At 72.4% G+C, this 55,579-nt stretch carries 45 protein-coding genes (1 of these 45 running past the window's edge); 30 read left to right on the plus strand and 15 right to left on the minus strand.

Going from position 1 to position 55,579, the window contains the following annotated elements:
• The 7 genes from ACFYZL_RS24570 to ACFYZL_RS24600 all read left to right on the plus strand — a co-directional run.
• Positions 1-795, plus strand: partial view of an allantoate amidohydrolase gene (locus ACFYZL_RS24570; protein WP_388681713.1) — the 3' portion only. 396 nt of this gene lie to the left of the window's left edge; 795 of the gene's 1,191 nt are visible here — the last part of the coding sequence; the start codon falls outside the window, past its left edge; it ends in the stop codon at positions 793-795.
• On the plus strand, positions 786-2,129 hold the full coding sequence (locus ACFYZL_RS24575; protein WP_388681650.1) for a formimidoylglutamate deiminase: 1,344 nt from the start codon (positions 786-788) through the stop codon (positions 2,127-2,129). The genes ACFYZL_RS24570 and ACFYZL_RS24575 overlap by 10 nt, the downstream gene beginning before the upstream one ends.
• A 264-nt stretch (positions 2,130-2,393) precedes the next feature.
• A complete protein-coding gene (gene hutI / locus ACFYZL_RS24580) occupies positions 2,394-3,572 on the plus strand; it encodes an imidazolonepropionase (protein WP_384756137.1) in 1,179 nt (392 codons plus the stop codon).
• Positions 3,573-3,692: 120 nt separating this feature from the next.
• Positions 3,693-4,385 (plus strand): LPXTG cell wall anchor domain-containing protein, encoded by a 693-nt coding sequence (locus tag ACFYZL_RS24585; RefSeq protein ID WP_384756134.1) that lies wholly within the window; start codon positions 3,693-3,695, stop codon positions 4,383-4,385.
• Between the two features lie 17 nt (positions 4,386-4,402).
• Positions 4,403-5,404: a hypothetical protein gene (locus tag ACFYZL_RS24590; RefSeq protein WP_388681654.1), complete on the plus strand. Its 1,002-nt coding sequence runs from the start codon at positions 4,403-4,405 to the stop codon at positions 5,402-5,404.
• An 89-nt stretch (positions 5,405-5,493) separates the two neighbouring features.
• Positions 5,494-6,588: a hypothetical protein gene (locus tag ACFYZL_RS24595; protein WP_388681716.1), complete on the plus strand. Its 1,095-nt coding sequence runs from the start codon at positions 5,494-5,496 to the stop codon at positions 6,586-6,588.
• A gap of 14 nt (positions 6,589-6,602) precedes the next feature.
• Positions 6,603-7,904: a hypothetical protein gene (locus ACFYZL_RS24600; RefSeq protein ID WP_384756128.1), complete on the plus strand. Its 1,302-nt coding sequence runs from the start codon at positions 6,603-6,605 to the stop codon at positions 7,902-7,904.
• Between the two features lie 84 nt (positions 7,905-7,988).
• On the opposite strand, the gene ACFYZL_RS24605 is transcribed toward ACFYZL_RS24600, so the two are convergent.
• Positions 7,989-9,485 (minus strand): peptide MFS transporter, encoded by a 1,497-nt coding sequence (locus tag ACFYZL_RS24605; protein ID WP_384756125.1) that lies wholly within the window; start codon positions 9,483-9,485, stop codon positions 7,989-7,991.
• Positions 9,486-9,971: 486 nt separating this feature from the next.
• On the opposite strand from ACFYZL_RS24605, the gene ACFYZL_RS24610 reads away from it, so the two are divergent.
• Positions 9,972-10,649 (plus strand): response regulator transcription factor, encoded by a 678-nt coding sequence (locus ACFYZL_RS24610; protein ID WP_215035026.1) that lies wholly within the window; start codon positions 9,972-9,974, stop codon positions 10,647-10,649.
• Between the two features lie 13 nt (positions 10,650-10,662).
• A complete protein-coding gene (locus tag ACFYZL_RS24615; protein ID WP_384756121.1) occupies positions 10,663-11,928 on the plus strand; it encodes an ATP-binding protein in 1,266 nt (421 codons plus the stop codon).
• A 41-nt stretch (positions 11,929-11,969) separates the two neighbouring features.
• On the opposite strand, the gene ACFYZL_RS24620 is transcribed toward ACFYZL_RS24615, so the two are convergent.
• Positions 11,970-12,524 (minus strand): GtrA family protein, encoded by a 555-nt coding sequence (locus ACFYZL_RS24620; protein WP_384756118.1) that lies wholly within the window; start codon positions 12,522-12,524, stop codon positions 11,970-11,972.
• 229 nt (positions 12,525-12,753) lie between these two features.
• Here ACFYZL_RS24620 and ACFYZL_RS24625 point away from each other — a divergent pair, with 229 nt between their 5' ends.
• The 4 genes from ACFYZL_RS24625 to ACFYZL_RS24640 all read left to right on the plus strand — a co-directional run bounded on the left by ACFYZL_RS24625 (position 12,754) and on the right by ACFYZL_RS24640 (position 16,996).
• Entirely contained in the window at positions 12,754-13,872 is a 1,119-nt protein-coding gene (locus ACFYZL_RS24625) for a 5-(carboxyamino)imidazole ribonucleotide synthase (RefSeq protein ID WP_384756140.1), read from the plus strand.
• Positions 13,869-14,405, plus strand: coding sequence for a 5-(carboxyamino)imidazole ribonucleotide mutase (gene purE, locus ACFYZL_RS24630; RefSeq protein ID WP_384756116.1), 537 nt, complete (start codon positions 13,869-13,871; stop codon positions 14,403-14,405). The genes ACFYZL_RS24625 and purE overlap by 4 nt, the downstream gene beginning before the upstream one ends.
• Positions 14,402-15,580 (plus strand): dipeptidase, encoded by a 1,179-nt coding sequence (locus ACFYZL_RS24635; RefSeq protein ID WP_384756113.1) that lies wholly within the window; start codon positions 14,402-14,404, stop codon positions 15,578-15,580. The genes purE and ACFYZL_RS24635 overlap by 4 nt, the downstream gene beginning before the upstream one ends.
• 360 nt (positions 15,581-15,940) lie before the next feature.
• Positions 15,941-16,996, plus strand: coding sequence for a membrane dipeptidase (locus ACFYZL_RS24640; RefSeq protein WP_384758328.1), 1,056 nt, complete (start codon positions 15,941-15,943; stop codon positions 16,994-16,996).
• A gap of 106 nt (positions 16,997-17,102) precedes the next feature.
• Here ACFYZL_RS24640 and ACFYZL_RS24645 read toward each other — a convergent pair whose 3' ends face one another.
• Positions 17,103-18,446 carry a UDP-glucose dehydrogenase family protein gene (locus ACFYZL_RS24645; protein ID WP_384758331.1) on the minus strand — a complete coding sequence of 448 codons (1,344 nt, stop codon included), beginning with the start codon at positions 18,444-18,446 and terminating at the stop codon, positions 17,103-17,105.
• 213 nt (positions 18,447-18,659) lie between these two features.
• Here ACFYZL_RS24645 and ACFYZL_RS24650 point away from each other — a divergent pair, with 213 nt between their 5' ends.
• The 3 genes from ACFYZL_RS24650 to ACFYZL_RS24660 all read left to right on the plus strand — a co-directional run bounded on the left by ACFYZL_RS24650 (position 18,660) and on the right by ACFYZL_RS24660 (position 21,846).
• Complete coding sequence (locus tag ACFYZL_RS24650; protein ID WP_384758334.1) at positions 18,660-19,817, plus strand: acyl-CoA dehydrogenase family protein; 1,158 nt, start codon at positions 18,660-18,662, stop codon at positions 19,815-19,817.
• A gap of 132 nt (positions 19,818-19,949) precedes the next feature.
• Entirely contained in the window at positions 19,950-20,600 is a 651-nt protein-coding gene (locus ACFYZL_RS24655) for a hypothetical protein (RefSeq protein WP_388681662.1), read from the plus strand.
• Positions 20,601-20,763: 163 nt separating this feature from the next.
• Positions 20,764-21,846: a sugar phosphate nucleotidyltransferase gene (locus tag ACFYZL_RS24660; RefSeq protein WP_384758338.1), complete on the plus strand. Its 1,083-nt coding sequence runs from the start codon at positions 20,764-20,766 to the stop codon at positions 21,844-21,846.
• A 101-nt stretch (positions 21,847-21,947) separates the two neighbouring features.
• Here the strand turns inward: ACFYZL_RS24660 and ACFYZL_RS24665 are convergent, their stop codons facing one another.
• A complete protein-coding gene (locus ACFYZL_RS24665) occupies positions 21,948-23,288 on the minus strand; it encodes an LCP family protein (RefSeq protein ID WP_384759211.1) in 1,341 nt (446 codons plus the stop codon).
• Positions 23,289-23,394: 106 nt separating this feature from the next.
• Between ACFYZL_RS24665 and ACFYZL_RS24670 the strand changes: the two genes are divergently transcribed.
• The gene (locus ACFYZL_RS24670) at positions 23,395-23,931 is read left to right on the plus strand and encodes an acyl-CoA thioesterase (protein ID WP_384759208.1); all 537 of its coding nucleotides are present in this window, start codon (positions 23,395-23,397) and stop codon (positions 23,929-23,931) included.
• 55 nt (positions 23,932-23,986) lie between these two features.
• Here the strand turns inward: ACFYZL_RS24670 and ACFYZL_RS24675 are convergent, their stop codons facing one another.
• Complete coding sequence (locus tag ACFYZL_RS24675) at positions 23,987-25,480, minus strand: LCP family protein (RefSeq protein ID WP_388681667.1); 1,494 nt, start codon at positions 25,478-25,480, stop codon at positions 23,987-23,989.
• A gap of 176 nt (positions 25,481-25,656) precedes the next feature.
• Here ACFYZL_RS24675 and ACFYZL_RS24680 point away from each other — a divergent pair, with 176 nt between their 5' ends.
• A complete protein-coding gene (locus ACFYZL_RS24680) occupies positions 25,657-26,682 on the plus strand; it encodes a glycosyltransferase family 2 protein (RefSeq protein WP_388681670.1) in 1,026 nt (341 codons plus the stop codon).
• 78 nt (positions 26,683-26,760) lie between these two features.
• Here ACFYZL_RS24680 and ACFYZL_RS24685 read toward each other — a convergent pair whose 3' ends face one another.
• The 4 genes from ACFYZL_RS24685 to ACFYZL_RS24700 all read right to left on the minus strand — a co-directional run bounded on the left by ACFYZL_RS24685 (position 26,761) and on the right by ACFYZL_RS24700 (position 32,731).
• Positions 26,761-28,428, minus strand: coding sequence for an LCP family protein (locus ACFYZL_RS24685; protein WP_388681673.1), 1,668 nt, complete (start codon positions 28,426-28,428; stop codon positions 26,761-26,763).
• Positions 28,429-28,489: 61 nt separating this feature from the next.
• Positions 28,490-30,223, minus strand: coding sequence for an LCP family protein (locus ACFYZL_RS24690; RefSeq protein WP_384757921.1), 1,734 nt, complete (start codon positions 30,221-30,223; stop codon positions 28,490-28,492).
• Positions 30,224-30,446: 223 nt separating this feature from the next.
• Positions 30,447-31,817 carry an LCP family protein gene (locus ACFYZL_RS24695; protein WP_384757924.1) on the minus strand — a complete coding sequence of 457 codons (1,371 nt, stop codon included), beginning with the start codon at positions 31,815-31,817 and terminating at the stop codon, positions 30,447-30,449.
• Between the two features lie 164 nt (positions 31,818-31,981).
• Positions 31,982-32,731, minus strand: a complete 750-nt coding sequence (locus tag ACFYZL_RS24700) for a TIGR03089 family protein (protein WP_388681677.1) — start codon at positions 32,729-32,731, stop codon at positions 31,982-31,984.
• A 140-nt stretch (positions 32,732-32,871) separates the two neighbouring features.
• Between ACFYZL_RS24700 and ACFYZL_RS24705 the strand changes: the two genes are divergently transcribed.
• Positions 32,872-34,287 (plus strand): peptidoglycan recognition protein, encoded by a 1,416-nt coding sequence (locus ACFYZL_RS24705; protein WP_384757929.1) that lies wholly within the window; start codon positions 32,872-32,874, stop codon positions 34,285-34,287.
• A gap of 629 nt (positions 34,288-34,916) precedes the next feature.
• A complete protein-coding gene (locus tag ACFYZL_RS24710; RefSeq protein WP_388681680.1) occupies positions 34,917-35,924 on the plus strand; it encodes a DNA-3-methyladenine glycosylase family protein in 1,008 nt (335 codons plus the stop codon).
• A gap of 12 nt (positions 35,925-35,936) precedes the next feature.
• On the opposite strand, the gene ACFYZL_RS24715 is transcribed toward ACFYZL_RS24710, so the two are convergent.
• From ACFYZL_RS24715 to ACFYZL_RS24725, 3 genes are read right to left on the minus strand one after another with little or no spacing between them, the layout of a single operon-like run.
• Positions 35,937-37,232, minus strand: a complete 1,296-nt coding sequence (locus ACFYZL_RS24715) for a coenzyme F420-0:L-glutamate ligase (protein ID WP_388681683.1) — start codon at positions 37,230-37,232, stop codon at positions 35,937-35,939.
• Positions 37,229-38,188 carry a 2-phospho-L-lactate transferase gene (gene cofD, locus ACFYZL_RS24720; RefSeq protein ID WP_384754260.1) on the minus strand — a complete coding sequence of 320 codons (960 nt, stop codon included), beginning with the start codon at positions 38,186-38,188 and terminating at the stop codon, positions 37,229-37,231. The genes ACFYZL_RS24715 and cofD overlap by 4 nt, the downstream gene beginning before the upstream one ends.
• A 28-nt stretch (positions 38,189-38,216) precedes the next feature.
• The gene (locus tag ACFYZL_RS24725; RefSeq protein ID WP_384754262.1) at positions 38,217-38,738 is read right to left on the minus strand and encodes a cysteine dioxygenase; all 522 of its coding nucleotides are present in this window, start codon (positions 38,736-38,738) and stop codon (positions 38,217-38,219) included.
• A 645-nt stretch (positions 38,739-39,383) separates the two neighbouring features.
• Here ACFYZL_RS24725 and ACFYZL_RS24730 point away from each other — a divergent pair.
• The 3 genes from ACFYZL_RS24730 to ACFYZL_RS24740 all read left to right on the plus strand — a co-directional run bounded on the left by ACFYZL_RS24730 (position 39,384) and on the right by ACFYZL_RS24740 (position 45,205).
• Positions 39,384-39,647: a WhiB family transcriptional regulator gene (locus ACFYZL_RS24730; RefSeq protein ID WP_003983763.1), complete on the plus strand. Its 264-nt coding sequence runs from the start codon at positions 39,384-39,386 to the stop codon at positions 39,645-39,647.
• A gap of 372 nt (positions 39,648-40,019) precedes the next feature.
• On the plus strand, positions 40,020-43,718 hold the full coding sequence (locus tag ACFYZL_RS24735; protein ID WP_388681688.1) for a glycosyltransferase: 3,699 nt from the start codon (positions 40,020-40,022) through the stop codon (positions 43,716-43,718).
• On the plus strand, positions 43,715-45,205 hold the full coding sequence (locus ACFYZL_RS24740; protein ID WP_384754267.1) for a DUF5719 family protein: 1,491 nt from the start codon (positions 43,715-43,717) through the stop codon (positions 45,203-45,205). Before ACFYZL_RS24735 ends, ACFYZL_RS24740 begins: the two co-directional genes overlap by 4 nt.
• A gap of 105 nt (positions 45,206-45,310) precedes the next feature.
• On the opposite strand, the gene ACFYZL_RS24745 is transcribed toward ACFYZL_RS24740, so the two are convergent.
• Entirely contained in the window at positions 45,311-45,802 is a 492-nt protein-coding gene (locus ACFYZL_RS24745) for a metallopeptidase family protein (RefSeq protein WP_384754270.1), read from the minus strand.
• 90 nt (positions 45,803-45,892) lie between these two features.
• On the opposite strand from ACFYZL_RS24745, the gene ACFYZL_RS24750 reads away from it, so the two are divergent.
• From ACFYZL_RS24750 to ACFYZL_RS24775, 6 genes are all read left to right on the plus strand, one after another.
• Positions 45,893-46,276, plus strand: coding sequence for a DUF3499 domain-containing protein (locus tag ACFYZL_RS24750; RefSeq protein ID WP_384754273.1), 384 nt, complete (start codon positions 45,893-45,895; stop codon positions 46,274-46,276).
• 78 nt (positions 46,277-46,354) lie between these two features.
• The gene (locus ACFYZL_RS24755; protein WP_384754276.1) at positions 46,355-47,725 is read left to right on the plus strand and encodes a phosphomannomutase/phosphoglucomutase; all 1,371 of its coding nucleotides are present in this window, start codon (positions 46,355-46,357) and stop codon (positions 47,723-47,725) included.
• 283 nt (positions 47,726-48,008) lie between these two features.
• Positions 48,009-48,194 (plus strand): Trm112 family protein, encoded by a 186-nt coding sequence (locus tag ACFYZL_RS24760; RefSeq protein WP_329384818.1) that lies wholly within the window; start codon positions 48,009-48,011, stop codon positions 48,192-48,194.
• Positions 48,195-48,256: 62 nt separating this feature from the next.
• Positions 48,257-49,390, plus strand: a complete 1,134-nt coding sequence (locus ACFYZL_RS24765; protein ID WP_384754279.1) for an SIS domain-containing protein — start codon at positions 48,257-48,259, stop codon at positions 49,388-49,390.
• A 39-nt stretch (positions 49,391-49,429) separates the two neighbouring features.
• Positions 49,430-50,587 carry a mannose-6-phosphate isomerase, class I gene (gene manA / locus ACFYZL_RS24770; protein ID WP_384754282.1) on the plus strand — a complete coding sequence of 386 codons (1,158 nt, stop codon included), beginning with the start codon at positions 49,430-49,432 and terminating at the stop codon, positions 50,585-50,587.
• A gap of 70 nt (positions 50,588-50,657) precedes the next feature.
• The gene (locus ACFYZL_RS24775; RefSeq protein WP_384754285.1) at positions 50,658-51,587 is read left to right on the plus strand and encodes a cation diffusion facilitator family transporter; all 930 of its coding nucleotides are present in this window, start codon (positions 50,658-50,660) and stop codon (positions 51,585-51,587) included.
• A gap of 81 nt (positions 51,588-51,668) precedes the next feature.
• Here ACFYZL_RS24775 and lepB read toward each other — a convergent pair whose 3' ends face one another.
• Together lepB and ACFYZL_RS24785 are read right to left on the minus strand one after the other, a co-directional pair.
• A complete protein-coding gene (gene lepB, locus ACFYZL_RS24780; protein ID WP_388681695.1) occupies positions 51,669-52,373 on the minus strand; it encodes a signal peptidase I in 705 nt (234 codons plus the stop codon).
• Positions 52,374-52,446: 73 nt separating this feature from the next.
• Positions 52,447-54,462, minus strand: a complete 2,016-nt coding sequence (locus tag ACFYZL_RS24785; RefSeq protein ID WP_388681697.1) for a fructose-specific PTS transporter subunit EIIC — start codon at positions 54,460-54,462, stop codon at positions 52,447-52,449.
• 356 nt (positions 54,463-54,818) lie between these two features.
• On the opposite strand from ACFYZL_RS24785, the gene ACFYZL_RS24790 reads away from it, so the two are divergent.
• Positions 54,819-55,579, plus strand: a 761-nt coding sequence (locus tag ACFYZL_RS24790) for an adenosylhomocysteinase (RefSeq protein ID WP_388681700.1), incomplete at its 3' end; no start/stop codon positions are given.

A 55,579-nucleotide genomic window follows, 5' to 3' on the forward strand; every position in this document is an offset into this window, starting at 1 on the left:
CAGCTGACCAAGGAGAAGGCGTACGAGCTCCGCGACGCCGACGGCATCAGCCTGCCCCAGGCCATGGAGGCCGCCGGGTACGACCCCGACGCCATCGGGGCCGACCCCGAACGCCTGGCCCGCATCGGCGCGTTCGTCGAGCTGCACGTGGAACAGGGTCGGGCCCTGGACCTGTCCGGCGACCGGGTGGGCATCGCCTCCGCGATCTGGCCGCACGGCCGCTGGCGGTTCGACTTCCGCGGCGAGGCCAACCACGCCGGAACCACCCGGCTCGTGGACCGCCGCGACCCGATGCTGACGTACGCGGCGACCGTGCTGGCCGCCCGCCAGGAGGCGGCCCTCGCCGGGGCCGTCGCCACCTTCGGGAAGATCGCGGTCGAGCCCAACGGGGTCAACGCGATCCCGTCCCTGGTGCGCGGCTGGCTCGACTCGCGGGCGGCCGACCAGGCCACCCTCGACACGGTGGTCACCGCCATCGAGAAGGCCGCGCGCGAGCACGCCGACCGCGACGGCATCGACCTCGGCATCGTCCGGGAGTCCTTCACCCCGGTCGTCGAGTTCGAGCACGCCCTGCGCGACGAGATGAACCGGATCCTGGGCGGGTCCGTCCCCGTCCTCGGCACGGGCGCGGGACACGACGCGGGGATCCTCTCCGCGGCCGTCCCGACCGCGATGCTGTTCGTACGGAACCCGACCGGCGTCTCGCACTCCCCGCGGGAGTTCGCCGCCGAGGACGACTGCGTGGCGGGCGTCCTCGCCCTCGCCGACGTACTGGAAGGACTCGCGTGCCGGTGACGAAGACGTACTGGCTGGAACACGCCTGGCTCGACACCCTCGTCGAGCCGGGCGTGGCCCTGGACGTATCCGCCGACGGGCGGATCGCCGCCGTCCGGACCGGGGTCGCGACCCCGACCCCGGGCGCGGAGGTCCTGCGCGGCCTGACCCTCCCCGGGCTGGCCAACGCGCACTCCCACGCCTTCCACCGGGCCCTGCGCGGCACGGTCCAGGTGGGCTCCGGCACCTTCTGGACCTGGCGCGAGGTCATGTACTCCGTCGCCCAGAACCTCACCCCCGACTCGTACTTCGCGCTCGCGCGGGCCGTGTACGCGGAGATGGCGCTGGCCGGCATCACGGCGGTCGGCGAGTTCCACTACGTCCACCACGCGCCCGGCGGTGCCGCGTACGCGGACCCCAACGCGATGGGGGAGGCCCTGATCGCGGCCGCCGCGGAGGCGGGCATCCGCATCACCCTCCTGGACACGGCGTACCTGTCGGCCGGCTTCGGGGAGGCGCCCAACCGGCACCAGCTGCGCTTCTCCGACGGCACCGCCGAGGCGTGGGCGGAACGGGTCGGCGGGCTGAAGCCCCGCGACCACGCGCTGATCGGCGCCGCGATCCACTCCGTACGGGCCGTCCCGGCCGGGCAGTTGGCCACGGTGGCGGCGTGGGCGCAGGAGCGGCGGGCGCCGCTGCACGTGCACCTCTCCGAGCAGACCGCGGAGAACGACGCCTGCCTGGCCGCCCACGGCCGCACCCCGACGCAGCTCCTCGCCGACCACGGCGTGCTGGGACCGCGGACCACGGGCGTCCACAACACGCACCTCACGGACGAGGACATCGCCCTCCTCGGCGGCACCACCACCGGCACCTGCATGTGCCCGACCACCGAACGCGACCTCGCGGACGGCATCGGCCCGGCGGTCCGCCTCCAGCGGGCCGGCAGCCCGCTGTCGCTCGGCAGCGACAGCCACGCGGTGATCGACCTGCTCGAAGAGGCGCGGGCGATGGAGCTCAACGAGCGGCTGGCGAGCCGTACGCGCGGCCACTGGACGGCGGCGGCGCTGCTGCGGGCGGCTTCGGCGGACGGGCACGCGGCGCTGGGCTGGTCGGACGCGGGCACCTTGGCGGTGGGCGCGCTCGCCGACTTCACGACCGTCGCGCTGGACTCGGTACGGACGGCCGGTCCGGTACCGCGGCTGGGCGCCGAGACCGCGGTCTTCGCGGCGACGGCCGCCGATGTCCGGCACACGGTGGTGGCGGGCCGCCACATCGTCCGCGACGGCGCCCACACCCTGGTCGAGGACGTCCCGTCCGCCCTCGCCGACTCCATCGCCGCCCTCCGCACCTGACCGCCTACGCCTGCGGCGGGCCTTTCCCCACCCCGCCCCTTCCCGAACTGGGGCTCCGCCCCGGACCCCCGCTCCTCAAACGCCGGAGGGGCTGGAGTTTCCGCCCGGCGAGGCTGGATTTGCGCAGCAAATCCCAGCCCCGCCGGCGTTTGAGGCGCGGGGGTCCGGGGGCGGAGCCCCCGAAGCCGGGGCCGGGGCCGCGGGCCCCGGTTTCGGGAAGGGGCGGGGTGGGGGAACGAAACGACTCGACGACCACGAGGAACCATGACCACCACCGCAATCACCCACATCGGCAGCCTCGTCACCAACGACCCCGCCCTCGGCGACGGAACCCCCCTCGGCAGGATCGAGAACGCCGCCGTCGTCATCGAAGACGACCGCATCGCCTGGGTCGGCCCCGCCGACCAGGCCCCCGCCGCCGACACCGCGTTCAACGCGAACGGCCGCGCCGTCATCCCCGGCTTCGTCGACTCCCACTCGCACCTCGTCTTCGCGGGCGACCGCACCGCCGAGTTCAACGCGCGCATGTCCGGCAGCAGCTACGCCGCCGGCGGCATCCGCACCACCGTCGCCGCCACCCGCGCCGCCGGCGACGCCGAGCTCGAGGCCAACCTGCTGCGCCACCTCGACGAGGCCCTCCGGCAGGGCACGACCACCTTCGAGACCAAGTCCGGCTACGGCCTCACCGTCGCCGACGAGGCGCGCGCCCTGCGGATCGCCGCCGCGCACACCGAGGAGGTCACCTACCTCGGTGCGCACATCGTCTCCCCGGACTACGCCGACGACCCGGCCGGCTACGTGGACCTGGTCACCGGCGAGATGCTGGAGGCCTGTGCCCCGTACGCGCGCTGGGTCGACGTCTTCTGCGAGAAGGGCGCCTTCGACGGGGACCAGGCCCGCGCGATCCTCACCGCCGGCGCCGCCGCCGGGCTGATCCCGCGCGTGCACGCCAACCAGCTCTCGTACGGCCCCGGCGTGCAGCTCGCCGTGGAGCTGGAGGCGGCCTCCGCCGACCACTGCACCCACCTCACCGACGCCGACGTCGACGCCCTCGTCCAGGCCGCGGACACCACCGTCGCCACCCTCCTCCCCGGCGCCGAGTTCTCCACCCGCGCCCAGTGGCCCGACGCCCGCCGGCTGATCGACGCGGGCGCGACCGTCGCGCTGTCCACGGACTGCAACCCGGGCTCCTCCTACACGAGTTCGATGCCGTTCTGCATCGCGCTCGCCGTGCGCGACATGCGGATGACCCCGGACGAGGCCCTGTGGTCGGCCACCGCCGGCGGCGCCCGCGCCCTGCGCCGTACGGACATCGGGACGGTCACCCCCGGGGCGCGCGCGGACCTGGCGCTCCTGGACGCCCCGAGCCACGTCCACCTGGCCTACCGGCCCGGTGTTCCGCTGGTTTCCGCCGTGTGGCAGAGGGGTGTCCGCGCCCACTGACGAGCGTTCAATTCCGGACGGCCCTTTGTCTTCCCTCCTCAAGACCCCGGGCGTACCTTGAGCCACCAATCTGATGTGCCGTCAGTAACTTGTGGCCCAAGGTTCGAGGGGAAGACGAAGGTGTCCGACCGGAAACGCTCCACCGCGCTCGCGCTGGCCTCCGCGCTGGCAGCCGGATCGGCGGTCCTGCTGGCCGCCCCCGCGGCGCAGGCCGCCGTCATCGACGTTGCCTACGACTGCAAGACCCCCATCGGGGACAAGTCGGCGGTATCGCCCATCGACATCAAGGCCGTGAAGGAAGGGGACGGCTACAAGCTCACGATGTCCTTCCAGAAGGGCGTCTCCTCCAGCCCCGTCGAGCTCGGCAAGGGCGCGATGAGCCCCAGTGCCGTCATCCTCGTCGAGGGCGCGGAGAAGGCCTCCGTCCCGGTCTCCGGGGCGTCCAACCCCGAGGCCATCCCCGCCAACACCCCCATCAAGATCACCGACCTCTCGGGCACCTACAAGCCCAAGAAGAGCGGCAAGGTCAACTTCACCGCCGGGGTCCTGACCATCAAGGCGCTGGGGACCACGACCACGTGCACCCCGGGCAACAGCCCCAAGCCCTCCCTGGAACTGGACGTCACGGCCGCCGCCGGCGGTGGCGGCGGCACGCAGTCCGGCGGGTCCGGATCCGGCGGCGGGGACACCCTCCCGCAGACCGGACCCGCCGACTCCGCCCTCGCGCTGGGCACCCTCGGCGGCACCGTGCTGCTCAGCGGCGCCGTCGGCGTGCTCTGGCTGACCCGGCGCGGCCGGCGGGCCGGGTCCTGAACGGAGCGCCCCCGGCCATGCCCGTGCTCCACACCCTCAAGCGCGCAGGCGCCCTGCTCCTGACGGCCGCCGCGCTGTACGCGGCCCCCGCGCACCCGGCGGCGGCCGACGAGCCCGGCTGGACGGCCGAACCCGCCGCCGGAACGGCCGCCGCGGCGCCAGGGGGCGCCCGTCCGTACTTCTACCTCGCGGGCACCGCCGGCACGGTGCTGGAGGACCGGCTCGCCCTCACCAACACCACCGACACCGAACGCACCGTCACCCTGCGCGGGGCCGACGCCTACAACACGGCGGACGGCGCCTTCGCCGTGCGGTCCGCCGAGGCGTCCACCGACGCCGGGTCCTGGATCGGCTTCGGCGCCGCGGCCACCGTGAAGATCCCGCCCCGCACCCGCGCCGTGGTGCCGTTCACCGTGACCGTGCCGCCCGCATCCCCGCCCGGCGACCACCCCGCCGCCGTGGTCGCGGCCGAAGGCGGCCACGAGGTGGGCGTACGGGTCCACCTGCGGGTCGGCGGCCCCACCCTGGCCGCCCTCACCGTCGAGGACGTCTCCGTACGCGGCGAGGGCCCGGCCGCGGTCATCGCGTACACCCTGGTCAACCGGGGCAACGTGGCCCTCGCCCCCGAGCTGTCGATCACCGCGGGGGGCACCTTCGGCGAGGTCGAGGGGCGCGGCGCCCGCACCCTGCCGGTGGAACTCCTGCCGGGGCAGCGGGCCCGGCTGACCGAACCGTGGTCCGGCGCGCCCGTCTTCGACCGGGTCCGCCTCACCCTCACCGTCACCGCGCCCGGCGGCGCCCGCGCCACCGCCGCCACCTCGGCGTGGTTCGTGCCCTGGCGGCTCACGGGGTGGCTGGGCGGCGCCCTGGTCGCCCTCGGCGGGACGACCGCGGGCGCGCTGTACCTCGTACGCGCCCGGCGGCGCGCCCGGCAGGACCCGCGGGCCGACGCGACGCCCGTACCCGTACCCGTACCCGTACCGGAACACGATCACGAACTGACGGGAGCAGCCAGGTGAGCCCCAACGCCGGTGGCACGATCCGTGTGCTCCTCGGTCGTGCCCGCGAAGTCCCGCCCGGCCCGCGGGGCCCGTCGTACACCCGTGCCCTGCTCCGCGGACGCGTACTGGCGGCGGCACTGGCCGCGTGCGCCCTCGCGCTGCTCCAGGCGGCCCCGGCCACCGCCGCCGAGGATCCCAAACCGGGGGTGGCGCTCTCGCTCCAGGAGGCCGCCAAGGGCACCGAGCTCACCGTCACCGGCACCGGCTGGCGCGCCAAGTCGCTGGTGATGCTGCTGGTCTGCGGCCAGAACATGATCGGCGGCACCAACAGCTGTGCCAACGCCGACGGCGCCGCGGTCTCGGTGGCCGACGACGGGCACTTCACCGCGAAGCTCCCCGTGGTGGCCCCGCCCAAGCCCTGCCCCTGCGTCGTCAACGTGACCTCCGTCAACGGCGACCAGTCCACCGTGGCCGTCCCCCTGAAGATCACCGATCACGAGGTGGCCGAGCTGCCCGCCGAGTCCGGGACGGCCCGCCTCGCGATGCTCACCGGGGTCCGGCTGGAGGGCGAGGACGGGGTGCTGACCTGGTTCGGCGCCCCGCCCACCCGGAAGTTCAAGGTCACCGTCGGCAACCTCGGCTCGGCCCCCGTCAAGGACCCGGTCTTCCAGCTCGGCACCTCGCACGGCGTGTTCGCGCCGCTGTGGGAGGAGGCCCGCTGGAAGGGGATCATCCCGCCCGGTGGCAAAGCGGAGATCGCCCTGGACGTGTCCCTGACGGCCGGCGCCTACGGGGACTACACGGTCTCCCTCAAGTACGGCGAGACGGTGGTCGCCACCCAGCCGTGGGGCGTGGACCGCCCGTACGGGGTGCTGCTCTTCTGGGGCCTGCTCCTGCTGGTGATCCCGGCCGCGCTCTTCCGCGTCGGCATGGCCGTCGTCGACAAGGTCCGCCCGCGCGAGACCCCCGCGGGCGGCCGGCACCGGGGCGCGCCGCCCGAGTCCGCCTCGGCCGTGACGACCCGCCTGCCCAGGATCGCGGCGCTGCGAGGACCGGCGCGCGCGTCCGCCGACCCCGTGGCGGAGACCTCTCAGACCTCCACGGCGGTACTGCCGTGGTTCACCCCGGACAGTACGCCGGAGACAGCACCACAGACGTCCGCACCGTCTGAGAACCGTTCGACGACGAAGGGACAAGCGTGAAGAACCGACGGAGGGTGAGCGCGGCAGTGGTCGCGCTGCTGCTCGGCGGCGCGGGTATCGCCATCGCGGCTTCCCCCGCCCAGGCCGCGGAGACCACGTTCAAGGTGAAGTGCGTACCACCGGCCGGGGGTGGCAGCCCGGTCGAGGGCGAGACCACCGCCAAGGTCACGGCGCCGGCCACCGCGAAGGTCGGTGACGAGGTCGACGTGGTGTGGGAGACCGTCAAGCCCGCCTCGAACAACACGGACCTGATGGACATCCCGAAGGACTCGGTCCAGCCCACCGGCTGGATCACGCTGGGCAGCGGGATGGGCGAGCTGAAGGTCGTCGGGGACAAGGTGAACCCGCCGATCCCCAAGAAGGCACCCATGCAGATGTCGGCGATGAAGGGCAAGCTCAAGCTCACCAAGGCCGGGAAGATCACCCTGACCCCCGGGAAGTACGACGTCGCCGTCACCTTCCCCTTCGGCACCTTCGTCACCAAGTGCGCGCCGACCGGTGACGTCGGCGTCGGGGCCACCATCGACGTGTCGGCCGGCTCCAGCGGCGGCACGACGAACGGGGGTGCCGCGAACGGGGGTGCCACGAACGGGGGTGCCACCAACGGGGGCGCCACCAACGGCGGGGCCACGAACGGAGGCACGGACAACGGCGGTGCGACCGGCGGTTCCGGCGGCCAGACCGACTTCCCCGGCAAGCCCGTCGACGTGAAGTTCGACTGCGGTGAGACCGTCCCCGGCGGCATCACCACCCCGGTCACCGTCAGCGCCAAGAAGAACGGCGGGAACTTCGACCTCACCGTCAAGACGGCGAAGGACGCCATGAAGGCCCCGGTGCCCCTGCCCAAGGGCGCGCTCAAGCCCTCGATGCAGATCAAGCTCGGCGGCGCCGACAGCGGCATGGTCAACGTCACCGGACCGGCCAACGCCGACGCCATCGCCCAGGGCGCCGGCGTCAGCCTGAGCGACATGACGGGCACCTACAAGCCCGGCAAGACGGGCAAGGTCACCCTCAGCCCCGCTGACATGTCGATCGACGTCACGATGGTCGCGGGCTCCCCTCCGCTCACCGTCCCCTGCAAGGCGACGAGCACCGGCGTCTCCCTGGAGCTGGACACCACCGCCCAGCCGGGCGGCTCCGGCTCGCCCGCGTCGACCGGCGGCACGGGCAGCACCGCCTCCGGCGGCCTCGCCGAGACCGGCGCCGAGGACGAGGGCGGCATCAAGGCGCTCGCCCTGGTCGCCGGCACCGTGATCCTCCTCGGCGGCGCGGTGTTCACCTTCACCCCGTGGCGCCGCCTGCGCGGCACCCGCTAGCCGTACCGGCAAACGCGACGGCCCGGCACACCTTCCGGTGTGCCGGGCCGTTCGCCGTCACGGGGAGCCGTTACGGGCAGTGCGTCAGTGCACGCCACCCATGAGCGGCTGGACCTTCTTGCGGTACATGTAGATCGCGATGCCGGCGAGGACCGCGAGGATGCCCTGGGAGGCGAACCAGCCCTGGGTGTCCGTCGGGGCGCCGATCAGCTGGAGCAGCGCGATGGCCGAGTCACCGGCGGTGACCGCGAGGAAGAAGACGCCCATCATCTGGGAGGCGTACTTCTGCGGCGCCAGCTTGGTGGTCAGCGACAGGCCGACGGGGGAGAGGGTGAGCTCACCGACGGTCTGGATGAAGTACACGCCGACCAGCCACATCGGGCTGACCTTCGCGTCGCCGCCGGCCAGGCCCTGGGCGACCATCATGACGCCGAAGGAGATACCGATCATGACCAGCGCGAAGGAGAACTTCGCGAGGGTCGTCGGCTCCTTGGAGCGCTTGGCGAGGGCCACCCACAGCATCGCGAAGAGCGGGGCGAGCGCCATCACGAACAGCGGGTTCAGCGACTGGAACCAGCTCTCCGGGAAGTTGAAGCCGAAGAGCGTGCTGTCCGTGCTGTCCTTCGCGAACAGGGACAGCGTGGAGCCGGTCTGGTCGTAGATCGCCCAGAAGATCGCGGCGGCCGCGAAGAACCAGACGTACGCCGACATGCGGGACCGCTCGACGGTGGAGAGGTCCTTGTCGCGCTTGATCCGCAGGATCGCCCAGGCGGGCAGGATCAGACCGGCGATGGTCAGCGGCCACAGCGCGTAGTTGATCGTGAAGATGCCGGCCAGGCCGATGGCCGCGTAGGCGACGGCGGCGACGCCGAGCCAGATCAGGCCCTTCTTGACGACCGAGGACTTCTCGGCGGCGCTCAACGGGCTCGGAACGGTGTTCGAGACCGGGTTGAGGTGGCGGAAGCCGAAGAAGTAGAAGCCGAGACCCAGCGCCATGCCGACACCGGCCATGGCGAAGCCGAGGTGCCAGTTGATCTCCTGGCCGACGTAGCCGATGGTCAGCGGCGCGACGAAGGCACCGAGGTTGATGCCCATGTAGAAGATCGTGAAGCCGCCGTCACGGCGCGGGTCGTTCTTGTCCCGGTAGAGCTGGCCGACCATCGTGGAGATGTTGGCCTTCAGCACGCCCGAACCGGCGGCGATCAGCGCCAGGCCGATGAAGAACGAGACGGACGAGGGCACCGCCAGCAGGAAGTGACCGGTCATGATCACGACACCGGCGACGGCCACGGCCTTGCGGGCACCCCACACACGGTCACCGAGCCAGCCGCCCGGAAGGGCGAGCAGGTAGACCATGGCGTTGTAGACGGAGTAGATCGCGACCGCGGTCGCGTCGTTCATCCCCAGACCACCGTCGGCCACGTTCGTGGCCAGGTAGAGGACGAGCAGCGCGCGCATGCCGTAGAAGCTGTAGCGCTCCCACATCTCCGTCATGAAGAGGAAGGCGAGGCCGCTGGGGTGGCCGAGGAAGGTCTTCTCGGTGGAGGTGTCCGCCGAGTTCCTCGTCAGGCTGGAAGCCATGGGTCGATCCTTGCTTGCTCGGGACGCTTCGCTTCGTGAGCGGAACAGCGCCCGGGACGGGTGCCGGCACCGGCGGCGGATCCCCCACCCCACGCCCAGGGGTCTCACCCCTGGTGGGGGTGAAGGGAACATCCGTAACCGGGATCCACGCCCGCTCGCGCACCTTCGCGCGTCGGGCCCGGCCCATAGGTCATTCACTGTCATCAAGCCCGGACAGGTGAGTCCCTCAAGACTGCCCGTCCGGTCAGGACAGAAATAGAGACCTTCGGCAGTTTTTGGCACAAAGGTCCCTGAGATAGTGCATCAGGCGTCTCGCCACCATACGACACGACAGTGGGGCATATGAAAGGACTTGAGATATGGATCACAGGCGAGCCGGGAACCGATCGGGCACATTCGAAGGTCGGTAGTAGTCCATAAGGCCAGTTCGGCAGGGGTGTGACGGCAGGCCCCTGGATGCACCCGCCGCGGACTACCATCACCCACATGACGCGTGTACTGCTCGCCGAGGACGACGCATCCATCTCGGAACCCCTGGCCCGCGCCCTGCGCCGGGAGGGGTACGAGGTCGAGGTCCGGGAGGACGGCCCCACCGCCCTGGACGCGGGACTGCAGGGAGGCGTCGACCTCGTCGTCCTGGACCTGGGCCTGCCCGGAATGGACGGCCTGGAAGTGGCCCGCCGGCTGCGTGCCGAGGGCCACGGCTTCCCGATCCTGGTCCTGACCGCCCGGGCCGACGAGGTGGACACGGTGGTCGGCCTCGACGCCGGCGCCGACGACTACGTCACCAAGCCCTTCCGACTCGCCGAGCTGCTGGCCCGCGTGCGGGCCCTGCTCCGGCGCGGCGCCAACGAGGCCTCCCAGCCCCCCGCCACCCACGGCGTGCGGATCGACGTGGAATCGCACCGCGCGTGGATGGGGGAGGAGGAGCTCCAGCTCACCGCCAAGGAATTCGACCTGCTGAGGGTCCTGGTCCGCGACGCCGGCCGGGTCGTCACCCGCGACCAGCTGATGCGCGAGGTCTGGGACACCACCTGGTGGTCCTCCACCAAGACCCTCGACATGCACATCTCCTGGCTGCGCAAGAAGCTCGGCGACGACGCGGCGAACCCCCGCTACATCGCCACCGTCCGGGGCGTCGGCTTCCGTTTCGAGAAGAGCTAGTACGTACTGAGTCATGCGCCGCCGCCTGATCAACTCCACGCTCGCCGTCGTGCTCGTCGTGATCGCCGTCTTCGGGGTCTCCCTGGTGATCGTGGAGACCCGGACGATCACCAACAGCGCCCAGGACCGGATCGAGTCCGAGGCCCTGCGCCTGCTGAACATCGTCGAGGCCAACGCCCTGGAGAAGAAGCCCGTCGACGCCGAGGCGCTCGGCGAGCAGCTCGACGTGGGCGACCACGCCCGGATCTCCGTCCCCGGCTCGCCGCCCGTGGAGGTCGGCGACCGGATCCCCGACAAGGTCGTCCGCGGCACCGCGCGCGGCGAGCAGGGCGAGACGGTCGTCGTCGAGGCCTCCCGCTCCACCGTGACCAAGGAGGTCGGGCGGACCCTGGCCGTGGTCGGCGCGGTGGCGCTGCTCGCCGTCGTGGCGGCCGTACTGCTCGCCGTACGGCAGGCGAACCGGCTCACCTCCCCGCTCACCGACCTCGCCGAGACCGCGGAGCGCCTCGGCTCGGGCGACCCCAGACCCCGGCACAAGCGGTACGGAGTGCCCGAGCTGGACCGGGTCGCGGACGTACTGGACTCCAGCGCCGAACGGATCGGCCGGATGCTGACCGCCGAGCGGCGCCTGGCCGCCGACGCCTCGCACCAGCTGCGCACCCCGCTCACGGCCCTGTCGATGCGGCTGGAGGAGATCACCGTCACCGACGACCTGGAGACCGTCCGGGAGGAGGCGTCGATCGCCCTCACCCAGGTGGAGCGGCTCACGGACGTGGTGCAGCGGCTGCTCACGAACTCGCGGGACCCTCGCACGGGCTCCGCGGTCCCCTTCGACCTGGACGAGGTCGTCAAGCAGCAGGTGGAGGAGTGGCGGCCGGCCTACCGCAGCGCCGGCCGGGCCATCGTGCGCTCCGGCAAGCAGGGCGTACGGGCCGTCGGTACCCCGGGCGCGGTCGCGCAGGTCCTGGCGACCCTCGTGGAGAACGCCCTCATGCACGGTGGCGGAACGGTCGCGCTGCGTACCCGGGTCATCGGCAACCAGGCGGTGCTGGAGGTCACGGACGAGGGCCCCGGGGTCCCGCCGGACCTCGGCAACCGGATCTTCGAGCGGACCATCAGCGGCCGCAACTCCACCGGGATCGGCCTCGCCGTCGCCCGGGACCTCGCGGAGGCCGACGGCGGGCGCCTCGAACTGCTCCAAGCGCAGCCGGCGGTCTTCGCGCTCTTCCTCAGCCGTACGTCACCCAAGCGCCCCGAACCCGAGGCCACGGTCCGCTAGGCCGTCACGGGCAGCCGCGGGCCGTCGCCCGGCCCCGAGCCTTAGTTGTTCGCGGGCTCCGGCTCGGGCAGCGGCTCCGGCCTGCGGTCGGGCTTGGGCAGAGGCGCCGGCTCGGGCATCGGCTCGGCGGGCGTCGCGGCGAGGGGCGCGGGCAGGGCCTTGAAGACCCAGGTGCGGTAGGACCAGAAACGGAACACGGTGGCCGTCCCGATGCCGATGAACTTGAACACGTTGCTGGCGAACGGGCCACCCCAGCCGAAGCCGTACGTGGCCACGTACAGCACGCCGTTCTCGATGACCAGGCCGATCGCGCTGAAGGCCACGAAGAGGACCAGCTCGCGCGTGCGCCCGGCCGCGTCGCTGTGGGCGCGGTCGCGGTAGGCGAAGTAGCGGAAGCCGAGGTAGTTCGTGGCGATGGCCACCACGGTGGCTATCACGCTCGCGCGCACCACCTGGAGATCGGTGGTGCTGCGGATCAGGTTGAAGACACCCAGGTTGACCAGCACGCCCAGGCCGCCGACCGCACCGAACTTGGCGACCTCCCGTACGAGGCCGCGTACGCGTTCGAGAACAGATCCGTTCCCCGGCGTGCTCATCAGTAGGTCAGTCCCGTCGGTCACCGCCCCCGCAAGGGGCGTCCGGCTGTCGTCCGGTGTCGTCCGGTGTTCTCCGTCAACCCACCCATGCTAAGTGTCCCCCCTGTGCTCCGTCTGTGCCTTCCGACCTCGTGCGACGCACGGCACACCGACAGGTACGCGCCAGGCCGCGTCCGTATGGCGGAATCCCGCCGGATACCCTGGAGGAGTGACGTTCCCCGTAGTTGGCATGGTCGGCGGCGGACAGCTCGCCCGCATGACCCACGAGGCGGGCATCCCCCTCGGCATCAGATTCAAGCTCCTCAGTGACACCCCACAGGACTCGGCGGCCCAGGTCGTGAGCGACGTCGTCATCGGCGACTACCGCGATCTGGAGACACTGCGCGCGTTCGCGCGCGGCTGCGACGTGATCACCTTCGACCACGAGCACGTACCCACCGAGCACCTGCGGGCCCTGGAAGCGGACGGCATCCCCGTCCGCCCGGGGCCCGACGCGTTGGTGCACGCCCAGGACAAGGGGGTGATGCGCGCCAAGCTCGACGAGATCGGCGCGCCCAGCCCCCGCCACCGGATCGTGAGCGATCCGGCGGACGCGGCGGCCTTCGCGGCGGAGGTCGGCGGTTTCCCCGTCATCCTCAAGACCGTGCGCGGCGGCTACGACGGCAAGGGCGTGTGGTTCGTACGCAGCCAGGAGGACGCGGACGCGCCCTTCAAGGCCGGTGTCCCCGTCCTCGCCGAAGAGAAGGTGGACTACGTCCGCGAACTCGCGGCCAACATCGTCCGCTCCCCGCACGGCCAGGCCGTGGCCTACCCCGTGGTCGAATCCGTCCAGGTCGACGGAGTCTGCGACACGGTGATCGCCCCCGCCCCGAACCTCTCCGAGGAACTCGCCGGCGAGGCCCAGGCGCTCGCCCTGCGCATCGCCAAGGAACTCGACGTGACCGGCCACCTCGCGGTGGAACTGTTCGAGACCACCGACGGCCGCATCCTCGTCAACGAACTGGCGATGCGCCCGCACAACAGCGGCCACTGGACCCAGGACGGGGCCGTGACCTCCCAGTTCGCCAACCACGTGCGCGCGGTCCTGGACCTCCCGCTGGGCGACCCCCGCCCCCGCGCCAAGTGGACCGTGATGGCGAACGTGCTGGGCGGGGACTACCCCGACATGTACGCGGCGTACCTGCACTGCATGGCGCACGATCCGCAGCTGAAGATCCACATGTACGGCAAGGACGTGAAAGCCGGCCGCAAGGTCGGCCACGTCAACACGTACGGCGACGACCTGGACGATGTCCTGGAGCGCGCACGCCACGCAGCCGACTACCTCAGAGGAACGGTCACCCAATGAGCCCCTCCGCAAGCGCTCCCCTCATCGGCATCGTCATGGGTTCCGACTCGGACTGGCCGGTCATGGAGGCCGCCGCCCAGGCCCTGGACGAGTTCGAGATCCCCTACGAGGTCGACGTCGTCTCCGCGCACCGGATGCCGCGCGAGATGATCGCGTACGGGGAGCGGGCCGCGGACCGCGGTCTGAAGGCGATCATCGCGGGCGCGGGCGGAGCCGCCCACCTGCCCGGCATGCTCGCCTCCGTCACCCCGCTGCCGGTGATCGGCGTACCGGTGCCGCTGAAGTACCTCGACGGCATGGACTCCCTGCTGTCGATCGTCCAGATGCCCGCGGGGGTTCCCGTCGCCACCGTCTCGGTCGCCGGGGCGCGCAACGCGGGCCTGCTGGCCGCCCGCATCCTCGCCACGCACGACGAGGACCTGCTCGCGCGGATGCGCGACTTCCAGCAGGAGCTGAACGACCAGGCCACCGAGAAGGGCAAGCGGCTGCGCACGAAGGTCGCGGGCGCGGACTCCTTCGGATTCGCGAAGTGAGCGCGGCGCAGCGCCTGGACGAGGCGCGTGAGCTGCTCGCCGAGCACCCGGTCGTCGACGGCCACAACGACCTCCCCTGGGCGCTGCGCGAGCAGGTCCGCTACGACCTGGCCAAGCGCGACATCGCGGGCGACCAGTCCGCGCACCTGCACACCGACATCCCCCGGCTGCGGGCCGGCGGGGTCGGGGCGCAGTTCTGGTCGGTCTACGTCCGCTCCGACTACGCCGGCGACACGGCGGTCAGCGCCACGCTGGAGCAGATCGACGTCGTCGCCCAGCTGATCGACCGTTATCCCGGCGACCTGGTCCGGGCCCTGACGGCCGACGACATGGAGGCCGCCCGGGCGAGCGGACGCATCGCCTCCCTGATGGGCGCCGAGGGCGGCCACTCCATCAACAACTCCCTCGCCACGCTGCGGGCCCTGCACCGGCTGGGCGTGCGCTACATGACCCTGACCCACAACGACACCATCGACTGGGCGGACTCGGCGACCGACGAACCCCGGCACGGCGGCCTCACCGACTTCGGCCGCGAGGTCGTCCGGGAGATGAACCGCGTCGGCATGCTCGTGGACCTCTCGCACGTCGCCGAGACGACGATGCGCGACGCGATCGCCGTCTCGGCGGCGCCGGTGGTCTTCTCGCACTCCTCCGCGCGGGCGGTCTGCGACCACCCGCGCAACGTCCCGGACGACGTCCTCGCCCTGCTCCCGGCCAACGGCGGGGTGGCCATGGCGACCTTCGTACCGAAGTTCATCCTTCCCGCGGCGGTCGAGTGGACGCAGGCCGCGGACGAGAACCTGCGCGCCCACGGCTTCCACCACCTGGACACCACCCCCGAGGCGATGGCCCTGCACCGCGCCTTCGAGGAGGCCCGCCCCCGCCCCGTGGCCACCGCCTCGACGGTGGCGGACCACCTGGACCACATGCGCGAGGTGGCCGGCATCGACCACATCGGCATCGGCGGGGACTACGACGGCACGGCCTTCACCCCGTCCGGCCTGGACGACGTGGCGGGCTACCCGAACCTGGTGGCGGAACTCCTCACCCGCGGCTGGTCCCGCCCGGACCTGGCGAAGCTGACCTGGTCCAACGCGGTCCGCGCCCTCCGCGACGCGGAGTCGGTGTCCCGCGACCTGTCTGCGACGCGCGGCCCGTCGAACGCCGTTTTGTAGCCTCCCGGCGGGGCGGTCGGTGCCTCCGGCGGCGTTTGAGGCGCGGGGTCTGGGGCGGAGCCCCAGGGTCTTTCAGCCCGTCCGGCGTTTGAGGACGGGGGCACCTCCCAGCGGTAGCTGGGGGAGGGTCCGGGCAGAGCCCGGGGAACGGAGGAAGGGCGGGGCGGGGAGCGGCTGCGCGCAGCGGCGCCCCCACCCCCGCCCGGCAGCGGCACCCCGCCCGGCCAGGGCCACGGGACCCGCCCCCACCCGGCCAGGGCACAGGCCACCCGAACGCCACGCCCGGCACGCGGCACACGCGCCCCGCGTGTCACGGTGGCACCACCTCTCCCTGCTGCCGCCGAGACCGGAGCGAACGCCATGGCCGACCTGCAGGATGAACCCCACTCCGTCGGCATCGGAGCCGAGGACCCCCCTGCCCCCGCCACCAGACCCGCCGCCGGCGCGCTCGACCGCGCCACCGCGCTGCTGTCCGTCCATCCCGTCGCGGACGGCTGCAACACGCTCGTGTGGACCCTGCGCCAGAGCCCGCACCACGACATCGACACCCCGGAAGCGGGCGTCGACACCGACATCCCGAGGCTCCGCGCCGGCGGGGTGGGCGCCCAGTTCTGGTCCCTGCTGGTACCCCCGGCCGGCCCGCCCTCGACCGTGGTCTCCGAGACCCTGGAACAGATCGACGTGGCGCTGGCCATGATGCGCCGCTACCCGGACAGCCTGCTCCTCGCCCTGACCGCCGACGACATGGCCGACGCCCGCAACCGCGGCCGCATCGCCTCGTTCCTCGGCCCCGTGCCCGGCAGCGCCCTCACCGATTCCCTCGGCGTGCTGCGCGCCTTCCACACGCTGGGCGTACGGATCCTCGCCCCCGCGGGAGCGCCCTGGGCGGCGGACGAGCTGACCGCCTTCGGCCACCAGGTGGTCCGCGAGGCGAACCGGCTCGCGGTCCTGCTGGACCTCGCCGGCTGCGAGCCCGAGGCGGCCTGCCGGATCGTGGGGGCGTCCAAGGCGCCGGTGGTCGTCTCGAACACGGGCGCGGCCTCCCTGAACCCGCATCCCGGGAACGTCACCGACGAGGTGCTGCTCGCCCTGCGCGAGGCCGGCGGCCTGGCCATGGTCACCTTCGACACCGCCCGCACCGGGGACTCCCTCCACGCGGTGGCCGACCACATCGACCACGTGCGGGCCGTCGCCGGCCCGGGCGGCGTCGGCCTCGGCGCAGGCTTCGGCTCCGAACAGGGCGGCCCCCGCCCGACCGGCCTCACCGACCCCTCGGGCTACCCGAAGCTGCTCGCCGAACTCCTCGAACGAGGCTGGTCGGAAGCCGACCTCGCGGCGCTGACCTGGGGCAACGCCCAGAGGGTTCTGCGGGACGCGGAGTTCACGGCCCGCGCCGCCCAGCACCGCCGCACGTAGACGCCGACCGAGTTGCAGCCACGGCGCCGCACCGGCACACGGAAAGGCGCCCCCAGGGTGACGTCACCCAGGGCGACGTCACCCGGCGGGGCGTGCCCGCAGGGCGTCAGGCTCGGGGGCGCCCCATCGCCCGGTACGTCCATCCGGCCGCCCGCCACCGCTCGGGGGCCAGCGCGTTGCGACCGTCCAGGATCAGCCGGTCCGTGACGACACCCCCCAGCTCCGCGGGGTCGAGGTCACGGAACTCGCGCCACTCGGTGAGGTGCAGTACGACCTCCGCCCCGCGCGCCGCCTCCAGCGCGGAGTCCGCGTACCCGAGGGTCGGGAACACGCGGCGCGCGTTCTCCATCCCCTTGGGGTCGTACACCGTGACCTGTCCGCCCTGGAGGTGGATCTGCCCCGCCACGTTCAGCGCGGGGGAGTCCCGTACGTCGTCCGAGTCCGGCTTGAAGGTGGCGCCGAGCACGGCCACCCGCTTGCCCAGGAACGAGCCGCCCACGGCCTCCCGCGCCAGCTCGACCATGTGTCCGCGGCGGCGCATGTTGATCGAGTCGACCTCTCGCAGGAAGGTCAGAGCCTGGTCGGCGCCCAGTTCGCCGGCGCGTGCCATGAAGGCCCGGATGTCCTTCGGCAGGCAGCCGCCGCCGAAGCCGATGCCGGCCCGCAGGAACTTCGCGCCGATCCGCTCGTCGTAGCCGATGGCCTCCGCCAGCTTCACCACGTCGCCGCCCGCCGCCTCGCACACCTCGGCCATGGCGTTGATGAAGGAGATCTTGGTCGCCAGGAAGGAGTTGGCGGCGGTCTTGACCAGCTCCGCGGTCGGGAAGTCGGTCACCACCAGCGGGCTTCCCTCGCCCATCGGCGTCGCGTACACCTCGCGCAGCACCTTCTCGCCGCGCTCGCCCTGGACGCCGATCACGATCCGGTCGGGGTGCAGGGTGTCCTGCACGGCGAAGCCCTCCCGCAGGAACTCCGGGTTCCAGGCCAGTTCCACGTCGGCGCCCGCCGGGGCCAGCTCCACGAGCTTCTCCGCCAGCCGCTGCGCCGAGCCCACCGGCACGGTCGACTTGCCGACCACCAGCACGGGCCGGGTCAGGTGCGGGGCCAGCGAGCCCATCGCCGCGTCCACGTAACTCATGTCACAGGCGTACTCGCCGTGCTTCTGCGGGGTGTTCACGCAGACGAAGTGGACGTCGCCGAACGCGCCGACCTCCTCGAAGGAGGTCGTGAACCGCAGCCGCCCGGTGGATCCCGGCAGCCCGGCCACGTGCTGGGCGAGCAGTTCCTCCAGCCCGGGTTCGTACATCGGCACCCGGCCCGACGCCAGCATCTCGATCTTCTCGGGCACCACGTCCAGCCCCAGCACCTCGAACCCCAGCTCCGCCATCGCCGCGGCGTGGGTCGCGCCGAGATAGCCGGTGCCGATCACAGTGATCCTGAGGGGGGCCATGGGAGCTCCAGAGGTGCGGGGCCGTGTGCGGCCACTGAGCATAGTCGGGCCCGTGGAGGGGGACGCTCCCCAGTGCCGCCTCCGCTGTCACGCAACTCACGCGGGCCGTCCATACCGCTGCCCGGGAGGCGACGACTAAACTTGGGTTACTTAACGGTAGTTAGCATCGCGAAACGCGCCACGTGGCGCGTCACCCTTGGGGAGTGAGAGATCTTGGCGGGTTCTGCCGACTTCGACCTGTACCGCCCGGCCGAGGAGCACGACATGCTCCGCGAGTCCGTCCGCTCGCTCGCCGAGGCGAAGATCCTCCCGTTCGCGGCCGCGGTCGACGAGGAGTCCCGCTTCCCGCAGGAGGCCCACGACGCCCTGGTCGCCAACGACCTGCACGCCGTCCACGTGCCCGAGACCTACGGCGGCGCCGGCGCCGACGCGCTCGCCACCGTGATCGTGATCGAGGAGGTGGCCCGCGTGTGCGCCTCCTCCTCCCTCATTCCGGCCGTCAACAAGCTCGGCTCGCTCCCGGTGATCCTCTCCGGCTCCGAGGAGCTGAAGAAGAAGTACCTCGGCCCGCTGGCCAAGGGCGACGGAATGTTCTCGTACGCCCTCTCCGAGCCGGACGCCGGCTCCGACGCGGCCGGCATGAAGACCCGCGCGGTCCGCGACGGCGATTTCTGGGTCCTCAACGGCGTCAAGCGCTGGATCACCAACGCGGGCGTCTCCGAGTACTACACGGTCATGGCCGTCACCGACCCGGAGAAGCGCTCGAAGGGCATCAGCGCCTTCGTCGTCGAGAAGTCGGACGAGGGCGTCTCCTTCGGCGCCCCCGAGAAGAAGCTCGGCATCAAGGGCTCCCCGACGCGCGAGGTCTACCTCGACAACGTCCGCATCCCCGCCGACCGCATGATCGGCGCCGAGGGCACCGGCTTCGCCACAGCGATGAAGACCCTCGACCACACCCGCATCACCATCGCCGCCCAGGCCCTCGGCATCGCCCAGGGCGCCCTGGACTACGCCAAGGGCTACGTCCAGGAGCGCAAGCAGTTCGGCAAGCCGATCGCCGACTTCCAGGGCATCCAGTTCATGCTCGCGGACATGGCCATGAAGATCTCCGCCGCCCGCGCCCTGACCTACCAGGCCGCGGCGGCCTCGGAGCGCGGCGACGCCGACCTCACCTACCTCGGCGCCGCGGCCAAGTGCTTCGCCTCCGACGTGGCCATGGAGGTCACCACGGACGCCGTCCAGCTCCTCGGCGGCTACGGCTACACCCGTGACTACCCGGTGGAGCGCATGATGCGCGACGCGAAGATCACGCAGATCTACGAAGGCACGAACCAGGTCCAGCGCATCGTCATGGCCCGCAACCTCCCGTAACGGGCGGTACGTGCTCTGACCTGCACGAACGAGGAAGGCTCCGGCCCCGGCCGGGGCCTTCCGGCGCTGCCGCGGCATGGCTAGTGTGTGCGCCGTCGGATTGTCGGAGCGTGGTGCAGGGCGGTAAGGGAAATGTCCGTAGAACGATCGGTCGCGCAGACCCTCGGGCAGATCGCCCGTCAGGACGTGGTGCAGATCGGCCCGGAGACCTCCGTCGCCCGCGCGGCCGCCCTGGTCCACGTCGCCGAGCAGTACGGCTTCGACTACGCGGAAGCACGCCGGACGGGGCACAAGAACGCGCTCGTACTGGTCCTCATGTACCGCGACCCGCGCCTCGAGGCGCGCGCCCGGGAGGCGGCCACGATCGCCGCCCACCCGCAGGCCGGCAACGGCGGGACGGTCCCGGGCATGCGGCCGGGGACGCTCAAGCCCCTCCCCGAGGCCGAGGAGGCCGTGGCCCGGGCCAAGGACCGCATCGCGTACGACGCCATGGCCCAGGTCGTGGGCAAGAAGCAGCAGCTCATGGCGGCCGGGTACTGCGTGGTCCTGCCGATCGTCCTCCTCGTCGCCGGGATGCCGCTCGGCGCGCTGTTCGGCGGCGCCGCACTGGCCGCGTTCGTGTTCGGGGGCTTCAAGATGGGCGCGGTCCGGCGGGAGCGGATCGCGCGCCGACTGATCGACGCCGGGTTCGTCGCGGTCCGCGACGTGCACGGGCGCGCCCGGTTCCTCCGCCCCGGACAGCAGCTGCCCGGCCACGCGAACCCCTTCGCGGTCGGATCGTAGGGGCCGGGTCGACCGCGCTGCCCCGTCATTTCATGACACGCCGGGCGCCGCGGATGTAGGGGTGAACACACTCCCGGGGCTCGCCCGCCGTCGGCGTCGATGTCCTACTCGGATGGGCTAAATTTGGACCTTCGTACGCCGGAATTCGGTTGGGGAGAACGCAATGACGGAAGCGATCCTGCTGGTCGGCGGGCAGGGGACGCGGCTGCGCCCGGTGACGGTGAACACGCCGAAGCCGATGGTCCCGACGGCCGGCGTACCGTTCCTCGCCCACCAGATAGCCAGGGCCGCCGCCGCCGGCGTCACCCACATCGTGATGGCCACCTGCTACCTCGCCGAGGTCTTCGAGCCCTACTTCGGTGACGGATCCGACTTCGGCGTCCACCTGGAGTACGTCGTCGAGGACGAGCCCCTCGGCACGGGCGGCGCCATCCGCAACGCGGCGCAGCTGCTCACGGGCGGCCCGGACTCCTCCGTCCTCGTCTTCAACGGGGACATCCTCACGGGCCTGGACATCGCCGGCCTCGTCGCATCCCACAAGGCGGCCGACGCCGACGTCTCCCTGCACCTGGTGCGCGTCGAGGACCCCCGCGCCTTCGGCCTGGTCCCCACCGACCCCGACGGGCGGGTGCTGGCCTTCACCGAGAAGCCGCAGACCCCCGAAGAGATCATCACCGACCAGATCAACGCCGGCTGCTACGTCTTCCGCCGCAGCGTGATCGACTCCATCCCGGCCGGCCGCCCGGTCTCCGTCGAGCGCGAGACCTTCCCCGGCCTGCTCGCCTCCGGCAGCCGCCTGCACGGGGTCACGGAGAACACGTACTGGATGGACCTCGGCAAGCCCGAGTCGATCATCCAGGCCTCCGCCGACCTGGTCCGCGGCGTCGTGCCCTCCCCGGCCGTTCCCGGCCGCCGCGGCGACTCCCTCGTGCTGCCCGGGGCCCAGGTGGCGTCCGGGGCCAAGCTGTCGGGAGGCACCGTCGTCGGCGCCGGCGCCCGCATCGAGGACGGCGCGGTCGTCGACGGTTCCATCGTGCTCGAAGGCGCCGTCATCGAGGCGGACGCCCAGGTGCGCGCCAGCCTGATCGGCGCCCGCGCCGGCGTGGGCGCGCGGACCGTGCTGGACGGCGCCGTCGTCGGCGACGGCGCCGCCGTGGGCGCGGACAACGAGCTGCGCTCCGGCGCCCGCGTGTGGTGCGGGGCGCGGCTGCCCGCGGCCGCGATCCGCTTCTCCCCGGACGCCTGACCCGCGGCGCCGCCCCGGATCCGAGCAGACGGCACTGGCCGAAATCCAGCCCCTCCGGCGTTTGAGGAGCGGGGTCCGGGGCGGAGCCCCGGAGCCTCGGGTCAGTTGCCGCGGACCGTGACCTTCTCGTCGTTCTGGATCTGCTTGACCAACTGCTGCACCTTCGCCTTGTCCCAGACGAGGTTGCCGCCGCGCTGGCCGGAGATCGGCATGTTCATCGAGACGCCGTCACCGCCGTTGACGCCCTTCATGGCGAAGAACATCTGGCCCATGTCGTAGAGGCCCATGTCCTTGTCCACGATCAGGGTGTCCAGGCCCGCGCCCATCAGCGGGTAGAGCTTGAACGGGTTGAGGATGGTGGACGGGGTCGCCGCCTGGTTGGCGAGCGCCGACAGGAACTTCTGCTGGTTCTTCGTCCGCTGGAGGTCCGACTCCGCGAAGGCGTACCGGGTGCGTACGAAGGCCAGGGACTGCTCGCCGTTCAGCGTCTGCTTGCCCGCCTTGAAGTCGGCGCCCGACTTCTCGTCCTTGAAGCCCTGCTCGATGTCGAGTTCGACGCCGCCGAGCGAGTCCACGATGTTCGCGAAGCCGGCGAAGCCGATCTCCGCGTAGTGGTCGATGCGCAGGCCGGTGTTGAACTCCACGGTCCGCACGAGCAGTTCGGGGCCGTCCTCCGCGTACGCCGCGTTCAGCTTGGTGCGCTTGCCGGTGCCCGCGTACTTCTTGCCGGACTGCGAGCCGACGAAGGAGGGGATCTCCACGTCCGAGTCGCGGGGCAGCGAGACCATCGTGTTCCCGCTGGAGCACTTCGCCAGGATCATCATCGAGTCCGTGCGCTTGCCCTCGGCGGAGCCCGTGTGGAGCTTCTTCTTCTCCTCGTCGGACATGCCCTCGCGGCTGTCGGAGCCCACGATCAGGTAGGTCGTGCAGTCGCCCTCCTTGGGGCGCTCGATGACCTTGGAGAGGTCCACCTCGCGGCGCACCTTGGAGTCGGCCCAGAAGTACGTGGAGACGCCGGTCACCAGCAGCGCGGAGACCAGCACGATCGAGCCGACCTTGATCCGCTTGCGCCAGTCCGGCGCGGGACCCGTCGGCCGCGGCGCGTAGTCGCCCGGGCCGTCGGGACCACCGGGACCACCCGGACCGCCGCCGGGGCGCCCGGGGCCGCCGCCCGAGGGGGAGCCGTAGACCTGGCCGGTGTTGTAGCCGCTGTCGTAGCCGTCGTACGTGTCGTGGCTCCGCGCCCCCTGCGGGGGTACGGACGGGCGCACGGGCTGCGCGGGGCGCCGGGGCGCCGGGGGCCCCTGCGGGGGCCGCTGGGGCTGGGGCGGCTGCTGCGGCTGCTGCCGCTGGATGTGCCGCATCCGCTGGGCACCCTCGGGCTGCGGCTGCGCGCTGCCCTGTCCGTACCCGCCGTCACGACCTTCTGGCCAGTCATTCATGCGCCCAAGAATGCCTGCTCGGGAGTGTCGTCCGACAGCCCGGTGGAGCTTCCGTTCCGGTGCTGTTGCAGAGCTGATGCCTCTGGTACGCATCTAAGGTATCTGTATGACTCAGATACCGGGCGCGCTGCCCGGGAAGCCGACCGCGGCCTCCCGTACGACCCTCAGCCACATCATGACCGCCAACGACACCAACCTCCTGGGAACGGTGCACGGTGGAGTGATCATGAAGCTGGTCGACGACGCGGCGGGCGCCGTGGCAGGCCGCCACTCCGGCGGTCCTGCGGTCACCGCCTCCATGGACGAGATGGTCTTCCTCGCACCCGTGCGCGTCGGCGACCTCGTCCACGTGAAGGCCCAGTGCAACTGGACCGGCCGCTCCTCCATGGAGATCGGCGTACGGGTCCTCGCCGAGCGGTGGAACGAGTCCACCCCCGCCACCCAGGTGGGCACCGCCTACCTCGTCTTCGCGGCCGTGGACGCCGAGGGCAAGCCCCGGCCGGTCCCGCAGGTCCTGCCGGAGACGGAGCAGGACGAGCGGCGCTACCAGGAGGCCCAGATCCGCCGCACCCACCGACTGGCCCGCCGTCAGGCCATCCGGGCGCTGCGCGAGGAGCGCGCCGCCCAGGGCTTCGACGACTGACGGCCCCGCCGGGCCGCCCCGCCCCGCCACCCGTCCGGGCCGGCGGGGCCCCGCGCTACTTCCCGCAGACCACCTGGTCCCCGGTGACCACCCCGGACTCGCCGCTGCCCTGGTACGGGTCCTCCGCCCGCACCGGCACCACCTTGCGGTAGTCCGTGCCCGCGATGACCAGCACCGTCCGGCCCTGGCCCGGCACCGCCCGCAGCTCGCTGCCGGGCAGCGCCGTCGACACCGAGCGGGCGGAGCGGTCCCAGCGGGGGTCGTACGTGACCACCGTGCGCCGGACGTCGCGGCCGGCGCCGTTGCCCGGGGCCCCGGTGGTGTCGAAGCCGGTGGCGCGCAGTGCGGCGTCGACCCGTCCGCCCAGACCGTCGATCCGGGTCCCGTTCTCCACCTGGACCCGGACCTGCTGCGGCGGCACGTCCACCGGCACCGTCGTCGGCCGCGCGGCGGCCGGGGCGGAGGCCGCGGCCTTCCCGGGCCGGGCCGGGGCCAGGGCACGGTCCTCGCGCAGCGCCTCGAAGAGCTTGGCCGCCTTCGGCTCGTCCCACTTCACGGTGGAGCCGATGCCCTTGACGGCGAAGGACGCGTCGCCGATCGGCACCGAGGCGAACTCCGAGGAGGAGGGGGTGAAGTCCCGCATCGCCTGCCCGAGCGCGAGCATCTGCTCCGAACCGAAGCCCTTGTCGGCCCGGACGGAGCCCAGCAGCGTCGAGCTGACCTCCTTGAACTTCACCGGGTTCAGCAGCACCCCGCCGCCGGTCGCCTGCTTGATCAGGGCGGCGATGAACCGCTGCTGGCGCTGCATCCGGCCGAGGTCGGAGGCACCGTCCACATGGCGCGAGCGCACGTACTGCAGGGCCTGCCCGCCGCCCAGCCGGTGGGTGCCGGGGAGCAGCTCCAGGCCGGTGTTCGGGTCGCGCATGGTCTTGGCGGTGCAGATCTCCACCCCGCCCATCGCGTCGACGGTCTTCATGAAGCTGGTGAAGTCGACCTCCAGGTAGTGGTCGATCTTCACCCGAGTCATGGCCTCGACGGTCCGCACGGTCAGCTGGGGTCCGCCCTCCGCGTACGCCGCGTTCAACTTCACGGGGTGCGCCTTGTGGTCCTTGCCGCTGTTGAGGTCCCGGTGCGCGGGCACCTCCGCATAGCTGTCGCGGGGCAGGCTGATCACGCTGGCCCGCTCCCGGTTCGCCGAGAGGTGCACGAGCATGATCGTGTCCGTGCAGTGGCAGGGGGCCCCGCCGAGGTGGTACTCGCGCTTCTCCTCGGGGGTGATCTTGTCCCGGCCGTCGGTGCCCACCAGCAGGAAGTTCAGACCGTGCCCGGCCTGCGGGCGGTTCTTCATGTCCTTGAACGGGTCCACGCGCTCGATCCCGGTGTCCAGGCCGGTCATCACGGCGTGCCCGATCGCCCCGGAGCCCAGGACGACCACCGCCAGCCCGGCCGCGAGCCGCACCCCCCACCGGGGCCGGTCGCCGCCCCGGCGCCGGGCGCGCTGCGCCGGGCGCGGCCCGGCGGGACGGGGGGGACGGTGCGGGTGGGGCACGGTGGACACCTCCGCGAGGCAGCGGGAGAACGGTCGGCAAGGGCGGCGAAGCTTCGGCTGATTCGGCAGAACAGTAGGCCCATACGATCAGCGTCTGTCCGTACCGCTCACTCGGCGCGCACCCGGTTCCCCCGTACGCGGTAACGTGACACAGATACCCGACCTTGAAGGACCACATGCCCGCGCAGCAGCCCGCAGTCTCGGTGATCATGCCGGTGCTCGACGAGGAGCACTACCTCCGCGATTCCGTCCGCCACATCCTGGAACAGGAGTACGCGGGCGAGATGGAGGTGGTGATCGCCCTCGGGCCGTCCACGGACCGCACCGACGAGATCGCCGCGGAACTCGTCGCCGAGGATCCCCGCGTCCACACCGTCCCCAACCCCACCGGACGGACCCCCGCGGCGCTCAACGCCGCCATCAAGGCCTCGCGCCACCCGATCGTGGTACGCGTCGACGGCCACGGCATGCTCTCGCCGAACTACATCGCCACCGCGGTCCGCCTCCTGGAGGAGACCGGTGCGCAGAACGTCGGCGGCATCATGCACGCCGAGGGCCAGAACGCCTGGGAAGACGCCGTCGCGGCCGCGATGACCTCGAAGATCGGCGTGGGCAACGCGCCGTTCCACACGGGCGGCCAGGCGGGCTCCGCCGAGACCGTCTACCTGGGTGTCTTCCGTCGCGAGGCGCTGGAGCAGCAGGGCGGGTACAACGAGGAGTTCATCCGCGCCCAGGACTGGGAGCTGAACTTCCGCATCCGCGAGGCCGGCGGCCTGATCTGGTTCTCCCCGGAGCTGAAGGTCCAGTACCGCCCGCGGCGCTCCGTCAAGGCACTGGCCAAGCAGTACAAGGACTACGGGCGCTGGCGCCACGTGGTGGCCCGGTACCACGCGGGCTCCATCAACCCCCGCTACCTGGCCCCGCCGACCCTGGTCTGCTCGCTGGCCGCGGGCGTGGTCGTGGGCGTGGCGGTCAACCCCCTGGGCTTCGTCCTCCCGGCCGGCTACCTCGCGGCGATCGTCGCGGGTTCGATCCCGGCGGGCAAGGGCCTGTCCCTGAAGGCCCGGGCGCAGATCCCCGTCGCCCTGGCGACGATGCACCTGTCCTGGGGCTTCGGCTTCCTGACGAGCCCGCGCGCGCTGGCGAACAAGGTCATCGCGAGCCGCCGCCCGGCGGTCCGGCGGGACTCCTCGCAGGTCTGAGACGATCCGGACACATGAGGGAGGGGCCCGGTGCGACAGCACCGGGCCCCTCCCTCATGTGCGCTCCACGTGCGCGGACTACCAGGTGAAGCCCGGCTGGATCGGCATGCAGGCGCCCTCGTTGTCGCCGTTGAGGGCGTGGGCCGAGGTCGGCAGCGCGGTCGGGGCGGGCGCCGGCGGGGCCGGGGCGTCACCGGTCCGCCAGTCCTTGCCCACGTACAGGGTGATCCCGGAGACGTCGTCGGACTTCAGTACGGAGGAGGCCGGCAGGCCCAGCGCCGCGGCGACGGACGCGGCGTCGGCCGCCTGGGCGTCGTTGGCGAAGCGGACCACGGTGGTGTCCTCGCCCGCGGTCGTGGCCGCGGTCTCGGAGGAGGTCTTGGTGAAGCCCTTGCGGATCATCAGCGAGGCGACGTCGGCCGCCCGGTTCTTCACCTTGGCCTGGGCGCCGTCCTTGCCGCTGGTGGCGTTCCGGACGGAGACCGCGATCTTCGCGGGCTCCTGGGCCGGGGCCGTGGTCGGGGCGGCCGGGGGAGGCGTGTTCGCGGAGGGCGAGGCGCCTTCCGCGGGGGTGCCGGAGCCCTTGCCGTCGAGCGCCACGTCCTCGCGGACCATCTTGAACACGGCCTCGGCCGCGCCCGGTTCGGGCTCGACCCGGCCCTCCTCGCGGGCGCTGTACACCCACGGCATGGTGGTCATGGTGATCCGGTTCGGCGGAACCTTCTTGAGCTCCATGCTGAGGTCGTACAGCCTGTCGATCTTGTTCAGGCCGGGGTCCACGACCATGGCCTTGATCGCGGCCTGCGCCAGGCTGTTGAGCATCACGGGGTTGCTGAGCTTGGCGTTCTTGCGGAACTCGCGGGACAGCGAGCTCATGTACTGGTGCTGGGCGTGGGTGCGGCCGATGTCGGTGCCGTCCTCGAACCCGTAGCGGGTGCGCAGCCACTGCAGGGCCTGCTCGCCCTGGATCTTCGTCGTGCCCTTCGGCAGCTTCAGGCCGGAGCCCTTGCCGTCACGGGTCCGGGAGTGGACGTTCTGTTCGACGCAGACCGGGACGCCGCCGATGGCGTCGGCCATCGATACCACGCCCTTGAAGTCGATCATCATGAAGTGATCGATGGGTATCTTGGTCAGCTCGGTCCAGGCGGCGACCGTGCAGCCCGGGCCGCCGCGGCTGAGGGACTCGTTCGTCTGGACGAGCCGGGTGCTGGCCGGGTGCACCTTGCCGCCGGGCTCGGTGCACTTGGGCATCATCAGCAGGGTGTCGCGCGGCATCGAGACCACCGACATGTTGCTGCGGTCCGCGGACAGGTGCAGCAGCATCTGCACGTCCGCGAGGGGCGGGCCGCCGAAGGTGTCCTTGGCCCCGCCGAGCTCCTGGTTCGCCTCGTCGTTACGGGCGTCCGAGCCTATGAGGAGGATGTTCAGCGGCGTCTGCCCGAAGGCGTTCGGCTTGGAACCGCCCAGCTTGTTCTCGCCGAGGTTCAGCGCGTCCGTACGGATGCTGCCGTTGAGGTGGCGGTAGTACAGGTATCCGGCGGCCGCCGTCCCGAGTATGAGGAAGGCCAGTACGGAGGACACCCAGCGCAGCACGCGCCGACGGCCCCGCCTGGAGCCGCCGCCGCCCGCGCGGCGGCTGCTGCGCGAGCCGCCCCGTGGCGGGGGCACGGCGCCCGCCCCGTCGCCGGATATGTCACCGGCGGACTGGGCGGTCGCCCCCTCCCCCCGCACGCTGCTCTGCCTCACGTGTTCCCCCTAGAAGATCCTGATTGCTCGGCATGGTGCCGGTACGACCGGCTACGGCCCGTTATTTGGCGCAGACTGCCTTGTCGGCCTGTGCCTGCTGCACGTCTTCCGACAACTGCTGCGGGACGGCCGATCCCAGCGGGGCGCCCGGCTTGTCGAAGTCCGGCCCCAGGGTCAGCTTCATCGGCGACTTGGCCGCCGCGTCGGCGGTGCCCATCTTCAGCGCCGAGGCGGGCAGCCCCAGCATGTCCGCCAACGCCCGCGCCTGGTCGGCCTGGTTGGGGGCGTACTCCAGCTGCGTGGCACCGACCTTCTCGGGCGCGTTGCTCTTGTTGCTCGCCTTGAGCACGCCCTTGGTGTTCTGCAGCCAGGTGAGCGTCGTCGATGCCGCGCCCTTGGGTCCGCCTCCGTTGTACACATCCACTCTGATGTCGCCGGCGGTCGACCGGTTCCCTTGAAGGAGCGCGTCCTGCTTGGCTTTCGCCTCGGCGTCGGCCGCCTGCTTGGAGGCCTTCTCCTTCTTCTCGACCTCCGTGAGCGAGACGTCCCCCCGGATCATCTGCAGCAGCGGGTCGGCCAGCGTCCGATTGACCACGACGGTCGCCTTGCGGTTCGGCGGCTCGTTCGGGTTGTCCAGCACGGGCAGGGTCGTGAAGGTGATGTTCTTGAGGTCGATGTCCTTCAACTCGCCCGCGAGGTCGGTGAGTTTCTTGATGGATCCCAGACCCTGATCCACGGTCAGCGACTTGGTGGCCGCCTCCGCGAGGGAGAAGAACTTCTTCGGACTGGTCAGCGTTTCCTTCGACTTCATCTCGCGCATCATCGAGCCGAGGAACTGCTGCTGGGTCTTGATGCGGTCCAGGTCGCTCTCGTTGCCGAAGGCGTGCCGGGTCCGTACGAAGGCCAGCGCGTCCTCGCCCTGCAGCCGGTGCTCGCCCTTGTCGAGCTTCAGCTTGGAGTCCTTGTCGTCGACGGCCTTCTCCAGGCACACGGGCACTCCGCCGACCGCCGTGCTCAGCGTCTTCACGGCGTTGAAGTCGACCATCATGAAGTTGTCGACCTCTATGCCGGTGACCTCCTTCACGGTGCGCATCGTGCAGCCCGCGTCGCGACCCTCTTGGCCCAGGCTGGTGTTGAAGCGCGTGCCCTTCGTGCCGCGGATCTCCTTCGTCGATCCGTCGGGCTGCTTCGTCGGGCAGGTCGGGATGTCGGTGATCAGGTCGCGCGGGATGGACAGCGCGGTGGCGTTGCTGCGGTCCTTGGCGATGTGGAACAGGATCGTGGTGTCGGCGTGGCCGACGCTGTCCTTGTCCCCGTAGCCCTCGTTGCCGGCGCCGCTGCGCTTGTCGGTGCCGATGACCAGGATGTTGATCGCCTGGTCCTTCTTGAAGCCGCCCGTGCCGGTGCGCCCGATGTCGGTGACGTTGATGTTGCCGTTGAGGTGCTCGTAATAGAGGTAGCCCGCGGTGGCGCCGCCGATCAGCAGCAGCGCCAGCGTCCCGCTGGTGATCATCAGGGCCTTCTTGCGGCGTCCGCCGCCTCCGCCGCCGTTGCGGGAGCGCCCGCCGCGCCGACCGGGGGGAGTGTCACCACGCCGCGGCTGGGGTACTGAGGGGGAAGTGGTGGGCTCGGTGCGTGACGGAGCCGTGCGCGATCTGCGTGGTGCCGTGACTCTGGACCGTCGCTGCGCTGCGGAATCGTCCGGTCGCAGTTCGTAGTGGCCGGTGCGGGAGTTCAATACCCACTGGTCTGCGGGGTCGATCTCGTCGGCCCGCCCACGGCTTTGCGCATCCACGGTTGCTCGAATCCTCCGTCGGTGCCTCGCGAGGCGCCTCCCCCAAGGCGCCCGGTCAACGTCCGGCTGCAGGTGCCCGACCTCTGGTCCGGCCGGGGCACCGGATCGCTCACCTTATCCGTCAGGTTCGACTGCAAACCATGCTGGTGATGAATTCCACTGCCCTTATAACGGGGCGAAAACCCCATCACGCTCGGTTCGGACACCGCCTTTTGGGATTGCTTTACCGGCAGTCCGCGGTGCCCGCCGTCGTCCCCGTGAAGGTGGGGACGGGTGTGGGCGTGACCTCGGTCCCCTCGGGGACCCGGCTTGCGGAAACACCGCTTCCGGCGGCCTCGGTGGGCTCGATCCCGGTACCGGTACCGGTACCGGTTTCGTCCCCGGTCCCGTCGCCCCCGTCCGTCTCGGACTCGGGCTTCGGCGGGGTGATCGTCACCGGCTCGTCCGCGCGCAGTTGCCGGAACAGCCGGGTGGCGTCCGTCTGGATGAGTTCGTCCCGGTTCGGATCGGCGGCGTACGGACGGCGGGGTACGGTCAGGAACTTGACCTGATCGGTCGGTATGTCCCGTACACCCCGTACGAGTTCGTACAGTCCGCGCAGCGAGGCCAGCCCCGGGTCCGTGGTCACCGAGGAGGTCGCCGCGTCCAGCAGCGGGTACAGCCGGGCCGGATTGAGCAGGACCCCGTTGCTCTGCACCTTCTTGACCAGCGAGCCGAGGAACTGCTGTTGGCGTTCCATCCGTTCGGTGTCGCTGCCGTTGCCCAGGCTGTAACGGGCCCTGACGTACCCGAGCGCGTCCTCGCCGCGCAGGGTCTGCCGCCCGGCGGGCAGCTTCAGATGGGCCTCCGCGTCGTCCATCGGGCGCTTGAGGCAGACCTCCACCCCGCCGATGGCGTCGACCATCCGCTTGAACCCGCCGAAGTCGATCACCATGTGATGGTCGACGCGGATCCCGGTCAGCTTCTCCACCGTGCGGATCGTGCAGGCGGCCCCGCCCCACTGGAAGGCCCAGTTGAACTGCGCGAACCGCTCACCGGTGCGGGTGCCGTCAGCCTGGAGGCAGGCGGGGATGTTCGTCATCAGGTCCCGGGGTATCGACACCGCGGTCGCGCTCTTCCGGTCCGCCGGCAGGTGCAGCAGGATCGTGGTGTCCGAGCGCTGGGTGCCCTGGTCCTGTCCGTAGCGGGCGTTGGCCTTGCCCGAACGCGAGTCGGAGCCGATCAGCAGGATGTTCTGCGAACCGCTCGCCAGGTGCGCCGGGCGTTCGCGCTCGTAGCGCTCCAGCTCGGCCGCCGCCGAGGTGTCCTCGGTGATGTTCCCGTCGAGCTTGTTGTAGATCCACCAGCCGCCGGCCGTCCCCGCCAGCACCAGCAGCACCACCCCGAGACCGGCCCAGCGGAGCAGCCGGCGCCTGCGGCCGCGGCCCTGACCGGGGCCGCCGCCCTGACCGAGGCCCGGGCCGTGGCCGTGGCCGGGCTCGGGGGCATGGCCCGCGCCCGGGTCCCGGCCCGCGCCCCGGGCCTGCGGGGTATCCGGGCCGTCGTCTCCGGACGCTCCCGTCCCGCCGCCCGGTATGCCTGCGCTGTCCGACACTGGCGTCCGTCCCCTCGCCGTTGCGACAACCAGCCGTACGGGTGAGTACGGCCACTGCCGATCCTGCCCCCGGGCCGCCGGAGCAGCCTGGGGGCAGGGGTGTGTCTAGGGCCATGTGGGTGACAGATCGCCCGGCGTCGCCGTCCCGCCGTGCGGGTGACGCCTCAGACCGTGTGGGTCACGCGCTCGCTCTCCACCCGCTGGGCCAGGGCCTCCGGCGACAGCCGGTCCAGGTTCCGGCACAGCACCACGGACCCGCCCGAGGCCAGCGCCGCGTACAGCCCGGCCGACAGCCCCTCCCAGGTGTCGTAGCCGAGCCCGGTCAGCACCCGCGAACCCGCGCCGAGGCCGAGCTTCACCGCGTCCTCGCGTGCCCGTGCGGTCAGCTCCGCGTACGAGAGCTCCTCGCCGCCGACGACCAGCCCCGGGCCGTCCGCGTCGACGGGGGCGAACGGCGTGAACCGGTCGCCCTGCCCCGGCACCTCCACCGCGTAGTCGGCGAACCCGGCCGGCGGCTGCGGGAACCTTCCGCCCAGCGGCCGCAGCGCCAGCGCCACGCGCTCGCCGGAACAGGCCCGCGCCTCCTCCAGCGAGTCCGGTCCGCTCACGACGAGGTCCGCCTCGGCCGGATCCCCGCCCACCTCGGCGACGACCCCGACCGACGCACAGGCCAGCAGCCACACGGCGCTCTGCCAGTGCGCGGGGAGCAGCAGCGCGAGGCGGTCGCCGGGCTCGGCGCCCAGGTCGCCCTGGAGCAGATTCGAGGTCTTGGCCACCCAATTGGCGAAGGTGGCCACGGACAATTCGACGCGCTCGCCCGTGGCGTCGTCGTAGAACGTGACGAGCGGGCGGCCCGGATCGGCGGCGAGCGCGGATCGCAGCAGGTCGGCAGGGGTGCGGTCAGTGGAGTTCACGTGTCGAAGCGTACGCGGGCCGCTCCCCCGTACGGCGGTCACGTGATCCACCGTACGAGGGAGGGGTACGGCGGGCCCGATCGGACGGAGCGTCAGTTCTCGGATGGCGCCGGGCGGTGAGCGTGCCCACCATCCTTTCCATGCGTGGATTCCTTGCTTCCTCGATCGGCGTCGCGACGGCAGCCGTCCTGGCCCTGCCGCTCGCGCTGCCCACCCCGGCCCTGGCGGCCGTGTCCCCCGACGCGGCCGCCGCACCCGTGACCCCTGCCGGGTCCACCCAGTCCCTGCCGCTCGCCCCCATCGGACCCGCCGCCTCGGACCGCAGCCCCGGTGTCCCCGGCATGAGCGCCTCGCCCCGACTCCCCGAGACCCGTGGCCTGGCCGCACGCGACGTCAAGACGTTCTCGCTGGTCGGCGTCGTCTGGGACGACGTCACCACCCAGCTCCACGGCCGGGTCCAGGTCCGCACCCGGTCCACGGCCACCGCCGCCTGGTCCGACTGGCAGGACGTCGAGACCCACAACGGCGAGCACGCCGCCGACCCCGACGCGGTGGAACGCGGCTCCGGCCGCATCCGCGGCGCCACCGCCCCCCTGTGGGTCGGCGAGTCCGACGGCGTGGAGGTCCGCGTCCAGGCGGAGCCCGGCTCCGGGACCGCCGCCCGCGCGGCCGGCGCCCGACTGCCGTCCGGCCTGCGCATCGAACTGGTCGACCCGGGCCGGTCCGCGCCCGGCACCGCGCCGGACGGCAAGAACCGCCGCCCCGTCGGCGACGACAAGGGCGAGGTGGTGGCACCGGGCATGACCATGGAAATGGCCGAGTCCTCCGCCGCGAACGTCCCGCACGCCCCGCTCGGCGCGAACGAGATCACCGCCCTCGACAAGGCCGACTCCACGGCCGACGCGGTCTTCGCGAGCGACGGCGACCTGTCCGAGGCCGCCGCCCCCTACATCGGTCCGCGCCCGCGCATCGTCACCCGCAAGGGGTGGGGCGCGGACGAGAGCCTGCGCGAGCCCGGCTTCGTCTACACCAACACGGTCAAGGCGGCCTTCGTCCACCACAGCGCCTCCGGCAACAACTACGACTGCAAGGACGCCCCGGCGGTGCTGCGCAGCCTGTACCGCTACCACGTGGTCAGCAGCGGCTGGCGCGACATCGGCTACAACTTCGCCGTGGACAAGTGCGGCACGGTGTACGAGGGCCGCGCGGGCGGTGTCTCCAAGCCGGTGATGGGCGCGCACACCATGGGCTTCAACACCGACAGCATGGGCGTCGCCGTCATCGGCACGTTCACCTCGGCGAACCCGCCGAAGGCCGCCCTCGACGCGGTGGCCCGCCTCACGGCCTGGAAGCTCGGCCTCTTCGGCGCGGACCCGCGGGGGAAGACGACCCTGAAGTCGGGCGGCGGCAACCGCTTCCCGAAGGGGCAGTCGGTCCGCCTGAACGTCATCTCGGGCCACCGCGACGGCTTCGCCACGGAATGCCCGGGCAAGCGGCTGTACGACCAACTCCCCCCGACCCGCACGACCTCGGCCAAACTCCAGGGCCGCCCGTAGCCCCGGCGGCGGGTCGTGTCCGCCTCCGGCGGCGCCTCAAACGCCGGCGGAACTGGATTTCGGCTGCTGCCGCCCGGACCGGGCCATCTCAGCCTCGCCGGCGTTCGAGGCGCGGGGGCAACTCCAGCCCGTCCGGCGTTTGAGGACCGGGGGTCCGGGGGCGGAGCCCCCGCCGGGTCCGGGCGGAGCCCGGGGAACGGTGGAAGGGCGGGTAGGGGACGGCTCCGCGCAGCGGCACCGCCTTGACCGGGCCGGGCCGCAGGGTGGGCCGTCGGGGCCGGGCGCGCGCCGGGGCACCTCCTCGGGCGTCGAACCCCATGCGGCACCGGCAAGCGGAGCGGGTTTCGTTCGACGCCCTGCGGGGGCGCCCCACCGCACACCCGACCCCGCCGGCGCGGGAGTGCCAAGTGGGGGCCGACCCGCCAGGGCATCGGCGTTCGACGCCGTGCGGGGGCGCCCCGCCGCACACCCGACCCCGCCGGCGCGGGAGTGCCAAGTGGGGGCCGACCCGCCGGCACCGGCGTTCGACGCCCTGCGGGGGCCGCCCCATCCACACGGCCCCGGTGCGGGGGAAGGCGGCGGCCCCGGCGGTGGCCGGGAGTGGTCGGGCGGCGGCTACGCTCAGAGGCATGGCCGGCCGCTTCGACCCCCTCACCCCCACCGCAGCCCGCGGCGGCCGCACCCACGTCCCCGCAGGGCAGGGGCGGACGATCGGGTCCGCGGCCAAGGGGCGGGTGTGGACCCCCGAGGGACCCGTGGACCTCGGCCTCACCCTCGGCCCCCTCAGGCGCGGCCCCGCCGACCCCACCTTCCGCACCACCCCCGACGGCTCCGTCTGGAAGGCCGCCCAGACCCCCCAGGGCCCCGCCACCCTCAGGGTGGCCGCGACCAATGAGGGAATCCAGGCCGAGGCCTGGGGCCCCGGCGCCGACTGGATGCTGGAGCAGCTGCCCGCCCTCCTCGGCGCCGGCGACGACCCGGCCGCCTTCGTCCCCCGCCACCGCCTCGTGCACGCCAGCCACCGGCGTCGCCCCGGCCTGCGCCTGACCCGCACCGGGATGGTCCTGGAGTCGCTGATCCCGGTGATCCTGGAGCAGAAGGTCACCACCGACGAGGCCTACCGCGCCTGGCGCCGCCTCGTACGGCAGTACGGAGAGCCCGCCCCCGGCCCGCAGGCGGTGCGGGCGCTGGACCTGTACGTCATGCCCGCCGCCCCCACCTGGGCCAAGATCCCCTCCTGGGACTGGCACAAGGCCGGGGTCGACCAGAAGCGCTCCTCCACCATCCTGCGCGCGGTCCGCGTCGCGCCCCGCATGGAGGAGGCCGCCGCCATGGAGCTGCCGCAGGCCACGGCCCGGCTGGAGGCCGTACCCGGCATCGGCCCGTGGACCTCCGCCGAGACGCTCCAGCGCAGCAACGGCGACCCGGACGCCGTCACCACCGGCGACCTCCATCTCCCCGGCATCGTCGGCTACGCCCTCGCGGGCGACCGCGACGCCGACGACGCCGTCATGCTGGAGCTGCTCGCCCCGTACGCGGGCCAGCGCCACCGCGCCGCCCGTCTGATCCTCCTCGCCGGGCGCACCCCGCCCCGCCGCACCCCCAAGATGCCCCGCGGGGACATCGGGCGGCTGTAGGGGCCGTGGGCGTCAGCGGACCTCGATGAAGTCCTCCGGGTCCCGTGCGGGCCGCTCCGTCGGAGCCGCGGCCGGGTGGCCGACGGCCACCGCTCCCATCGGGTCCCAGTCCTCCGGCAGCCCCAGTACCTTGCGCACCACGTCCCGGCAGAACATCGTCGAGGACACCCACGCCGATCCCAGCCGCTCCCCGGCCAGCGCGACCAGCAGGTTTTGCACGCCCGCGCCCATCGCGACGACGAACATCTCCCGCTCGGCCGCGTCCCGCCGCGCGTGCCCGTAGTCGTGCGCGCCGTCCGTCACCAGGCACGGCACCACCAGGTAGGGGGCCTTGCGCAGGACGTCCCCGCGCCGGATCCGCTTGGCGATGGACTCCTCCGGCTTGCCGTCGCGGCGCAGATCGGCGATCCACGCGTCCCGCATGGCGTCGAGGAGCTCGGTGCGGGAGCGTTCCGACTCCAGCAGTACGAAGCGCCACGGCGTGGTGTGGTGCGGCGCGGGGGCCGTCACCGCCGCGGCCACCGCGCGGCGGACCGCGCCCGGGTCCACCGGCTCGTCGGTGAAGGCCCGTACCGTGCGGCGCTGCGTCACGGCTTCCCGTACGGCCTCCGAGGTGCCCAGCCGGAACATGTCGTCGGCGGGGGCCCGCACCAGGTCCCGGGCGGAGGAGTCCTCGCCCATGACGTGGCCCAGCCCGCGCACGACGGCCACCGGAAGACCGGCGGCCTTGCCCTTGACCAGGTCGCCCGCGGCGGCCAGCTCGTCCGCCGTCGCGACGACCGTCGCGCTCAGCGGATTGCCGTGGGCGTCCGTGCCGCCGCGCAGGTCGTCCAGGACCCTTACGCCGGCCGAGCCGATCGCGACGTCCGTGAGCCCGGCCCGCCACGGCCGCCCGAAGGTGTCCGTCACGATCACGCCCACGTCCACGGAGAGGGCGTCGCGGATCCCCGCGCGGATCGCCGCCGCCGAGGCGTCGGGGTCCTCGGGGAGCAGCAGCACCGTCCCGGGGGCGGTGTTGGAGGCGTCGACCCCGGCCGCGGCCATCACGAGGCCCTGCCGGTTCTCGACGATGCGCAGGGCGCCGCGGCGCGCCACGACCCGTACGGTCTCCGCGTCTATCGCCGCCTCGCGGGAGTCGGCCCGCACGATGCGGCCCTCGGCCTTGGAGACGATCTTCGAGGTGACGAGCAGGACGTCCCCGTCCCGCAGGTCGGGGGCGGCGGTGGTGATCAGTTTCGCCAGGTGGTCGCCGGGCCTGATCTCCGGGATCCCGCCGAGGGCGCGGACCTCGTACGAGAGGCCCGTCACCGGGAGGCCTCGGCCAGTTCCAGGGCGGCGCGGGCCATCTCCGCGGTCGCGGCCGGGTCGGTCATCATCAGCGGCACCGCGCGGCAGGCGATCCCGGAGGCCTCCACCTCGGCGACCGCGTCCGCGTCGGCGGAGTCGACGAGCCAGCCGTCGAGCAGCCCGGTCCCGTAGTGCAGGGCGACGGCGGCGGCCGTGGACTCGACGCCCACCGCGGCCAGCACCTTGTCGGCCATCCCGCGCACGGGCGCGCCCCCGACGATGGGGGAGAGGCCGACGACGGGCGCGGGGGAGGAGGCCACGGCCTCCCGGATGCCGGGTACGGCGAGGATCGTGCCGACCGACACCACCGGGTTGGAGGGCGGGAAGAGGATCACGTCGGCCGAGGCGATGGCCTCCAGCACGCCGGGCGCGGGCTTGGCCCGGTCGGCCCCGACGGGGACGACCGCCTCCGCGTCCACCGAGGCGCGCAGCCGGACCCAGTACTCCTGGAAGTGGACGACGCGGCGCTCGCCCGTTTCGGCGTCGGTGATCGCGACGTGCGTCTCGACCCGGTCGTCGGTCATGGGCAGCAGTCGCACTCCGGGCTGCCAGCGGTCGCAGAGGGCCTCGGTGACGGCGCTCAGGGGGTATCCGGCGCCGATCATCTGCGTACGGACGATGTGCGTGGCGAAGTCGCGGTCGCCGAGGCCGAACCAGGTGGGTCCGACCCCGTACGCCGCGAGCTCCTCCTTGACGGTGAAGGACTCGTCGGTACGGCCCCAGCCCTGGTCCTCGTTGATGCCACCGCCGAGGGTGTACATCACCGTGTCCAGATCGGGGCACACCTTGAGCCCGAACAGGTGAATGTCGTCACCGGTGTTGCCGATGACGGTGATGTCCGCGTCGGGGACTGCCGACTTGAGTCCGCGGAGGAACCGGGCGCCGCCTATACCGCCGGCCAGAACAACAATGCGCATGCACCGCAGTTTGTCAGGCCGCTCGCGGTCAGGCGGGCACGGACTCGGTTTCGGCCGGGGAGCAGTGGTGCATCGGCATCTCGGTGAGGCCGGGGAAGTAGACGTGCAGGCTGACCGCTCCGTCGAGGGTGTCGTTGACGACCTCGTGGGCCTGTCCGGGGGCGAGGACGCGCTGCGCGCCGGGGCCGTGGGTGAGCGGGCCGCGGGCGGTGTGCTCGGTGAGCTCGCCCTCCAGGACGGTCAGCACGCCGGAGGAGGCGCCGTGGTCGTGCAGGCCGCTGCCCTGGCCGGGGACCCAGCTCAGCAGCCACACCTCGTAGCCGGGGCCGGTGCGCAGCCGGTGGTACCAGCGCGTGGTGGCGTCGTACCGGACGAGGTGTTCCCAGGAGGAGCGGTCCTCGGCGATGGAACGGGCGAGGCCGACGAACTCGGCGACGGTGGCCGGGTGTTCGCGGGCGGGCTGGAGGAGGTGCTGGACGGCGAGGATGTCGCCGGCGATCTGGAGGTCGCTCTCGACGGTGGCTGCGGGGGTGGTGGCGGTGCTGTTCATCGTGGGGGGAGTCCTCGACGGATGTCAGTGGTGCTGGCGGTCGCTGTGGGGGTGGCCGGAGCTCAGAGGAGCGGACGCTCCTGGGGCATCAACAGCTGCAACAGCAACAGCGAACCTGGGCAGCGCACAGGAACCCACGAATGGGGGTCCGGGTGGTGGCTGCGGGCGCTGACATGCGAACAAGGAGACCGGGTCGGAGGTCGGACTGTCAACCCAATGTCCGGAATGAGGCAAAAGTTTCACCTCATCCGGTTACTGTGCGCGGAGAAAGGTTTGTGCAGTCGACGGCAGGGGATGTGGCGCTGTGCCGGGCTCACACCCGGCGCATCTAAACCAGGATGTGGGATCTCGTAATCGGACTGTGATCTACGCCGCTTCTTTGGCCGGATCGCAACCACGCCGCCGAGTGACACGTCGATTCCGGGTGAAGACGGGCATCGCGTGACGCCTGTGGCATGTGTCACGATTTTTGGCGATATGAACACTTTCTGCATACGCTTGGTTCCGCAGAGTGAATAAGGGGCCCAATAGCAGATCTCGGCTTGACTGCCCCGGAGCACCGCACTTGTAATTTCACTCGTGTCGTTACGTAGCGATGAGTGACGACATGACCACGGGGACGCACAAACAGAGCGAGGGGCGCACATGACCGAGCTGTTTCAGGAACTGCTGGTCGAGGAGGCGGACGAGGAGCTCGGATGGCAGGAGCGCGCTTTGTGCGCCCAGACCGACCCCGAATCCTTCTTTCCCGAGAAGGGCGGCTCCACCCGCGAGGCCAAGAAGGTCTGCCTGGCCTGCGAGGTCCGCTCCGAATGCCTTGAGTACGCCCTCGCCAACGACGAGCGATTCGGCATCTGGGGCGGTCTGTCCGAGCGCGAGCGGCGCCGGCTGAAAAAGGCCGCCGTCTAGCCGTCCTGATGTCCGACCGTCCCGACGACCGCCCCACCCACCGGTCCGACCGACCTTCCGACCACCGGTCAGACCACCCGCCCGACCACCGGCCCGACCGCCGGTCACCGGGCCCGGAAGCGCCTCCCGACCGGCACCTTCCACGCATCACCTGACATTTCGCACCACGTATCGCACGACGTACCGCACGGCATGTCGACCACGCGGCCGACACGGCACCCGGCACGGCAAGAGCACCGCACACGGTCCGCCTCCCGCACCTTCCCCGCAGGAGGCGGACCGTCGCTTTGCCAGCCGTTAGGGTGGGGCGCTGTCCAGCAGCCTCCGAGGGCACACCACCCCCGGACCCCCGGCCGGAGGGCCCGTACCGCGATGTCCCTGCACAGCCAGTCGGCGGCCTCCCACCAGGCCCCCGCCACCCCCGAGTTCCCCCGGCACGTCGTCACCGCGGTCCTCGTCGCCCACGACGGCGCCCGCTGGCTGCCCCGGACCCTCGCCGGCCTGCTCGGCCAGGAACGCCCCGCGCAGAACCACGTCGCCGCCGACACCGGCAGCGCCGACGAGTCCGCACGGCTGCTCACCGAGGCCTTCGGCGACGACCACGTCCTGCACCTGGCCCGCCGCACCGGATTCGGCGCCGCCGTCGACGAATCCGCCCGCACCGCCGGCACCCTCACCCCCGAGGACCTGCCCTACCTCAAGCGCCCCAGCGGCTGGGACCCCGTCAGCCGCACCTGGCGCGACGACAACTACGACCTCCCCGAACTCCCGCACGGCGAGCCCGTCCAATGGCTCTGGCTGCTCCACGACGACAGCGCCCCCGAACCGGACGCCCTCGCCGAACTGCTGCGCGTCGCCGACGAGAACCCCGACGCCGCCGTCATCGGCCCCAAGCTGCGCGGCTGGTACGACAAGAAGCAGCTGCTCGAAGCCGGCGTCACCATCGCCCGCAGCGGCCGGCGCTGGACCGGACTCGACCGGCGCGAACAGGACCAGGGCCAGCACGACCAGGTCCGCCCCGTCCTCTCCGTCTCCACCGCGGGCATGCTCGTGCGCCGCGACGTCTACGACGACCTCGGCGGCTTCGACCGCCGCCTGCCCCTCATGCGCGACGACGTCGACCTGTGCTGGCGCGCCCAGAGCGCCGGCCACACCGTCCTCGTCGCCCCCGACGCCGTCATGCGGCACGCCGAGGCCGCCGCCCGCGAACGCCGCACCGTCGACTGCGCGGGCCGTACGAGCGCCAGCCCGCACCGCGTGGACAAGGCCGGCGCCGTCTACACCATCCTCGCCAACAGCTCCGGTCGCGCCCTGCCGTACGTGCTGCTCCGCGTACTGCTCGGCACCGTCCTGCGGACCCTCGCCTACCTCGTCGGCAAGGCCCCCGGACAGGCCGTCGACGAGATCACCGGCCTCCTCGCCACCCTGCTCCGCCCCGGCCGGATCCTCGCCGCCCGGTCGCGCCGGCGTCGCCCCGTGGTCCCCGCCTCCGACCTGCGCCCGCTCTTCCCGCCGCCCGGCGCCTCCGTCAGGGCCAACGTCGAACAGCTCGCCGGCTACTTCGGCGACGCCCGCGGCTCCGACTCCGCCCCCGCCGGCCGGCACGGCGGCGGCAGCATCCTGACCGCCCCCGGCGAGGACGGCGACTACCCGGTGGCCGAGGAGCGGTTCGCGCGCCTCAAGCGGATCGCCCGCAACCCCGCCCCCGCCCTCTTCGCCGTCCTCCTGCTCGTCTCCCTCGCCGCCTGCCGCGCCCTGATCGGCGGCGGCTCCCTCATGGGCGGCGCCCTGCTGCCCGCCCCCGACGGCGGCGCCGACCTCTGGCGCGCCTACACGGCCGGCTGGCAGCCCGTGGGGACCGGCACCACCGCCTCGGCGCCCCCGTACCTCGCCGTCCTCGGCGGCTTCGCCACCCTGCTGTTCGGATCCACCCAGGCCGCCCTGACCCTGCTGCTCGTCGGCTCCGTCCCGCTCGCCGGCCTCACCGCCTACTTCGCCTCCCGGCCGCTCGTCGAGTCCCGGCTGCTGCGCGCCTGGGCCGCCGTCGCCTACGCCTTCCTGCCCGCCGTCACCGGAGCCCTCGCCGGCGGCCGCCTCGGCACCGCCCTGCTCGCCGTCCTGCTGCCGCTCATCGCCCGAGCCGCCGTCTCCGCCTTCGCCCTCGGGGAGACCGCCGACAAGACCGACGACCCCGAGCGGCGCGGCACCTGGCGCGCCGTGTGGACGTACATCCTCCTGCTGACCCTGGCCACGGCCTTCACCCCGGTCGTCTGGCCGCTCGCCGCCGTCCTCGGCATCGCGGCGCTGGCCCTGCGCCGGGCGCAGTGGAAGACGTACGGACCGCGCCTGCTCGCCACCCTCGCCCTCCCGGTCCTCGTCCTCGCCCCCTGGTCGACGACCCTGTTCCTGCACCCCGGACGCCTCCTCGACGAGGCCGGACTGCCGTACGGGGCCGGCTCCGCGGGCGGCCTCGACCTCCTCGGCATCAGCCCCGGCGGCCCCGGCACCGCCGCCGGCCCGCTCCTCCTCGGCATCGTCCTCGCCGCGCTCGCCGCCCTGCTGCGCACCGACCGGCGCTTCGCCGTCCGCACGGCCTGGGCCGTCGCCCTGGCCGGCCTGGCCCTCGCCGTCCTCCTCAACCGCGGCTCCTGGGCCGGACCCGCCACCCTCGTGTACGGGCTCGCGCTGCTCGCCGCCGCCGCGGTCGGTGCGGACGGCGCCAGGGAACGCGTCGCCGCCCGCAGCTTCGGCTGGCGCCAGCCGCTGGCCGCGCTGATCGCGCTCGGCGCCGCCGTGGGCCCGCTCGTCGCCGCGGCCACCTGGATGGTCGCCGGCGCCGACGGCCCGCTGGAGCGCCGCGACCCGGTGCAGGTCCCGGCCTTCGTCGCCGACGCCGGCGGGGACGACAACCAGACCCGCACCCTGGTCCTCGGCCTCGACGCCGCCAAGGGCATCTCCTACAGCCTCGTGCGCGGCCCCGGCGGACGCCTCGGCGACGCCGAGATCACCAGCGCGAGCGGTGGCGACCACCGCCTCGACAAGGTCGTCTCCAACCTCGTCGCCGGATCCGGCGCGGACCAGTCCAGCCAGCTCAGCGCCTACGCCATCCGCTTCGTCATGTTCCGCCCCGGCGGCCCCGAGGAGATCCGCCGCGTCCTCGACGCCACCCCGGGCCTCAGCCGCCGCCACCAGCAGGACGGCACCGCGCTGTGGGGCGTCGAGCCCTGGCTGCCCCGCGCCGTCATCGTCTCCGCCAAGCAGGGCGAGGCCCCGACCCCCGTCGCGGCGGGCCCCGTCGAGGTCCACGGCGCCAAGATCCCCGCGGGCGAGTCGGGCCGCGTGCTGCGCATCGCCGACCGCGCCGACGCGGGCTGGCGGGCCACCCTCGACGGCAAGCCCCTCAAGGCCGAGACCGTCGACGGCTGGGCACAGGGCTTCGAGCTGCCCGCCGCGGGCGGCCGCCTCGACCTCGTCCACGAGACCTCGCTCGTACGGACCGCCTGGCACTGGGCGCAGGGCCTGCTCGCGCTGGTGCTCCTCGTGATGGCGCTCCCCGGCCGCCGGGCCGGCCTCGACGACGACCTCCCGGAGGAGGAGGCACCCGCCTCCGAGTCGGCGGGCGAGGGCCGCCGCGCCCGCCGCCTGCGCGCGGAGGCGGAGGCCGAGCAGACGCCCGCCCCGGTGGAGGCCGCCGCCGTCGCCGACCCGTACGCGGAGATCCCCGCACAGCCGGTGTACGGCGAGGACGCGTACGCCTACCAGGTGTACGGCGACCAGAGCGGTTACGCCTACGAGCAGCAGCAACAACAGCCGTACGAGCCCTACCCGGCCTACGACCAGCAGGCCCAGCAGCACCACGAGCCCCAGCAGGCCTACGAGGACCCGTACCCGCAGCAGTACCCCCCGTACGAGCAGCCGTACGAGCAGCAGCAGCAGCAGCAGCAGCCGCAGCAGCAGCCGCAGCAGCAGCCGCAGCCGCAGCCGCAGTCGTACGAGCCCTTCGACGCCTTCCGGCAGCACGACCCCCACGCACAGCACGACCCGCGTCCTGACGGGAGCCCCCAGCAGTGAAGCAGCGCGCACCCCTGACGCTCGCGGCCGTGACCGCGGCCCTCGCCGCCCTCACCGGCGTCGCCTCCCTCACCGCCCCCGACCCCGGCGCGAAGCCCGCCGACGCCAAGGCGGCGGCCGCCGCCCGGATGCCGGTCGAGCGGTCCCTGCTGGTGTGCCCGGCGCCCAGCTCCTCCGAGATCGCCGACACCACCTACACCTCCTTCACCCCCGCCTCCGGCAAGGGCTCCGGGGACGCCAAGGGCGCGGCCCGGCTCCTCGGCGCCACCAAGGACGCCAAGCCCGTACTGGAGTCCAAGGAGCCCGGCAAGCCCTTCGGGGCCACCGCCACCGGGGCGGAGGCCCCCGCGCTGACGGGCAGCGCCGAGGGCGCCCTCGCCCCCGGCTGGACCGCTCAGCTGACCACCAAGGTCTCGGTGGGCCGGGCCCGCGGCGTCCTCGGAACCGCCTGCACCGCACCCGGCACCGACTTCTGGTTCCCCGCGGTCAGCACGGCCAAGGGCCGCGAGGACTTCGTCCACCTCACCAACCCGGACGACGCCGCCGCCACCGTCGACATCAAGCTGTTCGGCCCCGACGGGCTCGCCAAGTCCGACGCGGGCGTCGGCGAGAGCATCCGGGTCGAGCCCAAATCCACCAGGACCGTCTCCCTCGCCACCCTCGTCCCGAGCGTCCAGCTCGCGGACGCCACCGCCCACGTCACCACCCGGGCGGGCCGCGTCGGCGCCACCGTCCAGGTCGCCGAGGAGGGCGTCGGAACCGACTGGCTGCCCGCCTCCACCGACCCGGCGGGCTCCCTGGTGCTGCCGGGCATCCCGGCGGACGCCACCTCCGTACGCCTCGTCGCCTTCGCACCCGGCGAACAGGACGCGGACCTCAAGCTGCGCCTCGCCGGCCCGGGCGGCGCCATCAGCCCCGCGGGCAACGAACAGCTCCACGTCAAGGGCGGCATGACCGCCACCGCCGACCTGGCGGACGTCACCCGAGGCGAGGCCGGATCGCTGCTGCTGACCCCGGTGGACGCCAAGAAGGCCGTCCCGGTGGTCGCAGCGGTCCGCGTGGTCCGAGGCAGCGGCGCCAAGCAGGAACTGGGCTTCGTACCGGCCACCGGCCCGATCGGGACACGGGCGACCGTGGCCGACAACCGGCCCGAGGAGAACACGACCCTGCTGTCACTGACGGCCCCGGGCGCCGACGCCAAGGTCAAGGTGACGGCCTCCCCGGGCACCGGCGGGGGCGAGCCCGCCTCCAAGGAGGTCACCGTCAAGGCCGGCACCACGCAGACCCTCACCCTGGCCCCGGCCGGCGGCAAGGGCGCCTACGCCCTGACCGTCGAAACCCTCTCGGGCGGCCCGGTCCACGCGGCCCGCACCCTGTCACTGCCGCACGAGGGCATCGCGATGTTCACCGTCCAGGCCTTCTCGGACGACCACTCCACGGTCTCGGTACCCAACGCCGCCCAGGACCTGTCGGTCCTGACCAGGTGACGTTCGGCGCAAAATCCAGCCTCGCCGGCGTTTGAGGCGCGGGGGCCCGGGGGCGGAGCCCCCGCAACGGCGCCGCACCCGGCCACGGCCATGGCCCGAGCGGGGTCAGTCCTGCCCGTAACGCGGATCGACGGTCTCGGGCGACAACCCCAGCAGCTCCGCCACCTGCTCCACCACGATCTCGTGGACCAGCAACGCCCTCTCGTCCCGGGTCTTCGTACGGATCTCCACCGGCCGCCGGAACACCACGATCCGGGCCGGCCTGCCGCCCGCCGGCTCCGACAGCGCGCCCAGTGGCACCGCCTCGTCGTTCCAGCCGCCGTCCGGACCGCCCGGCGGGCCCGGGACGTCACCGACGAGGAACTCCACCTCGGCCAGCTGCGGCCAGCGCCGCTCCAGCCGCTCCACGGAATCCCGTACGAGGTCCCCGAACAGCTCCGCCCGGCTCGCCGACAACGGCACCTGCGGCGGCGCCACCGGCCCGCGCATCCCGCGTCCGTGCCGGTCCCGTCGACGCACGCGCGGCTCGGCCGGAACCCCCGCGGGCGGGCTCGCGGGAGGGTCTGCGGGAGGGGGAGGAAGGGTGCTGTCGGTCACCCCCGCAGGGTAGCCCTCGGGGCGACACGGGGGAGCGAGCGGCGGCAGAGTCGTCGCGGCCCGGTCAAGAGTGCGGTACCGTCCAACGTCGTGAGCCTTGTACGTCGCTGTTCGCGCACCGCGTGCGGCCGCCCTGCCGTCGCGACACTGACGTACGTCTACGCCGATTCGACCGCAGTTCTCGGCCCGCTCGCCACCTATGCCGAACCCCACTGTTACGACCTGTGCGCCGAGCACTCGGAACGCCTGACCGCGCCGCGCGGCTGGGAAGTCGTCCGCCTGTCCGACGGCTCCGCGCCGTCGCGCCCCAGCGGCGACGACCTCGAAGCCCTCGCGAACGCGGTACGCGAAGCCGCCCGCCCGCCGGAGCGCGCGGCCGGTGCCGGGGGCACGGGGCACGGCCAGAACGGCGGCCAGGCCACCGGGGAGACGCGTCGCGGACACCTGCGCGTCCTGAGATCGCCCGATTCCTGACGCCCCGGTCATCTGACTGGCGTCTCGTGGTTCAAGGTAGGTTGACCGGACCGCACAGGACCTTCAGGAGGGCAGGCAGTGGCCGCAGATTTTTCGAACATCGTCAAGGCGTACGACGTGCGCGGTGTCGTACCGGACGAGTGGGACGAGCCCCTCGCGGAACTGTTCGGTGCCGCGTTCGTCGAGGTCACGGCCGCCACGGCGATCGTGATCGGCCATGACATGCGGCCCTCCTCCCCGGGCCTGTCCGCCGCCTTCGCCCGCGGCGCGGCCGCCCGCGGCGTGGACGTCACCCTGATCGGGCTGTGCTCCACCGACCAGCTGTACTACGCCTCCGGTTCCCTGAACCTGCCCGGCGCCATGTTCACGGCCTCGCACAACCCGGCCCGGTACAACGGCATCAAGATGTGCCGCGCCGGAGCCGCCCCGGTCGGCCAGGACACCGGCCTCTCGCAGATCCGCGAGCTGGTGGAGAAGTGGACCGACGAGGGCGCCCCCGCCGCCCCGGAGGGCACCACCCCCGGCACCGTCACCGAGCAGGACTCCCTGCCCGGCTACGCCGCCCACCTGCGCGGCCTCGTCGACCTGAGCGCGATCCGCCCGCTCAAGGTCGTCGTCGACGCGGGCAACGGCATGGGCGGCCACACCGTCCCGACCGTCTTCGCGGGCCTCCCGCTGGACCTCGTCCCCATGTACTTCGAGCTGGACGGGACCTTCCCGAACCACGAGGCCAACCCCCTCGACCCGAAGAACATCGTCGACCTCCAGGCCCGCGTCCTCGCCGAGGGCGCCGACCTCGGCATCGCCTTCGACGGCGACGCCGACCGCTGCTTCATCGTCGACGAGCGCGGCGAGGGCGTCTCCCCGTCCGCGATCACCGCGCTGGTCGCGGCCCGAGAGCTGGCGCGCAACGGCGGCACCGGCACCGTGATCCACAACCTGATCACCTCCTGGTCCGTCCCCGAGGTCGTCCGCGAGAACGGCGGCACCCCCGTCCGCACCCGCGTCGGCCACTCCTTCATCAAGGAGGAGATGGCCAAGACCGGCGCCATCTTCGGCGGCGAGCACTCCGCGCACTACTACTTCAAGGACTTCTGGAACGCGGACACCGGCATGCTCGCCGCGCTCCACGTCCTCGCGGCCCTCGGCGGCCAGGACGGCCCGCTGTCCGCCCTGGTGGCCTCCTACGACCGCTACGAGGGCTCCGGCGAGATCAACTCCACCGTCGCCGACCAGGCCGGCCGCCTGGCCGCCGTCAAGGAGACCTACGCCGGCCGCGAGGGAGTCACGCTCGACGAGCTGGACGGCCTCACCGTGTCGGAGGCGGACTGGTGGTTCAACGTCCGCGCCTCCAACACGGAACCCCTCCTCCGCCTGAACGTGGAAGCCCGCGACGCCGCCACCCTCACCAAGGTCCGCGACGAGGTCCTGTCCCTCATCCGCGCCTGACCGACCCGGCCCCGCGCCTCTCAAGCCCTGGTGGGCACATCCAGCCCCTGGCCGGCGAATCCAGCCCCGCCGGCGTTTGGGGCGCGGGGTCCGGGGCAGCGTCCCGGCAACGGCGCCGCACCGGCAAACACAGCCCCGCCGGCGTTTGGGGCGCGGGGCCCGGGGCGGCGCCCCGGACGCGGCCGCACGGCACAAGCCTCCAGGCCGCACCGGAGGTGACTCGGCGGTACGCTGACCTCGCCCGCCCGCACAACCATCCGCATGCCCGAAGGGAACGCACCACATGCCGCTCGAAGCCGGTCTTCTGGAGATCCTCGCCTGCCCCGCCTGCCACTCCCCCCTCCAGGACGCGTCGGCGGACGAAACGGCCCCCGAGCTGATCTGCACCGGCCAGGACTGCGGTCTCGCCTACCCCGTCCGTGACGGCATCCCGGTCCTGCTCGTGGACGAGGCCCGCCGCCCCGCCTGAAAGAAGGCCGGCCCGACGGCCAGCGCCTGACCCCACCCGCGTCAACACCGCAGGAGGCCGCCATGCTCGACGAGTCGCTCCTCGACGCACCGGACGATCTCGCCCGCGCAGACCGCAGGGGCCTGCTCCGCGGCGCGGCCGAGGCCGGGGCCCGGGTCCGCACGGCGGCCCGGCACGCGACCGAGGCAGGCCTCGGCGATCTCCGCCCCGACGGCCGCCCCCGCGCGGTCCTCATCGCGGGCCCCGGCACCGCCGCAACCGGCGTCGCCGACCTGCTGGGCGCCCTCGCCGGAGCCTCCGCGCCCGTCATCCGACTGGATCCCACCGGCGTCGCGCACGCCTCCGGAGCCCTGCGCTGGTCCCTGCCCGGCTGGGCCGGCCCTGTCGACCTGCTGCTCATCGCCACCACCGACGGCACCGAGCCCGGGCTCGGCGTCCTCGCCGACCAGGCCTACCGGCGCGGCTGTACAGTCGTCGCCGTCGCCCCCGAGCGCTCACCGCTGACCGAGGCGGTGGAAAGCGCGCACGGGCTCCTCGTACCGATGGCCAAGGCCCCGTACCAGGAGTACGACGAGTCCGCCGCGGCCGGCCCCGGCGCCCTGTGGGCCCTGCTCACCCCGCTGCTGCTGCTCCTGGACAAGGTCGGGCTGGTCACGGCCGCCCCGGACACCCTCCAGCTCGTCGCGGACCGGCTCGACCGCACCGCCGAGCGCTGCGGGCCCGCCATCGTCACGTACTCCAACCCGGCCAAGACCCTCGCCGCGGAGCTGGCCGATTCCCTTCCGCTCATCTGGAGCGAAGGTGCCGAAGCCGGTGCCGCGGGCCGCCGCTTCGCCGCCACCCTCGCCGAGCTCGCCGGGCGCCCCGCACTGTCCGCCGCGCTCCCCGAAGCCCTGCCCGCCCACGGTGTCCTGCTCGCCGGCGCGTTCGCCGCCGGCGCCGATCCCGATGACTTCTTCCGTGACCGGGTGGAGGAGCCGCAGGCTCTTCGCGCCCGGGTCGTCCTGCTGCGTGACCGGCCGGCCGGCGGCCTCACGGCCGCACCCGCCGCACGCGAGCTCGCCCTCAGCCACGACACGGCCATCAGCGAGCTCGAACCGGAGGAGGGCGTCGAGCTGGAGCAGCTCGCCGAACTCCTCGCCGTCACGGATTTCGCCACCGCCTACCTGGCGCTGGCCTCCGGGGGACACAGCTGAGACACACCACGGTGCCCGGCTCTATCCAGGAAGACGACGATGGACCGCCTGACCAACACGATCCGCCCCTACGCCTGGGGATCGACCACCGCGATCCCCCGACTCCTCGGTGTCGACCCCACCGGCGAGCCTCAGGCCGAGCTGTGGATGGGCGCCCACCCGGGCGCGCCCTCGCGCCTCGACCGCGGGGACGGTGAGCAGGCCCTCTCGGACGTCATCGCCGCCGACCCGGAGGGCGAACTGGGCGCCGCCACCGTCGCCAGGTTCGGCCCGAGGCTGCCCTTCCTCCTGAAGATCCTCGCAGCGGGCGCCCCGCTCTCCCTCCAGGTCCACCCCGACCTCGACCAGGCCAAGGCCGGGTTCGAGGACGAGGAGCGCCGCGGCGTGCCCTTCGACGCCGCACACCGCAACTACAAGGACCCCAACCACAAGCCCGAAATGCTGTGCGCGCTCACCCCGTTCGACGGGTTCTGCGGCTTCCGCCCGCCGCTGGAGGCCGCCGACCTCATCGACGGCCTCGGCGTGGACAGCCTCAAGCCGTACGTGGACCTGCTGCACGCCCACCCCGAGGAAGCGGCCCTGCGCGAGGTGCTCACCGCCGTACTGAGCGCGGACCGCGCCGAGATGGCCCGCACCGTCGCGGACGTCGAGACCGCCGCGGACCGCCTCGGCGGCCGGTACGCGCCGTACGCCTCCCTCGTCCACCACTTCCCGGGCGACCCGGGCGTCGTCGCGGCCATGCTCCTGAACCACTTCCGACTCCAGCCCGGCGAGGCCGTGTTCCTCGGCGCGGGCGTCCCGCACGCCTACATCGACGGCCTCGGGGTCGAGCTGCTCGCCAACTCCGACAACGTGCTGCGCGCCGGGCTCACCCCCAAACACGTGGACGTACCCGAACTGCTGAAGATCACTAACTTCGAGCCGGGCGACCCGAACGTACTGCGCCCGGAGGGCAACGGCGAGGAGGTCTACGAGGCCCCCATCGACGAATTCCGCCTCTCCCGCTTCGTCCTCGCCCCCGGCGCCGTCTCCCGGGTGCTCCCGGACGGCGCCCCGCAGATCCTGCTCTGCACGGCGGGCTCGCCACGCGCGGGCGAACTGGTCCTGGCGCCGGGCGAGTCGGTCTTCGTACCGGCGGGCGAAAAGGTCGAACTGTCCGGAACCGGCACGCTCTTCCGTGCCACTGTCATGGTCTGACGTAGCGTCGTACCGGCGGCTGCAAGAATGTGCGGCCGGTATCAGTCGCTAGGAAGGACATCCTGCACCCATGAGCGCGTCGGGCGGTACCAGGGCGATCGTGGCGGCACTCGCCGCCAACCTCGCCATCGCTGTGGCCAAATTCGTGGCATTCCTCTTCAGCGGTTCCTCGTCGATGCTCGCGGAAAGCGTCCACTCCGTGGCTGACTCCGGAAACCAGGGACTGCTCCTCCTCGGCGGGAAGAAGGCCCAACGGGAGGCGACCCCCCAACACCCCTTCGGGTACGGGCGCGAGCGCTACATCTACGCCTTCCTCGTCTCCATCGTGCTGTTCTCGGTCGGCGGCATGTTCGCCATCTACGAGGGCTACGAGAAGATCCAGCACCCGCATCCGATCGAGGACTGGTACTGGCCGATCGGCGTGCTCGGCTTCGCGATCATCGCCGAGGGCTTCTCCTTCCGCACCGCCATCAAGGAGTCGAACGAGATCCGCGGCAAGCTGTCGTGGACCGACTTCATCCGGCGCGCCAAGGCCCCCGAGCTGCCCGTGGTCCTGCTGGAGGACTTCGGCGCGCTCGTCGGCCTGGTCCTGGCCCTGGGCGGCGTCGGCCTCGCCCTCCTCACCGGCAACGGCGTCTGGGACGGCATCGGCACCCTGTGCATCGGCGTCCTGCTGATCGTCATCGCGCTCGTCCTGGCCGCGGAGACCAAGTCCCTGCTGCTCGGCGAGTCCGCCGGCGCGGAGAACGTAGAGAAGATCAAGGCCGCCGTCGTCGACGGCGACACCGTCACCGGCCTGATCCACATGCGCACCCTGCACCTCGGCCCGGAGGAGCTGCTGGTCGCCGCCAAGATCGCGGTCCAGCACGACGACACCGCGACCGAGGTGGCCAGGGCCATCGACGCCGCGGAGGCCCGCATCCGCGCGGCCGTCCCGATCGCCCGGGTCATCTACCTCGAACCGGACATCTACCGGGCACCGGCCGCCGACGGCCGCTGACCTCGCAGGTCGGACGTACGCGGAAGGCCCCCGCAGCACGGTGCGGGGGCCTTCCGCGTACGTCGGGACGCCCGGGCCCGCTCAGGCCGTCGGCCGGACTCCGGCCGGAACCGGCGCTTTCCGCTGCCGCCGCCGCGCCACCAGCGAGGCGATGCCCAGCCCGCCCCCGATCAGGAACACGACAACCCCGACCACGGCCGCTCCGCCCGCGACCACGAGGCCCGTCGGGCGCGAGACCTCCACGCCGACCACCGACGTCCTGGGGAGAGTGCCCTGCTCCTTCTCGGGGCGCAGCGAGGAGTCGAAGGAGTTCATGCGGTTGTCGCCCATCAGGAAGATCCGTCCCGGCGGCACCGTCACGTCGAACGGCACGCTCGACGGCCGCGCCCGGTCCAGGATGTACGGCTCCTCGAGCGGCTGCCCGTTGAGCCTGAGCGTGCTCTCGCCCCGCCGGTATTCGATCCGGTCGCCGCCGATCGCCACCACCCGCGACAGCAGCAGCCCGTCCGGCACCCACTCCGTGACATCCACGAGCACCACGTCACCGCGCGAGACCTCGAAGTTCTCGCCGTCGGCCCCCCTGGAGAACCAGCCGGTGTCCCCCGGCACGTACGTCGGCCGCATGTTCTCGCTCCCGACGGTCTTCTTGTCGTAGACCACCGGTGGGTGGTCTCCGGAAACCGACACCGCCCCCCAGGCCGTCCCGCCGAGCACCAGCAGGCTGCCGGCCACCAGCAGCACGATCGCCCAGATACCCCGTCTCCGCCCCCGCCTGCGTTTGATCATCGGCGCAGCGTACGGAACGCCGTCGGGCCCCCCGCCACCAGGGTGTCGAAGGGCCCGACGGGCGGTTCGGGGACTACCGGATCTCGCCCAGCACCGCCAGGATCGCGGGCCCGTCCGGCGCCGATCGCAGGCGTTCCCGGAAGCCGCCGTCCATCAGCTTGCGCGACAGCAGCGCGAGGATCCGCAGGTGCTCGTCGCCCGCCGCGGCCTCCGGCACCGAGATCATGAACACCAGCCGCGCCTTCGTGCCGTCCAGCGCACCCCACTCGATGCCCTCGTCCGAGCGGGCGAAGCCCACGATCGGCCGGCTCACCGCGTCCGTCTTGGCGTGCGGGATCGCGATGGACTCGCCCAGACCGGTCGTACCCTGCGCCTCCCGCGCGAGGGCGACCCGTACGAGCTCGTCCACGTCCCGGACGTCGCCGGTGCCGGCCAGCAGCTGCGCCATCTCTCGGATCGCGGCCTCCTTGGAGTCCGCGACCAGCGCGGTCTTCACGGTCTGTCCGGTCAGGTACCCGGAGAGCGCCTCCGGCGGGCCGGCCTCCGCGGCCGGAGCCGCCGCGGGCGCGGCCGGCGCCGGTACGACCACCGGCACCGGTACGGGCAGTGGCACGGGCACGGCCGGGGACTGCCGGGCGCCGCCGTTCCCGCGCCGCTTGAAGTCGATCAGCGCGTTGGTGGTCAGCGCCGTGACGAGCACACCGGCCCCGATCGCGACGAAGAACATCGCGACACCACTGATCGCACCGAACAGCGCGACGATCGGACCGCCGTGCGGCACCGAGTCCTCGACCCCGGCCACACCGGCGATCGCACCGGCCACGGCGCCACCCAGCATGTTCGCCGGAATGACCTGCGCGGGCCGGGCGGCGGCGAATGGAATGGCACCTTCCGAGATGCCGAAGAAGCCCATGAAGAGCGCGGCGATACACGTCTCCCGCTCCTGCTCGCCGTACAGCCTGCGGCGCAGCAGCGTCGCCAGGCCCTGGCCCAGCGGCATGACGGGGATCGCGGCGGCGGCCATGCCCATGACCGTGTTGTTGGTGCCGATGAGACCCACCGCGACGAGGAACGCCGTCTTGTTGACCGGGCCGCCCATGTCGAAGGCGATCATCAGGCCGATCAGCGCGCCCAGCACGATCGCGCTGGAGCCGGTCATCCCGTTCAGCCGGTCGGTCAGGTGCGTGAAGAGCCAGGAGATGGGCCGGCCGATCACGTAGACGTAGACGAGACCGAGGGCCAGCGTCGACAGGATCGGGATCACGATGATCGGCATGATCGGCCGCACGAACCGGGGGACCTTGAGCTTCTTGATCCACACGACCAGGTATCCCGCGAGGAAGCCGGTCGCGATCGCTCCCAGGAAGCCCGCGTTGGCCTCGGCGCCGTAGATCGTCACGGCGTCGGCGGCCAGGAATCCGCCGATCATGCCGGGCACGAGCGCGGGTCGGTCGCCGAGCGCGTAGGCGATGTAGCCGGAGAAGATCGGCAGCATCAGCTTGAAGCCGAGTCCGCCGAGGGCGTTGACGTGGAACCAGAAGGAGCCCTGGTCGAACTCGATGCCCCGGGAGGTGGTGTGCCCGCCGAGCGCGATCGAGACGGCGAGCAGCAGACCGCCCACCACCACGAACGGGATCATGTGCGAGACGCCGTTCATCAGCGCCTTGTACGCGGCACCGCGCTCCCGGCCGCCTTCGTCGCCACCACCACCCGCCGCGGCCGTGCCGCCCTGCACGGGCGCGCTCCGCACCCGCTCGATCAGCTCCTCGGGCCGGTGGATGCCGTCCGCGACACCGGTGGTCAGCACCCGCTTCCCGGCGAAGCGCTCGCGGTCGACCTCCTTGTCGGCGGCGATGATGATGCCGTCCGCCTCCCTGACATCGTTGTCAGAGAGCACGTTCTCGGCCCCGATGGATCCCTGGGTCTCCACCTTCATGTCGAAGCCGAGACGGTCGGCTGCCTGCTGGAGCTTCTCCGCGGCCATGTAGGTGTGCGCGATCCCCGTGGGGCACGCGGTGACGGCGAGCAGCTTCAGCCGCTTCTGCCCGACCGCGCTTCCGCCCGGGGGAGGGCCTGCCGGACTGGTCACTGGAAACTCCTTCACGCCGAGGGGTCCACGGGATCCCGCTTACCCGACCGATCCACCGAAAATCCTGCCCGGCACAAGGAGTGGATCAAAAGTCCGAAAGGCCCTGAAGAAGCCCACCGGAAGGCCTGAATCCCGCCCCGACGTGATCTCCGGTCGACTGGGGCCGGCTGCGCCGATCGGTGTAGATTCGTCATCAGTGTCAGGCGTCGCTGCTGATGGCGGTCGGGCGGTCCGAGAGACCGGCCGAGGGGAGAGAGGACCCCCGACGGACTGTGCTCGGTGTGCCGCCATGTCTCCAACAGGCCGGCGCACGGCCCAGCCGTACCCACCCTCTCGAACCATGAGGAGCAGCACCCATGGACTTCAAGGTCGCAGACCTCTCCCTCGCCGCCTTCGGCCGCAAGGAGATCACCCTGGCCGAGCACGAGATGCCCGGTCTGATGTCGATCCGGCGGGAGTACGCGGCGTCGCAGCCGCTGGCCGGCGCCCGTATCACCGGCTCCCTGCACATGACCGTGCAGACGGCCGTGCTCATCGAGACCCTCGTCGCCCTCGGCGCCGACGTCCGCTGGGCCTCCTGCAACATCTTCTCCACCCAGGACCACGCCGCGGCCGCCATCGCGGTGGGCCCGAACGGCACCCCGGAGAACCCGCAGGGCGTTCCCGTCTTCGCCTGGAAGGGCGAGACGCTGGAGGAGTACTGGTGGTGCACGGAGCAGGCGCTGACCTGGCCGAACACCCCCACCGGCGGCCCGAACATGATCCTCGACGACGGTGGTGACGCCACCCTCCTCGTCCACAAGGGCGTCGAGTTCGAGAAGGCCGGCTCCGCCCCGGACCCGTCCACGGCGGACTCCGAGGAGTACGGCTACATCCTCCAGCTGCTCAACCGCACGCTCGCCGAGGCCCCGCAGAAGTGGACCCAGCTCGCGTCCGAGATCCGCGGCGTGACGGAGGAGACCACCACCGGTGTCCACCGCCTGTACGAGATGATGCAGTCGGGTGACCTGCTCTTCCCGGCGATCAACGTGAACGACGCCGTGACGAAGTCGAAGTTCGACAACAAGTACGGCTGCCGCCACTCCCTGATCGACGGCATCAACCGCGCCACCGACGT

The organism is Streptomyces sp. NPDC001717 (assembly GCF_042892775.1).
Taxonomy (GTDB): Bacteria; Actinomycetota; Actinomycetes; order Streptomycetales; family Streptomycetaceae; genus Streptomyces.

Bases quoted from the DNA above. Each gene is read 5' to 3' on its own strand.
- hutI (WP_384756137.1), top strand. From the start codon at position 2,394: ATGACCACCACCGCAATCACCCACATCGGCAGCCTCGTCACCAACGAC.
- ACFYZL_RS24590 (WP_388681654.1), top strand. From the start codon at position 4,403: ATGCCCGTGCTCCACACCCTCAAGCGCGCAGGCGCCCTGCTCCTGACG.
- ACFYZL_RS24605 (WP_384756125.1), bottom strand. From the start codon at position 9,485: ATGGCTTCCAGCCTGACGAGGAACTCGGCGGACACCTCCACCGAGAAG.
- ACFYZL_RS24610 (WP_215035026.1), top strand. From the start codon at position 9,972: ATGACGCGTGTACTGCTCGCCGAGGACGACGCATCCATCTCGGAACCC.
- ACFYZL_RS24615 (WP_384756121.1), top strand. From the start codon at position 10,663: ATGCGCCGCCGCCTGATCAACTCCACGCTCGCCGTCGTGCTCGTCGTG.
- ACFYZL_RS24620 (WP_384756118.1), bottom strand. From the start codon at position 12,524: ATGAGCACGCCGGGGAACGGATCTGTTCTCGAACGCGTACGCGGCCTC.
- ACFYZL_RS24625 (WP_384756140.1), top strand. From the start codon at position 12,754: ATGGTCGGCGGCGGACAGCTCGCCCGCATGACCCACGAGGCGGGCATC.
- purE (WP_384756116.1), top strand. From the start codon at position 13,869: ATGAGCCCCTCCGCAAGCGCTCCCCTCATCGGCATCGTCATGGGTTCC.
- ACFYZL_RS24640 (WP_384758328.1), top strand. From the start codon at position 15,941: ATGGCCGACCTGCAGGATGAACCCCACTCCGTCGGCATCGGAGCCGAG.
- ACFYZL_RS24645 (WP_384758331.1), bottom strand. From the start codon at position 18,446: ATGGCCCCCCTCAGGATCACTGTGATCGGCACCGGCTATCTCGGCGCG.
- ACFYZL_RS24655 (WP_388681662.1), top strand. From the start codon at position 19,950: ATGTCCGTAGAACGATCGGTCGCGCAGACCCTCGGGCAGATCGCCCGT.
- ACFYZL_RS24660 (WP_384758338.1), top strand. From the start codon at position 20,764: ATGACGGAAGCGATCCTGCTGGTCGGCGGGCAGGGGACGCGGCTGCGC.
- ACFYZL_RS24665 (WP_384759211.1), bottom strand. From the start codon at position 23,288: ATGAATGACTGGCCAGAAGGTCGTGACGGCGGGTACGGACAGGGCAGC.
- ACFYZL_RS24670 (WP_384759208.1), top strand. From the start codon at position 23,395: ATGACTCAGATACCGGGCGCGCTGCCCGGGAAGCCGACCGCGGCCTCC.
- ACFYZL_RS24680 (WP_388681670.1), top strand. From the start codon at position 25,657: ATGCCCGCGCAGCAGCCCGCAGTCTCGGTGATCATGCCGGTGCTCGAC.
- ACFYZL_RS24705 (WP_384757929.1), top strand. From the start codon at position 32,872: ATGCGTGGATTCCTTGCTTCCTCGATCGGCGTCGCGACGGCAGCCGTC.
- ACFYZL_RS24710 (WP_388681680.1), top strand. From the start codon at position 34,917: ATGGCCGGCCGCTTCGACCCCCTCACCCCCACCGCAGCCCGCGGCGGC.
- cofD (WP_384754260.1), bottom strand. From the start codon at position 38,188: ATGCGCATTGTTGTTCTGGCCGGCGGTATAGGCGGCGCCCGGTTCCTC.
- ACFYZL_RS24725 (WP_384754262.1), bottom strand. From the start codon at position 38,738: ATGAACAGCACCGCCACCACCCCCGCAGCCACCGTCGAGAGCGACCTC.
- ACFYZL_RS24730 (WP_003983763.1), top strand. From the start codon at position 39,384: ATGACCGAGCTGTTTCAGGAACTGCTGGTCGAGGAGGCGGACGAGGAG.
- ACFYZL_RS24735 (WP_388681688.1), top strand. From the start codon at position 40,020: ATGTCCCTGCACAGCCAGTCGGCGGCCTCCCACCAGGCCCCCGCCACC.
- ACFYZL_RS24760 (WP_329384818.1), top strand. From the start codon at position 48,009: ATGCCGCTCGAAGCCGGTCTTCTGGAGATCCTCGCCTGCCCCGCCTGC.
- ACFYZL_RS24765 (WP_384754279.1), top strand. From the start codon at position 48,257: ATGCTCGACGAGTCGCTCCTCGACGCACCGGACGATCTCGCCCGCGCA.
- manA (WP_384754282.1), top strand. From the start codon at position 49,430: ATGGACCGCCTGACCAACACGATCCGCCCCTACGCCTGGGGATCGACC.
- ACFYZL_RS24775 (WP_384754285.1), top strand. From the start codon at position 50,658: ATGAGCGCGTCGGGCGGTACCAGGGCGATCGTGGCGGCACTCGCCGCC.
- lepB (WP_388681695.1), bottom strand. From the start codon at position 52,373: ATGATCAAACGCAGGCGGGGGCGGAGACGGGGTATCTGGGCGATCGTG.